We start from the raw sequence: 57,671 nt of genomic DNA on the forward strand, positions 1-57,671 counted from the left end.
GGGGCTTATCTCTTTTAAAATATTTTCAATCAAAGAATCCCCTTTAAACTGCGTAAGCTTTTTTTGATAAGCCTCCACATAGACTTTATGTGCTTCTATTCTGGTCATTGCAGAAAAATCCCTGTCCGTATCCCTGTACCTTAAGAACTTTTCAGCCTGATCGCCCTTTAACAAAACTTTTTTATCTTTCACAAATGCAGTATCCGCTTTTTCCATACCTTCGTATGGTATAATCACCTCCACTCCGCCTATTGCATCATTTATACTTTTTACGGCGGATGTATTTATTGCTATATATTTATCTATAAATAAGCCTTCAAAAAGTTCACTTACAGACTCCTTCATAAAATCTGCACTGATCTCATTGCCGTCACCGAAAGCGTATGCCATTGTTATATGCTGCAGTGTTTTTCCCATAATATTTCCACTGACATCTGTTACCGGTATTTGAGCCATTGTATCTCTTGGTATAATTATCATATCAAGTCTGTTATTTACAGTATCCCAGGCAATAAGCCCTATACTGTCAGCCTGTCCTCCGGAACCTGCATCCTGTATATAATGCATATCAACATTTGAATCTATTCCCAGTGCCAGTATTGCCTTTACATAGCTCTTTCTTTTATATTTTTTCCCATTCAGATCCGTATAACTTTTATCGGGCTTTGTCTGTGCTTTTTCATTTATTGTTGTTGCTATTATTCCCGCATTGTTTCTCTTTATACTTACAGCGATAACTATCACTGCAGATAATATAATCAGGCAAATAATAAGCACCTTTTTTATTGATGTTTTCATTTTTTATAACTGTAGTAGTCCCCGTAATATTTATAATGATAGCTGTTCTTTTTCATCTCAACTCCGTTTAAAACCGCTCCTATAATTTTACAATTCACTTTCTCAAGCTGGTCTTTAACTCTTTTTACCATCCTTTGACTGACTGTTGAACTCCTCACCACTATTACTGCTCCGTCAACACATCTTCCTATAATCGCCGCATCTACAATATTGCTGATTGGAGGAGCATCGATAATGATATAATCATAAATCTTTCTTTGCTCCTTTATAAACTCATCCAGTTTCAGTTCATATAAAAGCTCTGCGGGATTAGGTGCATACGGTCCTGAAAATACCACATCCATATTTTTTATATTTGTTTTATATATGATATTATCAGTATTCATACCGCTTAAAAACTGACTGAGTCCCTCTACTTCTTCCTTTATATGATACCTTGTTGTAAGCATTGACTTTCTCATATCGGCATCAATATAAAGTATTCTTTTATCTATTTGAGCCAGACTTCTTGCCAATTGCAAGCTTGTTTCAGACTTCCCCTCTCCATGTATTGAGCTTGTAAAAAGTATTACCTTTAAATTTGCACCTGAGAACTGAAGATTTGTTCTAAGTATTCTTACAGACTCTTCATACAAAAAGCCCTTGTCCATTACGTCTAAATTGAATAATATTTCCAATGTTTATCTTCTCCTCTCAAGTTACTTACTTTTTTTATACTCAGGTAAGCTGGCAAGAATTATAAGTCCAAGATTCTTTTCCAGATCATCCTCGCTCTTTATGCTGTCATCCAGTAATTCTATAGTTATAATAATGGCTGAGATCAGGCAAACACCTAAAATCCCTCCAAGTACCGCATTTTTCTTTATATCGGGACCTGATTTTTCATATGAAGCTATTCCAAACTCAATAATCTTTGGCGGAACCACCTCCATCAAATCACCTATATACTGTGATGATGACATTGATATCTGATTTACAATCTCTTTTGCATTCTCAGGATCAGGATCCGTAACAGTAAGCGAAAGTATTCTTGTGTCCGATGGATTGTCAATCTTAAGCTTACTTCTCAGCTGTTTATAATTTATATTAAGTCCCAGCTTTTCAATAACTTCCTCCAACACCGGTCTGCTCTGTATTATAATCTTATAGTCCTTAGTCAGTTGGCTGCCTATTTGCAGGTCTGCCAATGAATTAAGTGTGGTTTCCTTTGATAAAACATACATCTGTGAGGTGGATTGGTATTGCGGTGTGATTAAAAACATACTGATTCCTATAGCTGATGCACAGCCAAGTATTCCAAACAATATAATCATCCACCATTTCCTTTTTAAAACAAAAAACAATTCAAGTAAGTCTATCTCTGTGTCTTCATTTATCACTCTGTCACCCATCTGCCTGCTCCATTCTATTTGTTTAAAATAATATTATTTGCATTATCATAGGTTATTTCCCTAAAATGCTTTTCTACTCCTTTTGAAAGCCATCGTAATGCATTTGCTATATCCGGTTCCCTGCCGCCAATTCTATGCATATCCGTTGCCATAAAGGAAATGTATCCGTTTTTTATCTGCCTTTTACACCAATAAGCATCTATATCAAAAATCCCTCCTTTTATGCTGCTGTAATTCATTTGAAATAATGCTCCCATAGCCATTATTTCTGTAAATCGGTCCGGCTTTCTTAAGCAGATATATCGCTCCACATGTGCCAATATCGGAATATATCCTGCAAATATAATATCTCTTGTTGCCCTCTTTAAATAACTAAAGCTGGCAGCCGGTTCAAATTCAACGAGTATATACTTACTGTTTGCCAAGGTAAGATACTCACCTTTTTTAATTTTTTCTATAGCAAAACCGGAATAAAATATTTCCTGACCGGTATAGATTTCACAGTCCATATCCCTCTCATGAATTTTTGACCTTATTATATTTATTTTTTCTATAATCTCCTCCGGCTTTAGATTCGGCATTGTATGGGGTGTTGCTATTATTTTTTTAATACCCTGTCCCATTGCCATATCTATAAGCTTAAGAGATTCTTCCAAATTCCTTGCTCCATCATCCACATCAAAAACTATATGTGAATGGATGTCTATTAAATACTCATTATCTTTCATATTCCTTTATTTTTATTTTCTTTTTTATTAACACCTGTTTTGACTTCTCTATTATACTGCTAGATATAATTTATTCAATGAGAACTTTATCTTTACTTAACTATATATTAATATTTTTGTTAACTGTGCTTAAATATTGCTTTGTTCTTTCAGTTTAGGGGTTGTTCTTCGGGGTTTTATATAATTAAGAGTATTTTTTTAGTATTTCAGCCAACATCATCATTTTTTTCATTCAGAAATTTTGGTTGTATATGTATTTTAACTGTTGATATTCATTGAAATTCATTGTATCTTTATATTATTAAAAATTTTGGGAGGAATTGATGAGACTTTTAATATGCGAAGATGAAGAAGATATTTTGAACGGACTTGCAAAGGGACTTCGCAAACTGAACTATTATGTTGATACTGCTATGGACGGTGAAGAAGCTCTTTCTCTTTATTTTGAGTCTGAATATGATCTTATAATACTTGATCTTAATATGCCCAAGCTCGACGGGCTGGAGGTTTTAAAGACTATCAGAGAGGACAATGCGGAAAGTAAGGTTATTATTTTATCTGCCAGAGATACACTGAATGATAAGGTGCTTGGACTTGATTTGGGTGCAAATGATTATCTGGTAAAACCTTTTCATTTTAGAGAATTGGAAGCAAGGATAAGAGTGCTTTTGCGCAATAATTACAGTACAAATGATGATACTATAAGAATTGAATCTCAGGATATCACTCTCTATCTCAGTAAAAAACAGGTGCAAAAAGGCGGTGAGATAATATCTCTTACACCTAAGGAATATTCTATATTTGAATATCTTTGTATAAACAAGGGGAATCTTATTTCCACAGGAGAACTCCTTGAGCATAATATTGATATGAATGCTAATGATGCTTCAACCGTAATAAAAGTACATATAGCCGCTATCAGAAAAAAACTCGGAAGTGATGTAATAAAAACAAACAGAGGTATGGGATATATTATAAATGACTAGTGTATCCCATACCTCTTTAATATTTTATTTTATCATATCATCCCTGTTTAGCCAGTATTTCATCAACTATCTTTGTGAAACCTTCCAAATCTCTTGCACCCTGTATTCCACCGATTATATTCCCGTTTGAATCTATAAATACAGTGGTAGGGAATGCCTGCAGACTCATTACAAAACTTTCCACATCTCCCTCAGGGATTATATTATGATAAGTAACATTGTTCTTATCAAGTACTTCCTTCACAGCATCAAAATCGCTTCCTGAATCCTGTGCTATTCCGACTACATTTACATTTTTTTCCTTCATATTTTCATAAAGTTTTTGTAATTCCGGAATCTCATGAACACATGGACCGCACCAGCTTCCCCATATATTCACAACAGTAAGCTTACTGTCTTTGAATATATCACTGCTTATTTCTTCACCTGCTACGGTTTTTGCATTAAACTCAGGGAACTTTATATCTTCCTGCTCTGAGCTTGCCTGCTTGGAATCGGCTTCCTTAGATTCAGCCTGCTTTGTATCATCCTGCTTAGACTCAGCCTGCTGTGACTGTGTACTTGCAGCATCATTTGAAGCTGTACCCTTTGCATTACAAGCACTTATAGAAGCTGTCATCATCAGTGCAAAACCCAAAACTAATATTTTCTTTTTCATATTAACTCCTTATATAGTTTGTTTCCGTATTATATCATATCCTTATTAAAGCTGACATTAAAAATATTTTAATTATATTAAGAATCTATACTAATTTTATATAGTATTTATAAATATCGCTTAATCCACTCCGGTTAATCAAAGATTTTATTACATTCAAATAGGACCGCTTTTGCGATCCTATCGATATCATGCTATATAGTTTATATTATTTTATCCATGCTCCGTCAAATCCAATTTTATATTCACCTACTTTTGTACTATATGCCATACTACCTTTTATATGACCTTTTTCAGTATTTTCATACATATAATACCATTTATCATTTATAAGTTTCCAGCCGGTTGCCATATATCCCTGTTCATCAAAATAGTACCAGTTTTTTATACCGTTATAATCTATCTGCTTCCATGTTGATTTAGGATATGCTCCGTTTGGTTCCTTATACCACCATCCATTTGCATCATTTATCCATGTGCCTGCAAGCGGTTTGTTATTATTTTTTGCACTTTTATCCTTTTTTGAATCTCTACTTGATCCTCTTCCTGAGCCTCCGCCTGAATTTCTTCCTTTTCTTCTTCCGCCTCCACTATTATCAGGCTTTTTAGGTACAGAAGGTGTAGCTTTGCCATGCGCTTTATTATCTTCTGAACCTGATTTGCCAGGTGTTACTATATCTGAAGGATTTTTCTTTTCAGGCTGCTGTGGTATCTGAGGTTGTTTTTCAGGTGTCTGTGGTTTATTAGGCTTTTTTTCCGGAGTTTGATTTTGCTGAGATTTATTTGGCTGAGTGTCAGGTGTTTGTGGTTGCTGCTGTGGTGTTCCCTGTTGCTGTGGCTGTTGCGAATTTGATTGTGCCGCTTTGACCTTTAGTACACCTCTTAATGCTGTACTTGCAGGCATATAATTATTTGTATAATTTATAGCTGTAGAAGTTGATATATTAAACTCTCCAACGGATGTTCCATCCGTCCCCCAGGTAAATGAAGGCATCTGCATAATCGCATCTTCTCTGTTATCCTCATTTGCAAGATTACTTACACTATAGTCTGAAAAATCATTTGGCAATGCTTCATTTACATTTATTTCCTTATCTGCCACTTCGACAGTTACAGGTCTTTTATTTATAGTGAATTTACCAAGATTCACTTCAAGCTCACCATAAGTAGGCGACAGCTTTGTTGTAACTTCATACTCTCCTGCATTTACAGGTTTATCACTGCTTATATTACCCTGCGCATCCTTATATTTAAATCCTATATTGCTATGATCCGGTGCTTCAAAATTATCTGCTCCATGTCCGCTCTTATCATAAACAGCATCGGAAACATTTGGAAAATCTATATTCTCAACTGCTGCTTCATCAAGTACAATGCTTCCGCTTTCTCCATTACTGTTGGTATATTTTATTGCGGCATTACCGTTCTCCTTTGTCCACATAAACTTTGTTTGAGAACCCGGATAAGCCAATATATCCCTGCTGTCATGTTCTGCAACATATCTTATCACCGGAGTACGATTATTATAAACTGTCTTATTCCAGCATATTATATTTGTTCTTTGTGCATCTATATCTACACTACTGTTTATTGAAGGTGGTGCCGCAAGCCCTATCACATCATTATTAGCCTTTATATCGGCAGCATTTTTTTCACCGCAGGCTAACAAAGTTCCACCTGTTATACTATGGTTTGTATCAGCTTTAGGCTGTAGAGTCAGAGCATAATCTGCCGCATAGTTTATTATTGTTCCGGCGGTCATATTAAACCGGCCTTTTCCGTTAAAGTTCACTGTAGGAGCACTTGCATGCTTTCCGCTTATAATTTCTCCACCCTTTATAGTGAAATTTGTATAGCCGTTTCTGTCTGTAGATGCAAGCGCTGAATGTGCTTCAGACCTCAATGTTCCTGAAACCATTTCAAATTCACCACCCGTTCCTGTTGACTTTATCTTTAGCAATACATTTGCGGCTGATCCTGTAATACTCGCTTCCCATATAATCTTTTTTCCCTGTGGTATAGTAATTTCTATACTGTTTGCGGTCGGTTCCATTTGCGCATTACCGCTGACTCTTATAATATCATGAGCCGCCAATGCATTTTCTATTGCTGTCTTTATATAAGAAGCCTTATCTGCTGTTCCTGCCGGAGGCGTTATGTCCACATTATGTGCAACAACATCTGCCATAGCACTTATTTCAAACGGTGTTGTTATACCAAGCGGCATAGACGCCGCCAAACAACATGCCAAAACTACACCCTTAAACTTAAATTGTTTCTTTTTCATTGTCATTTCCCTTATATAGTCCTTATTTTGTTACAGATAAGCCTTTATTTCCAAGGCTTATCTGTATATTCACTTGCAATTCTCAGATATCTTTTACTTTAAAATAACCACTCTGTTTGTCTTTATCTTAGGCATTTCTGTACTTGTAGTTGTAATCATAAAGTTCTCTGACCATAAAAGACATCTGTCTCCCTTTTTAATCTCGGAAAAATCCACTTCCTTTCCTGTTGATGCAAGCACAGGTTTTACAGATTTATCTACAGTCCATTTAGCATTATTTAAAGTATCCAAAAGTTCAATACCGCCGTCTACTTCCTCAGCCTTTTCAATACTGTCTGTGTACATAGGCATATGGAATCCCTCTTTTGCATTGGTAAGTACCACATATGAGTTTACCTGTGGAGGCATACTCGCCATATATTCAGGTGCTACCCATGCATAGATCTCATCGCCCTCCTTAGGTGCATCACTTACAAGACCTGTAGCCATATCTACAAAATTCAAACCTGCAGGATCAAGTACCAGGTCAACTTCTTCAGGAACCTCATTTTCTTCCTTTGTATCTGTACTTTCACTGCTTTCCACCTCATTACTCACATATGATATTCTCTCTATGCGGATAACCTTGTCTGTAACCGACTTTACCTTTCCGTTTTCAGCACCCGGTAGGCTTGGCATATCATCAGGCATCTGTGCATCTGTTTCAATGGTCATTCCTGCCTTGCCTGCCTCTACACTCTCCGGCATAACACTCTGCATCTCTGCTGTTTTTGTTTCAGCCGGTTTTGCATTACTTGTACATGCCATCAATAATGATGCGGCTGCCGCTGCCATAATAAGCTTTTTCAAATTCTTTTTCATATTTATCTCCTTTAAATTAATATTTTTATTATTTGAATATTACCATTTATACTCATAAATATCGCTACAACAAGCATTTCCCCATTACATCTTGTTTAAAGCATCCTCAACTGCCTTTGTAAATGACTCAAGGTCTCTTCCGCCCTGTATTTTATCAACTATATTTCCTTCAGAGTCTACCAAAAAGGTACTTGGGAATGCTTGAATACTCATTACAAAATCAGTAACAGCCCCCTCAGGTACTACATTCTGATAAGTAACCTTGTTCTTCTCCAAAATATCCTTTACCGCGTCCATATCTGTTCCTGCATCCTGTGCAAGTCCTATGACATTTACACCTTTATCCTTCATATTCTCATAAAGCTTTTGTAATTCAGGTATTTCAGCTACACATGGACCGCACCAGCTTCCCCATACATTTACCACTGTCAACTTGTTGTCTTTAAACACATCGCTACTTATATCCTCACCTGTTACTGTTTTTGCCTTAAACTCCGGGAACTTTTGAGACTTCTTATCTGTACTTGCCGCCGTACTTTCGGTCTTAGCATTTCCTCCGTCTTTGTCTGTACTGCTTTGACTTCCACAAGCTGTAGCACTTGCCATCATCATCAAAGCAAAACCTAAAATCAATAATCTTTTTTTCATATCTATTCTCCTTATGAATTTCTTTATCTTATGTCTATATACTAACATGGCTTTGGTTAAGCCTAAGTTAAGATTGATAAAACTATATCTTTTTAATATGCATAATTTGTTTTTGTTTTTAAAAGCTTATAAAGCATGGCTCCAAGCGGTAGAAACAGGATTATTGTAAAAGCCACCCAGATCAAATTTGAGGTAAGCTCATATGTTGCCAAAGTGTTTATAGTTATATGTATTAAAATGGACCACCTGAGTTTTCTTGTCTTCATATATACAATACCTGATATCAGTCCCATAATAGTTGCATATACGGACTGTACAAATGATAAATGTATAATTCCGAACATCAGTGATGAAACTATAAGTGCATATTTCGTATTCACTCTTTTTTCAAGGAAATTAAAAGTTACTCCTCTATATATAATCTCCTCATTGATAGGTGCAAGAATTCCTGCAACCACCAGACTTATAATAAATGATACAGTTGATTTATTTGCTGATGATGCATTCAAATACTCCAGACTGCTCTTTATAAAACCTATATTTGACAGTGCCGTGTTTTTTAATAACATTACCCATAATGTAGATATACCTCCAAAGGCTATACCTGCCATTATGCTACACACCACTCCTGTCTTTATATCCCAATGTACTTGTGCTTCCTTCTTATCCCTATTTATCCATTTAAAGAATATAATTGAATATACAAGAATTGATAAAGGATAAATCACCAGATAAATCCTATCCATCTCCTGTGGCAGAGTCAGCCAGTCAAGTATGGCACTTCCGGTCTTATTATAGGCAAAACCTAAACTGATTATCACAAGATCCGTAATTACAAAAAATATAAATCCCAGTAAAACAGCTATAAATGTAGCCCATGCAATCTTTAGTATTTTCATTTCTTCCCCCTATCCTATGCCTATACACTCAAGGCATATATTAACAGCTTTTTTTAATACCACCAGATGTTCATCTCTCATTACACCTGCAATAATCATTACCACACCTACTCCCAGCATAATATAAGGAAGTGCTTTATTCTTTTCCAACTTTTTTAAAATCTTTTTCATATTTTCATCCTTTAAAATCTATTATAAACTCTACAAAATCACCATCTACGCTGTTTGCGCTTATTCTGAATTTATGTCTGTCCAATATTTCCTTTACTATGGCAAGACCAAGACCGCTTCCACCGAATTTTTTAGCTCTGGACTTATCCACGCAGTAAAAAGCTTCAAATATCTTTTCAAGACTCTCTTTAGGAATACTTTCTCCATGATTTTTTATACTTAATGAATTGTCTCCAAGCTTTATTTCTATAAATGCATTTTCCCATGAATACCTTATAGCATTATGCACTATATTAAAGATAGCCTGTTTTATCAAAACTCTATCAGCATCTATAGTCATATTTTTATTATCACAAGTAAACTCTATATTCTGATTTTTTTCTTTGATTTTATAATCTAAATCCTCGATTATCTCATTTATAATTTTATACAAATAAACCTTTTCAATATTTAAGCTCTCTTCATTACTTAAAAGCCTAAGTCCCACTACTATCGAGTTCATCATCTCGATCTGTCTGCCCACAACTTCTACAAAGTCTTTATAATCCTCTATCTCCGGCTCTTCATCCAGATTTAATACCTCCAGGTTTGCCCTTATGGCTGCTACGGGAGTCTTTAATTCATGGGCAGCATTTTGCGAAAACCTTTTTTGCCTTTCATAGGATTCCCTTATATTCCCAAGCATATGGTTGAAGGCATTTTGCAGATCACCCAATTCATCAGTGCTTTTTACTATATGTATATCATCATTTATTTTAGTGATATCAAGCTTTTTTATTTCTCTGCTGAATTTATTGAGCGGCATCAAAACCTTACCTACCACCCACCACATCAAAGCGGTTCCCGCAACGGAAAATATTATCAATGTATAAAGACTGTTGATTCTAAATACACGCTGTGCAATATCAAAATCAAAAGTAAAGCTCGCATCACTGTTAAACGGTATATCCACATTATCGGGTATTATAAAAATATTGGATGCACTTTCTATATTAAACAAGAATAACAACACCGAGATTACACAGAGCACTGCAGCTGTAAGTAATGTTACCTTTATTCTTATAGACAGTTTATTCCACATTTGCACATCCTCTGCAACCACTCTTACAAGCTTTGACATTAACAGGCTTTTCTTCTTTTTTCTTTCCAAGACCTGCATATGTCATAACCAAGGCATCATGTCTGCAGGCTGCAGTACATGCACCGCATCTGATACATTCCAAAGAGTTAGGATTGGCTCTTACATTTATATCCATCTTACATGATCTTTCACATAAGCCGCAGTTTACACATTTATCGGATACAAATTCCATCTTGTAAAATCCTATTTTATTAAAGAAGGAATAAAAAGCTCCAAGCGGACATATATATTTACAAAATGGTCTGTACGTAAATATTGATAAAGCTATTATTACTATTAAAATACTTAGTTTCCAAAAGAATAAAAATCCTATTGTATTTCTAAGTCCTTCATTTTTAGCAAGTAAAGGTAATGCTCCTCCAAGTGTTCCGGCAGGACATATCAGTTTACAAAAATACGGTGCTCCAAGCCCGAACTGATTTGTTAAAAACATAGGCAGCAATATTACAAATACTAAAAGTATAAAGAACTTTAGATATCTGAGCGGTCTGTCAACCTTTTCCGGTATTTTAAACTTCGGGGTAGGTATCTTATATAAAAGATCCTGTACAAAGCCGAAAGGACATAAAAGTCCGCATACCAGTCTGCCAAATAATGCTCCTATAAGTATCATTATTCCAAGTACATAATAGGATATGCTGAATTTTTTACTTCCTATTACCGCCTGTAATGAGCCAATCGGACAGGAACCTACCGCTCCCGGACATGAATAGCAGTTCAGTCCCGGAACACATGCCACTTTTGTATTTCCTGTATATATCCTTCCCTCAAAAAAGCCCTTTAAATTCGCATTGGTAGCAAGGCTCGCCAATGCCTGTATAATATTTTTCTTCCTCTCTTGAAGCTTTGTATATTTATTCTCGAAGTATTTCATTTTTTGTCTCCTACAAATTTTCTTTTGTATATATTATCATGTTTTCGGTTAAGATAAAGTAAATTTTTTTCAATAAAAATAACTCTATCGAAATTAGCTTCATCCGATAGAGCTATTTGAGTTTGTTTTATGATTTCTTATTCTTCGTCTGTTTTTTTATTATATGATTTACCGTCATATGCAACTTTGCCTAGACTGACCATAAATTTGCCAGGGTTTATTTTTGCTTTTTTATTTTGAACCTTTTTAGAGTCACCATCTTACCAATTACATAATTTATATCGCTCTTTAATGTACTACCTTTTTGAATGTTGCTTAAACCATCTCCCCTAAGTATCATATTTGTAGCAGTTAAAGTGTACATTTGTTCATTTAGTTCAACTACTAAAAGTCTTTTTTTCTCCATTTTTTTTGTTTTGCCCTTGTTTTATCTTTCCCATACTTATTTTCATCACTTGCTATCATAAGTTCCATGCCGCTAATAATAAAACCTACACTGTCTGTAGTGAAATAATTTAGGAATATCAATGGTCGTAGATATAATTTTTTTTTATCACTTAAATGCATCTATTCTATAATATAATTTAATACTCTATTTTTTTTACAATCCCAGTATCCTTAAACAATTCGTAAAACTCATTAATGCAATCATGCTTCTGTATACTTGAAAATTGTGTTGGTCTATTTGAGCTAAATGTAAAATCAATTCTTCTTTTTGCTCTTGATAATGCAACAAAAAATGTACATCTATCCTCATCAGGTTGATTTTTAAAATTCCAAAATGCCGAATCCTCTAATCCAACAAAAAATATAGTATCGTATTCAAGTCCCTTACTTTTATGAATTGTCATTATTGGGATTGAATTTTTTCCTTCAAAGTTATCAATAGCTTTAATCCAATCTTTAGTCTCATCATATTCAATCCATACTAACCTTTTAAACTGTTCTACCAAATTATCAAAATAGTCTCTAGATTTGTATTGTTGAAACTTTGATGCAAATTTTTCATATGAAATATATTTAATTGTATAATCAACTAAATCCGAGAATTGTTCTTCATAAGTAATATTTAATTTTTTCTTAGTATCATTAATCATTAATTCAACTTTTCTAATAAAATCTTTTATTATTTGAGGGTTACAACTTTCATCTATTCCGTCTAATTCGCATAGTATATCGTAAATATAATCCCAGTCATCTGGCATACCATCCTTTGATGCCAACCTAAAGAGTGAAACCAATATCTTTATTACGTCTTCTTTCAATAAATCCTGATATACTGCTTCATTGCGTGCCTTAATATTATGTTGGGCAAGTTTATCAATAATCTCTTGTGAATAAACATCGACCATCTGCTTTACTATTATACAAATTTCATTAATTTTTATACCAGTTGATATTAAACTATCAATTTCCTCACTTAGTACATCAGCTTCTTTTATATAATCTTCAAAAAGTCTTAAATAAGCTTCTCCATCTTCTTGATTCCATTTTTCATTAGTTTTTAAGTCAATTATGTCTTCATTCAAGCTGTTATACATAGCTTTTTGTATCTCTACGAGTCTTGGTGCTGAGCGATGATTCATCATTAATGTTCTTTTTTGACTTAAAAAATCATTTTGAAAATCTGAAAATATTGACTTTCTAGCGCCAGCCCATAACATTATTCGTTGTTTGCTATCCCCTACAGCAGTAATTATTGTCCCTGTTTGAAAAAAACAAGTTTTAACAAGATCATATTGAATTGATGTAGTATCTTGAAACTCATCTAAAAACACATGACTATAAGTCATTTCAATCGCTTTCTTAATATACCTATTCGTTCTAATCAAATACTCTGCTAAACGTGATATCATCTCAAAAGTAAGTGAACTTTCAAAATTATCATTTCTACTGCCTTTAAGTAATATATTCCAAGTACAAATGAAAATTTCAGCTATACAATCTGTAGATAAAGGCAATATATTTGCTGAAAGTATATTACCCACTCTATTAAATTCAGTTTGATTTTCTCCGAAGTTCAATCCAGCTATCTCAAATGCTCTCTTAATATCTTTAGTTTCAGCTATTTTGTAGTTATTTAATGGTCTATATGATTCATCTAAACTATTTTTAAATCTATCTACAATTTCTTTGGCAAATGCATCATAGGTCTTTGATTCAAACCTTAAAGATAATTCTTTCCCACATCTCAATTCAACACGTTCTCTTAAATTGTCAGCTGCGTCCTTTTTAAAACTAATAGCAAGAATTTTTTTAGGATATCTACATGTATTAGTCTCTAGTAAAAAGCATGCTCTCTGAGCTAATAATTCTGTTTTTCCAGCTCCAGGACCAGCTACAACAAGTGTATTTTTATCATTAACAACCGTATCCATAGCCTCAGCTTCTAATCTAAATCCATCAGCTGGACACCATTCTTCCTTGTCGACCCAATTTCTATTCATAATCTTAGTCTCCTAAATTATCTTTAATCTTTTCAATAACACGACTTACAAAATCTTTTAGACAGTCTGGAAAACTTTCAAAATCTATGTTAGTACTATTAGAAAATAAAGATAAATGAGTGGTTGGTTTACCTCTTCCTAAAAAGAAATATGAATACCATATCATAAGTTCTTTCTCTTTCTCAGTATAAGTAGATCCATCTCCACCTTCTTGTTTTAACGTCAATTTAATATCACTATCTATTCTAGCTTTATAAGCTGTTTTTAGTTCATCTTCAGTAGCTTCGTTAATAACAATATCTTGTATTCTTCCATGACCTTTTATCCTAGGACCCTCACTACTGGTTAATACTGAAATATATTCATCTTTAAAACTTTGTAACATTGTAAAATCTATATCTAACGGAGTTGAAAAATAAACATCATAACTTTTTAGACGTTCAATCCATCCCAACATAATGTTAGTTTCAGCTACATCCCAAGTATGCATATTTTCTAATTTTTCATCTGATAGAGTTCCTTCACTTGTGCTAAGCAATGAATTTTTGTCATAACCAATCTTGATTAATTGTTGTATTGCATACTTTATGCGTCCCCAACCACCTCCGTCTCGTTCTCTATCTAAATCAAGCAAAGTAATAAATGGAATTTCTAAATCATTTAATAAACGCCAAAAATGATTAACATGTCTACCACCTAATGGGACTATTGAAATTTCTGATGAGTCTACAGATTCCTTTTTTAATTCAATCATTTTCTTAATAATAATCTCTTCACTGTCACCTTCGCCCAATACAACAAGTTTCGCAAAATAAAGTTCTGGATATGCTAATACTGCTTCTTTTACAAATTTAAATTGATCCGCTTCATTTTCTTCGTCTGGTAATATAATTGAATTCACCTTTGTACATTCATGTTCCTTACAAATTCTAAAATATCTTATATTTGTTGGTTCAACTCTCTTTACTATCGCTGGTGAATGTGATGTCAATATTGTCTGCGAATTTTCTTTTGTAGAAATAAGTTTTAACTTTTCAACTACTCTTCCTAAAAGTTGAGGTGAAATATGATTTTCTGGTTCTTCAACTGCAACAATTGTTAATACAGGTGGTACTAATGTAAATATATCTTCTTCTTTACCTTCATTAATAGATTCTAGAATTTCTTCTTCAATTTCTAAAAATGTATTTACAAGTGATAGATAAAATAAAGAACGTAAACCATCCCCAAGTTCTTCCACACGATAATCTCGATGTGTCCCTGTAGGTGAAAATGTAACTTCAACTTTATTTAAAATTGTCTCTAAATTAGTACTATTGAAATTAATTTTGGGACTAGAATATCTAATATCCCTATGATAACTATTCCATTGATTTTCTAGCGATTTCTTTAATAATTCAACCCCTTTTTCTTCAAAGAAAATTTTCTCCGTTTCACTTACTTTCATTTTGATTTTTTCCTTTGTTTGTTCTGACCAACTTATACCATTTAATAATCTTGAAATTATTGTTCCTGAAACATTTTTTAATTGTTCATCCGGCTTCCTAATAGCAGGTACATAAATCATCTTTATTTGATCAAGATCATGTCTTCTGACATTACGCTTATCTTCAATACTTATTTCTTTTGTTGATGATGTTATATAATATATGTTTGTATCAATACTTCCTTCAGGATTTGAGCTTTTTTCCCAATTTGCTTCAAGTCTAATCCTTAAATAAGGCTTTCCGCTTGGGTCACTAACCAACATATTTTTGAAAAATATTGGTACAGATGCATTGTCTTTTCCTCTATCCAATTCGGGAAACATAAATTGTGCTTCAATATATAATTCACTATTATTAACACTATCGGGGTCAATACTTTCAGGTATATGAAAATCTGATCTTTCAATAATTCTATCACTGGATTTTTCTCCAAATAGTTTCATAAGTGCACTTAATAAAGCAGTTTTACCACTGCTATTACGACCTATAAATCCTGTTAAATTATTAATTTCAATATTTGTAGGTTCTTTTCCGAAGCATCTATAGTTACTAAGAATTATTTTTGTCAGTTGCATAATATTTTTCCTCCACAATCTCAATGATTCCTTTTAATACTATATTTTTCCTTTATGTGGATATACTGTTTACAACATTTATTTGCGTAATGACTACTATAAACGGCACACCAACTCTTCATTTTTCTGGTTTTAAACTTTGGCTAATCTCTAAAAACTCTGTGTTTACTCGACTATTTGCCTATGTCATTATTATGTCACTAGACCACAGGCATGATCATATACCTTGTTAATTTCAGTCTTTCCAACTGTGCCAAGCCTTGTACGTAGCTCTGAGACATCCGCAGGTGTAAAGAATTCTCCACCGGACTTACCTGCATTTGATGCATATATTGTCATAATGTATTCATAGGTATCTCCAAAGGCATCAATATAATGTTTTTTTACATATCCAAGATTCATACCGGCAAAACCATCAAGAAGCTTGCAAAGTTTTTCATTCCTCTTTGCTACTGTTGAACCAAGCTTATTAATGTTTACATCAAAGTCATTGAACAAAAATGCAAAGTCAGATTCCGATTCACTTCCCTTTGCTGATTCTTCAATATGACGAAATACATTCTCAAGAGTTTCATTAAGATTTTCATCATCTTTGGCTTTTGCTCTGACATTACAAAACAGCTCTGACGGCAAAATAAAGAATCTTTTTTCTTCAACAAGCTTCTGTCTGGCTTCTTCTGCTTCAGTGTCATCCATCTTTGCATAATCAAAGTATGTGTTCCCTGCTTCAATTTCTCCTACATTAATACAATCCGTTATATTTTCAGAAATATATCTATAAAACATAGTGCCAAGTACATAATTCATAAAATTCCAACCATCTACTGCACCTCTAAGTTCATCCGCAATTACCCATATTGCACGATGAAGTTCATCACGTTCCTGCTCTTTCTTATTATCTATAGCCATCGCTATTTATCCTCTCCTGCATTAACCTAGCTACATATAAATAAGATAAACGGTGAAAACAACTCATATTATTTTAATTATTTATAAAACACTGCATTATTATACCATATATACTTTATAACTCCTATGTATACAACCAACATAATCTTTAACATCCACTAAAAAGCGGGTTGAAGATCAACCCACCACACATTTCACAAATAAACTATTTTATAGAGCATCTAAAGTCATCTGCTTTTGAAACTCCTCGACCTTGTCTGCTTTTAAAGCTATGCTTACGAGTGACTCTATCATCATAAGGAACAATAGATTTATAAACTTTTCCTATCTTTCAACATCCTCATAATCTTCAAATTCATCCAGATACATATCCCATATATGGTCATAAGGCCTAACCTTTTTGGCATCATTTTCGATATCCTCCAAAGATAGTTTGTTGTATCCGTTTTCAGATGTACTCAAACCTTTGCGTGCATTTTTCCATGAAGTCTCATCATGTGAAAGTTTGCTAAGTTTCCATGATGCCAGCTCTCCATACTGTGCTATCACATTAGAAACAATGTATATATCTTTATCCGATATATTTTCCGTTTCTTTGGAAATAATTTCTCCATCAAAAAAACTCTTTCGAACTGCAACACAGACCGGACCGTAACGCCATCCTTCAAATTCATCAATGAAAAGTGGCTCCCCTGTAATTGCAAAACTTTCTCGCTGTGAAAAATAAAGCAGCTTGTGCAATTTCATTTCGTCAATTGCTTCACCTGACATTTTGCGATATTCGTCGCAAATATATCGTGCAACATTAATCGCTCTTTCCATAGTTTTTCCTCCATTCTTTTCTTGTGAAATCTGCCATATAAAATGGCACCAATAAAAATAGCAAGAAAAGACTTATCTATGAACATATGATATCACAATTGTAGCCTTTTATATGTTAAATTTCAATGAATTTTAATATGTGGAATTATCATCCCCTTATTCGATTAACTCCGGCTGACCTTTTTTTATTTTAAATTTCTGCTCCTCTATATTCACATTGTTTTTTTTATCAATACTGATTCTTAGCATAAGCCCCTCATCAGTGCCCTTTGGTATCTGCTTATCAAATATGCAATTACCCAGACTGTAATAAATATATTTGTTTTTATAAACCTCGCTCTCCTGTATTACATGAGGATGGGCTCCCACCACAAAGTCGGCACCATTATTTATGGCATATCTTGCAAGATCTTTTTGCATCTTGCTTGCAAATCGTTCATATTCAATTCCCCAGTGAAAATATACAATTTTAAAATCAGCTTTCATATTTTCAAGTTCAGCTTTTATTTTTTCGGATTTATTTCCGTCATAATCTAAAAGATAATTTATATTGGCTTTGTCCGCATTATATACAAAGCCCTCCGGCGGAAATATGCTGTATGCCAAAACCCCCAGCCGAAAGCCGTTCTTTTCAAAAATATAGCTCATATCCTCTCCGACTCTTTCACCGGCTCCCACATATGAGATGCCGGCTCTTGCCAGTCCATCCATGGTATCTTTTAAACCCTCGGATCTATAGTCCATTGTATGATTATTTGCCAGGTCACAGAGGTCTATACCCGCTTTTTTCATGGCTTTTGCATTGTCGGCTGAGGCTTTAAACACAAAGCGACTCGCCTTATTGGCTCCACGGCTGTATTCGGTAATAGGACATTCAAGGTTAACTATCGTAAGATCATCCTCTAAGAAAATATCTTTCATATTCTCATAGAGATAATCATACCCACTCTTTTTTATATAGCTGTCCACCCCTCTTGAAAGCATAATATCACCGACAATTGTAAGTTCTATACTTTCATTTTTTTTGCTTCGAAAACAGCAGACAGCTATACCTGATACGGACATTATAATTAAAATCAATATAAAAATATTTTTTTTATTTTTTAACATCCTGAACTGTAAGGAACTTCAGGAGTTATTATCTCCTCTCCCTCCTCCTCTTGCATATAATCTTCTACAAACAGAGGTCTCTTGGGCGGTCTTTTAACCATATTCTGCCATGCCTCATCCGTCAGTCTTTCATTACCTATAAATTCAAAATAATCAAACACTGCACCTCTTGTCAAATACAGCTTGCCCTCTATAGGTACAGCAACATATATTTCAGCGGCATTTCCTACACCTACTTCAAGATATCCCATACCGCCGCTTGTATTTGCAGAATGAATATCCGCTATCTGTGCCATATTCTTATCTGTATCGGACTCTATCTGATACCAGTCTTGAGCCTCTGCAATACTGCTGCTTAAATACTCAAGTGTTCCTCCATATGTCATTAAGGTATCATTCTCTTCATATGTAAGACTTTCTCCCTTAAGTTCCTTTATAGAGCATTTCTTTAAAAATTCCAGCAATTCAATTATATTTTCACATTTTTCTTTCATACTGTCACTTATTCCGTTTCTTTGTGACAGTCCTTCCATAGTTTGCTTTGTAAGCCATATAAGTCTGTTATAAAATTCAGGGTTAGGCTCCACATATCCTGTAACTTTTGGCGGCTCCTCTTCCTCTCCTCCACATTCCACACTGCTTTGGGCACCGTATAATATGGTATCATGTCTAAGTTCCGCCCAGCTTCCCAGTGCTGTGGCAAGTGATTTGCTCTCCCATGCCTTATTCCTCATAAAGTTCGGATAACCCTCAGGGAATCTCTGATTTAAACTCTCAAGACTGTAAAGCCATGTGGTATATATATTACCCGTCTTATCCTTAATGCTTCTTTCATCAAATTCGGATTTTACCTCATTGTATTCTTTTTTATAACCATCCCATTCCTTTGAAGGATTATAAAGTGAATCCAATAACTCCTCCGCTCTTTGAGAGCCGAATACAGCCATAACATCAAGTCCGCTCGGGAAAGGTCTTTTTTCATTTGATAGTCTGCTTAAAATTTCCGAATCCGGTATATATCTTTGTCCCATAAATCTAAAGCATAAGCCTATAGAACTGTTCTTTATCTTTGCCTGACCTACTTTATCAAGCTCGGCATAAAGCTTATCCATACCTCCCGCTATATCTTTAGTCTCAGGCATTTCTCCATAAGCAGCCTTTACTATAGCTCCAAACTCCATCGGATTTATATCATTGGTACTTCCTACAAAGAACTCTGTGATTGTATATATATCTTCCCACAGATCCATTCCTTTTTCCTTTGGCAACTCCTCCAGCGCCTCGGTGGCAATGATTGACATATAGGCTCCGTCTTCATTTCTTTTGCCTACTGAATCGGATAAAATAAAGGGTACAACGCCATACATACTCATAGCACCGAAATACGCCTTTAATTCATCACTTCTTGTATAATGTCCCCTAACTTTAAACAAACTGTAGTCAACATCCGTACCGGTGATTGAAGACAAAGTTTTGCTCTCCGCCTTTACATTTGCATAATCCTCTTCTACAAGTGTTTTTATTTCATCCGGCAAACTGCTGTCTTCGCCCAAAAGCTTTTCACATAGGGCAAAATATGCCAAGGTCTTTCCTACAAGTTCTTTATCCTTCTGATTTTTGGTATCCTGATATTTTTGATTTAAAATATTCACCATATTTTTATTCAGCTCTTTAAGTTCTATATAAAGCTTTTCAACCTCCGTCTGCCTGAGAGTATAATCATAAAAAATATGATAGAGCTGTAAAACGGAATCTGTGGTTATAAAACTCGGTATTCTATTATATGTATTTGCCTCATATATATAAAACAACTGTTGGCTGTCCGTAGGATTTACAACAAAACCGTTTTTTTCAATCATTTCCTTTTGCACATCATTAAGATTCCCGAATTGATTCAGATTTTCAATATTTGAAAGAGAGCTCTGTATCTTAATATCAGGAACATTCGCCTCTATTTCAAGTGGAGTGTACTCTCCGTTTGCGGAATAAAACTCCTTTGGCTTTGGCAATTCATAGCCAAGATTTTTTGCTGTAATCGTATTATTTTTCTTATCACTATCAACGCTCTGAGTTTTTTCATCCTTATCATTATTATGTACCTTTATATCGATACTGTATCTGCAGGAAGTTAAAATCAATATAAAAATTATCATTATTGACAAAAATCGTTTTTTCATAAATTTATCCCCTTTTTTATATTTTTTGCCTCTTTATTCCAACAATATACTTTTGTTTACTATTTTCACCTCTCTTTCCTTTCCGTCCGCTATAATCTTTATTCCATACTTATTATTATCAAAATTTATTTTTTTAAATTCTTCACTGCCCTGAATAAACAGGTTAAATCCGAAACCTTCCCATTTATATACCGACAAAATTCTGTTTTTATTTTCAAGTTCTTCTATCGCTATAAGCTCCGCTATACCGTCTTTATCGATATCATCAAGAATAATATCATCAAATGGTCTTGACAGTCTTGAACCAAGCCAAAGCGGTATCAGTTTTTGTGAATCAAAATTATAGAAAAAAGGTCTTTTAGCCAATGCATTGTGAAACTTTACCTTTTTATACATTATAATATTTATATCAGCTCTTTTATCGCCGTCCACATCACCAAGCTGCACCTTTGAAGGCTTCATATTTGTAAAATCAAAGCTGTAATCCGGCTTTTCCCCCAATACTACCTTGCCGTCCAATAATTTAAAATCTCTGTATATTTCTATAAATTTGCCATACGGCTCTCCGCTTGGCAACCTCTTTCTTTCTCCACCGTCATTTATTGCTATAAGTTCATCAGCACCGTCAAGGTCTATATCTCCGATGCTGTATGAAATAATATCTTTATTTGATATATTTGATGATTCCGTTTTCTTACAGGATGAAAGCATAAAAAGCATCAAAATAAATACAACTGTTTTTATTATACAATCTCCCATATATTCCCCTTACGAACTCTTAATATACCATTATTATAATTGCTGTAATGATTTTTTACAACAAAAACAGGCTCCCAATGGGAGCCTGAGCAAAACATAAGCCGGGTTATGTATTAAACGGTCATCTATCTGGTCCTTATGTTACCACAAGGCTCTAGCAACCTACCTGAATTTCGGACGGGCCGCCCTATTCGCTTCGGTCTTGCTTTGGATGGGGTTTACACTGTCCCCATATGTTACCATATGAGCGGTAGTCTCTTACACCACCTTTTCACCCTTACCTTTCGGCGGTTATTTTCTGTTGCACTTTCCTTGGAGTCACCTCCACCGGATGTTATCCGGCATCCTGCCCTATAAAGCCCGGACTTTCCTCACATTTGTGCGACCGTCTGTTTTACTAAAAGATACTTTAACATCCAAAAAAAGATTTGGCAAGGTAAAAATTATACCATAACCACATTCCTTCTGTACGGATTACAAAGCTTTTCACCATATTTTTCAAAGTAAATCGAATTATATAAAAAATCGGCATAAATATTGTTTTCAAATATTTTAAGACTTACAGGACTTAATATATACTTGGCATTACTTATCTTACTGATTATTGGAAGCTCACTTCTCTTTTTCAGCTCTGATAAAAGCTCGCTTGCCTCTTTTTTGAAACCTAAAAGAAGAGGATAGGCGGCCATATTTTTCTCCGACTTTATATCTTCCAACATATTTTTTTTATGATTTAAAAGCAAATGAAATATAGCTCTGCTTATTCTTGTATAAGTAAAATTCTTACTCTTCAGTTTTAATATAAAATCGCTGTAGCTCTTATTTTCAAGTTCAAATATATTTTTTTCTACAGTATTGGCAAGTTCTTTTGAAACATCACAATATGCTGAGAGATCTTCACCCTTACCTAGCTTTTCCAGTATACTTCTTTGAACAGTAAATAAAAAATCATCATCAAATATCGACTTGCTGTTTTTAAACAGATTAATATTTTTATCCGGTATGGCTGATTTAATGCTGTCGTTAAATATATCAAAGTTTGATTCGCTTACAAGTCTCCTTATAGCTGTAGCAGATGAAAACTTGTTTTCTTCTATCTCCTTTTCATGATAACCGCTGCCGCTTCTGCTGATTATAACAGGCTTTATAGCTACATTATTAATTCTTATACTTTTTAAATACTCTATTGCAAGTATATTGTTCGGAGAAGCCAGTAATTTTTTTATTTCATTTATATCTTCTTTACTTTCTTTAAGTTCCTCAAGTATTGCATTATGCCTTGCTTTGGCATAGTTAAGACCGGCTTCCATATGTTTTTTTACTGCAAGCTCCTGCTCTTTATCTGTCAAAACTTTGGCAACAGTATCCAGAAGTTTATAATTATCATTTTCCGCACCGAATGATATAAAGTCTGCTCCGAGTATTTTTAAAAGGCTTATTCCATATCCTGCAAAATCATTTGCACTTGCTGTGCTAAATAGAGCCGGAATTTCAAAAACCGCATCAATTCCGGCATTTAACGCCATCTTTGTTCTTATGCTTTTATCAAATATAGCCGGTGCTCCTCTTTGTACATAATTTCCGCTCATAATTGCGATTATGTAATCGGCGCCTGAAATTTCTTTAGCTTTTTTTATTTGATACTCATGTCCTTTGTGGAAAGGATTATATTCCGCAATAATCCCCAATATCTTCATATTTAAATCACATCGCTCATATCATATAGTCCTGTAGTCTTTCCCTGTAAGAATTTTGCTGCGGATATTGCACCGTTTGCAAATATCTTTCTGGAATATGCCCTGTGACTAAATGTGATGACCTCATCTTCACCTGCAAAGATCACATCATGATCTCCGACTATTGTACCGCCTCTTACAGCAGAAAGACCTATCTCATCAGCTCTTCTAGGCTCATGTCTAGTGCTTCTGTCATATGTATAAGAAAGTTTTTCATCCATATTTTCATTTACCGCATCTGCAAGTAAAATAGCCGTACCGCTCGGTGCATCCAGTTTTCTTCTGTGATGTGCTTCCACTATCTCTATATCAAAGCCGGCAGCTCTAAGTGTAGGAGCTATCTGTGCCAAAACTTTTGATAAAGTGTTTATACCCAAAGACATATTTGCGGAGCGAAGTATTGCTGTAGCTTTTGAAAGTTCGTTGATTCTTTCAATCTGTTTTTCACTGAGTCCTGTAGTACAGATGACGGCCGGTATTTTTTTCTCTTCAATAAAATCCAGAAGATTATCCACAGCCTTCACTGAAGCAAAGTCAATTACAGCATCCACCTCTATATCTATTTTTCTTATATCATCAAATACCGGGAAGTCCCGATTCACATCAGTATTTAAATCAACTCCCGCCACTATTTCAACAGTAGAATCCAAAGCTATAAGCTCGCTAACCACCTTACCCATAGCTCCGTTTGCACCGTTTAATATTATTTTAGTCATTATAATATACCATACTCCTTCATAGCCTTAGCTAAAGCATCCTCGTGTGCCTTTTCCATCTGTGTAAGCGGAAGTCTAAGCGGTCCCACATTCTTTCCCTGTAAGTTCATTGCAGCCTTTACAGGTATAGGATTTACCTCTGTAAACAAATTCTCTACAACGTCAAGAGCCTCTATCTGCATCTTTCTTGCCTTTACAAAATCACCGTCAAGTGCGGCCTGACACATATCATGTGTCTGTCTTGGAGCTACATTTGACAATACTGAAATAACTCCTTTTGCTCCGATACTCATAAGCGGAACCACCTGGTCGTCATTTCCTGAATACATATCTATCTCAGGACATAATCTCAAGGTCTTTACAGCATTTGAGAAGTTTCCGCTTGCCTCTTTTACACCTACTATATTAGGTACATTATTTACCAAGTATGCAATAGTCTCAGGCTCTATATTTACTCCTGTTCTTCCCGGAATATTGTAGAGTACTACAGGAATATCTATTGCATTTGCTATTGCGCTGAAATGCTGTATAAGTCCCTTTTGTGTAGCTTTATTGTAATAAGGTGAAACCACAAGTACACCGTCCGCACCGTATTCCTGTGCCTCTTTTGAAAACTCTACAGCAGTTTCTGTAGAATTTGAACCTGTACCTGCAATTACCGGAATTCTTTTATTTACTATCTCAATTGTTCTCTTTATAACGTCTAAATGTTCTTCTACCGTAAGAGTTGACGCTTCGCCTGTTGTACCGCATGCAATAATACAGTCCGTACCGCCTGCTATCTGCTCCTCAAGTATTTCCTCCAATTTATTGTAATTTACACTACCGTCTTCATTCATAGGTGTAATAAGCGCAACACCTGCTCCTTCAAATATAGCCATAAATGACCTCCTAACTGTTTTGTCTTTTCTTTCTGATACTTATTGCATCTGAACCTACATATCTCGCTTCTGTCTTTGAGTATGCAAACTTTTGCGAACTGTATAATCCGTAATAGCCTGATAAAACGAAACTGACTCCCACTACTATAGCATAATAATTAAGTCCGAGGCTACCGCAAAACTCTATTCCCATAAAAATGGAAGCTATCGGACAGTTGGTTACTCCCACAAAGCATGCAATCATTCCACATGCGGTACATAGCTCATACGGAAGTCCGAACACCTTTGCAAAAGCACCTCCGAAGGTTGCTCCTATAACAAATGTCGGAACTATCTCTCCACCTTTAAAGCCTCCTCCAAGGGCTACTGCAGTAAAAAGTATTTTCATAAGAAATGCTTCGTATCTCACATCTCCTTCCATACTTCTTTCTATCAGCCAAAATCCGCCTCCGTTATAATCTCTGCTTCCCGAGATTATAGTTAATATTATAAATAAAATTGATGCAACTACAATCCTAATATAATGATTTTTAAAATATTTTTTATAAAGATCCGCACTTTCATGCATCACTACAGAAAACAATATAGCCACCGTTGCGCTTAAAGCCGCAAGTAATATCATAAATAATACCATCCTAAGGCTCCACTCCGGCGCATTTTGTAATATAAATTTCTCTTCAGGTGTATGTAAAAGTCCTGCAATATATACCGCAACATATGATGAAAGTATACATGGAATAAGTGCCGCATGATACATTACACCTACGCTGAATATTTCCATACTGAATATTGATGCTGTAATCGGTGTTCCGAAAAGTGCCGAAAAGCATGCCGCCATTCCACACATTATTGCAATATTTATATCGGCCTTATCTGAAAATTTGCTCTGTCCAAGCTTTAGTCTTCTTCCTATAAAACTTCCGATACTTCCGCCTATCTGCAATGCCGCACCTTCTCTTCCCGCACTTCCTGAAGTCAAATGTGTAAGAAATGATGATATATAAATAGCCGGTGCCATCTTTAAAGGCAGTCTTTCTCCTGATGAGATTGAATCAATTACATAGTTGGTTCCCCTTGGATTGTCGGCATGTATAAAATGATAAAGCAACGCAATCAAAAGTCCCGCTATAGGCATAAGGTAAAGTGTATAGCTGTGACTTCTCCAGATTCTTGTCGCAAAATCTATGGCATGTCCGAAGCTTGAGCCCGCAACACCTACAACTACTCCTATTATAACTGAAACTATCCCCCATTTTATGCAATAAATTATATTGGTTTTAAAATGAAATTTATTTAAAAATCCTCTGAAATCTACATTTACTTTTTCATCAAGCATTATAAGTTCCCTTACTCCTTACAAGTTTTGGTCTATATCCCTCTTTATTCAATCTTTCAACTATCTGTTTCTTATGCTCCGTTCCGTAGGCTTCAATAGTGATTCTAAGCTCTACTGCAGCATTTCTGTTGATACTTATAAACTGATTATGCTCAAGCTTTACAACATTTCCTCTCTCACTTGCCAAAAGGTCCGCCACCTTTGCAAGCTCACCCGGCTTATCCGGCAAAAGCACCGAAACGGTGAATATTCTGCCCCTCTCAATAAGACCATGCTGTATAAGTGATGCCATTGTTATAACATCCATATTCCCGCCGCTTAGAATTGACACTATCTTTTTTCCCTTTACATTCAGATGTTTCAGTGCGGCAACGGTAAGTAAACCTGAATTTTCAACTATCATCTTGTGGTTTTCCACCATATCAAGAAATGAAACTATAAGCTCATTGTCATTGATAGTTATAATATCATCCACATTTTCTTTGACATAATTAAACAGCTTATCCCCCGGTGTCTTTACCGCGGTTCCGTCTGCAATTGTATTTGCGGAATCCAAAGTTATTATATGTCCTTCTTTTATAGATGCCTTCATACATGCCGCATTTTCAGGCTCGACACCTATAACATGTATATTCGGATTCAACATCTTTGCAAGTGTTGCCACTCCTGCACATAGGCCACCGCCACCTATCGGTACCAGTATATAGTCTACAGTAGGAAGCTCTTTTATTATTTCCATGGCAATGCTTCCCTGTCCTGTAGCCACTGTCAAGTCATTGAAAGGATGCACAAAGGTTGCCCCACTCTCTTTGGCATACTCCATAGCCTTTGTGGCCGCCTCATCAAATACATCTCCGTAAAGTTCTACATTTGCACCGTAGTTTTTTGTTCTGTTTATCTTTATAAGAGGTGTTGTGGTAGGCATAAATACTGTAGCCTTTATCCCTGCAAGTTTTGCGGCATATGCCACTCCCTGTGCATGGTTACCTGCCGATGCCGTTACAATTCCTTTTTTCTTTTCTTCTTCAGATAAAGTCGATATCTTATAGTATGCTCCTCTTACCTTGTATGCTCCTGTATACTGCATATTTTCAGGCTTGAAAAATACTTTATTTCCTGATTGCTCTGAAAAAAACTCACTGAAAACCAGCTTGGTCTCCGATGTAACTTTTTGCACCAGCTCGCTGGCTTCTTCAAATTTTTCTAATGTAAATTCCTTCATGATTGCCTCGATTCTATTTTTAATAATTTGTAACAGCTTTTTTATTACTCATTACTAAACAGTGCATCTACAAATTCCTGTGAATCGAACTTGTGTAAATCGTCTATTTTCTCCCCCACACCGATATACTTTACCGGAATTGAAAGCTCAGCCTGTATTGCTACGGCAATACCTCCCTTTGCACTTCCGTCAAGTTTTGTCAGTATTATTCCTGTTATATTTGCGGCTTCATTAAATACCCTTGCCTGCTCAAGTGCATTTTGTCCTGTAGTACCGTCAAGCACTACCAATGTCTCTCTGTAGGCATCCGGATATTCTCTTTCAATTATTTTATTTATCTTTTTCAGCTCTTCCATAAGATTTTTCTTATTGTGAAGTCTTCCTGCCGTATCGACTATCATTACATCGGTATTTCTTGCTATTGCGGCTTTGCAGGCGTCAAATACCACTGCTCCCGGGTCCGAACCCTCGTTTTGAGCGATTATATCCACACCGGCTCTCTTTGTCCACTCTTCAAGCTGCTCTATTGCCGCGGCTCTGAAAGTATCCGCGGCTACCACAAGTACTTTCTTTCCGTCTTTTTTAAGCTGACTTGCAAGCTTTCCTACAGATGTGGTCTTTCCTACACCGTTTACACCTATAACAAATACTACGGATTTTCTGTTTTCAAATTCATAAGCATTCTCACCCAGATCCATTCTTTGCTTTATAGTTTCAATAAGCACATCTTTACACTGTGAAGGTGAAGTCAGATGTTCTTCCTTTACTCTTTTTCTGAGCTCTTCTATGATATCTGTGGAAGCTCTGATACCGATATCACCCATAATAAGTGTCTCTTCAAGCTCCTCATAAAAATCCTCATCTATTACATCATATCCAAGAAAGACATTTTCTATTCCGCTTACAACGGCATTTCTTGTCTTTGTAAGGCCTTCTACCAGCCTCGAAAAAAATCCTCTTTTCTTTTCTTCCATGTCAAACTCCTAATTATCCAATTCATTCTCTATAAGATTTACTGAAACAAGTGTTGAAACTCCTTTTTCCTGCATAGTAATTCCATAAAGTCTGTCCGAAGATACCATAGTACCACGTCTATGTGTAATTACTATGAATTGTGTATGATCTGTCAACTTATGCAAATACTTTGCAAATCTGTCTACATTTGAATCATCCAAAGCCGCCTCTATTTCGTCAAGAAGCGCAAAAGGTGAAGGTTTCAGATTTTGTATTGCAAAAAGAAGTGCAATAGCTGTGAGCGCCTTCTCGCCTCCTGAAAGCTGCATCATATTTTGAAGTTTCTTTCCCGGCGGCTGTGAAATAATTGCAATACCAGCTTCAAGCATATCATCCTGCTCTTCAAGTACCAACTTACCGCTACCACCGCCAAAGAGCTCCTTAAATACTTCATCAAATTCTTTGGCTATTTCTTCAAACTTTTCAGCGAACTGCTTTTTCATAGCAATATCAAGTTCTTCAATAATCTTTATCAAAGTCTCTTCAGCTTCTAAGATATCCGAATGTTGCTTTTTCATAAGCTCATATCTTCCCGAAACTTCATTGTAATCTGAAATGGCATTTACATTTACATTTCCAAGAGCTTTGATTTTTGATCTGAGTTCCTGTATCTTTGCTCTGATATCATTTAAACTCATACCTGTATCAGTCTTTAGCTCCAAAGAAGAATTATATGTGAGTTCATATTCATTCCACATATAGTTTGTTCTCTCTGAAATTCTTTCTTCAGATTTTTCTATCTGACCTCTTAGCCTATAGATATCTCTGTCAAGAAGTGAAACCCTGTCACTGTAAACATCTCTGTTTTCAAATATCTTATTCTGTGACTTACTCTTTGTTTCCTTGATTTCACTCAGCTCTTCTTCTTTTTTCTTAAGCTCCTCTATTTTTTGAGCAAGTTCCTCTCTTGCCGTTTGCTCTTCTTCAATTCTTTGATTTTTCTCCGTTATGTTTCTTATGATATCTTCGGCCTTACCCTTTAGCCCTGATTTTTCGGCTATAAGAGCATCCATATCCGCTTTTGTTCTGTTTACATTCTCATCGCTGAATTCAAGTCGCTGCGATATATTTGCATATTCAAGCTTTGAAGAATTAAGTCTTTCAACCACAGTTTCTCTTTTGCTTCTATGGCTTTGGATTTCTTTTTCAATACTTTCAATATCTTTTCCGACTTTTCCAAAGTCCTCGCCTACATTAAGAAGTGTATTATCAAGTCTCTTGGTCTCATTTTCTATTTCTGTAAGTTCATTGTCGATATTTTCAAAATCTGTCTGAACGGAAACAGATGAAGTCTTTAATTCATCAAGCTTCTCTATAAGACTGTTTTTTCTATGCTCTATATTATTTTTTTCAATAATAAGTTCCTGGCTCTGTACTCTGTTTTCTTCAAGTTTTGCAGTTATAGAATTTCTCTCAGCCTTGAAGCCTTCCACCTTATCATTTGTCTCTGTATAATTTTTTAAAAGTTCTGTTATTTCAGCTTCAAGTTCGTCTATTTCACGCTTTCTACCAAGCAGATTTCCTGCCCCTTTAAAAGCACCACCGCTTATAGAACCTCCGGGACTTAAAGACTCACCGTCAAGTGTAACAACTCTGTACTCATATCTGAACTTCTTTTCAAATGCGATTGCATTATCAATATTGTCGATAACAACAATCTTACCTAGTAGGCTTCCTACCAAATTTACATAATCACTGTCAAACTCTACAAGCTCCGATGCTATTCCTATAACACCTTTTTCTTTTAGAAATTCTTTATTTGAAAATGTTGAATTTCTTACTGAAGACAGCGGCAGGAATGTGGCTCTTCCGTATTTATTTTTCTTAATATAGTCAATAAGAATCTTTGCTGTGTTCTCGGAATCTGTAACTATATTCTGAATTCTTCCTCCGAGAGCCGTTTCTATGGCAATCTCATACTTTTGTGATGCCTTGATAATATCTGCAACAACTCCGTGAATACCGCCGATTCTGTCTCTGGTCTCCATAATTTTTTTTATGGAATTGCCATATCCCTCATATCTTTCGGCAATATTTTTCATCGAAGTGAGTCTTGCGGATTCTCTTTGGTATTTTATCTGCAAGTCCGATGCCACCTTTGCAAATCTTGTTATCTCCGTATGAATTGCTTCATTTTTATTTTCAAGCTCTTTCTTTACCTCATTGACGGCATCTATCGAAGCGTTTATCTTTGAAAGATTTTTATCCTCTTCTTCAACCTTTATCTCTAAAGTATTTTGTCCTGTTTTACTCTCCAAAAGTCTCTGTGTCATTTGAGATTTTCTGAGTCGTACCTGCTCAAGGATACCTTTATATCTTTCCTTCTTTGCTCTAAGATCGGCATTCTTTGAGTTAAACTCTTCTGAAGCATTTTTTAAATCTTCAAGTCTTTTTGTGAGTTCATTGATATTCTTATCAATATTTTCAAGTTCCTTAAAAACACTGTTTTCTTTTTCTCGTGCTTCATTTAAAAGCCTTTGTAAAGAATTCTTTTCCTCTTCAAGTTTATCAAGCTCTTTTTGCTTTTTTTCTATATCACTGTCTATATTCTCGCCTCTGGATGCAAGATTTTCATTATTCTTGTTTTCGGAATTTATCTGCTCCTTTAAGATTTCAATATGAGAAGTGATTTCCTGCAATGTAATACTTGTAGTACTTCTTGTATTTCTTAATTCATCCAGCTCTTCATCTATCTTTTTTAAATCTGCAGTGATATTTTCATAGTCCAGTTTCGATTTTTCAAGTGAAGCTTTTGCATCGTTTAAGTCATCTGAAAGAAGTTTTTCTCTCTTTTTATATTCATTCAGGTTTTGTGTTATGCTGTCATACTCCATTATATAGCTGTTCACATCAAAGGTTTTCAGTTCTTCACGCAATGCTAAAAACTCTTTGGCAACCTTTGCCTGTCTTTCAAGAGGACCAACCTGTTTTTCAAGCTCTGTAAGAATATCGTTTACTCTCACGAGGCTTTCTCTCTCAGACTCCAGTTTTTTTAGAGCCAGACCTTTTCTTCTTTTAAACTTTGTGATGCCTGCAGCCTCGTCAAAAAGTTCTCTTCTTTCTTCAGGTTTTCCGTTGAGTATCTTATCTACCTGTCCCTGTCCTATAATGGAATATCCATCCTTACCTATACCTGTATCAAAGAAAAGCTCACTGATATCCTTTAACCTGCAGGCGGAACCGTTTATCATATACTCACTTTCTCCGGATCTGAAAAGCCTTCTTGAAACCGTAACTTCTTCAAAGTCGATATCAAGCTTATGATCGGAGTTATCCAAAGTAATCGCAACATATGCAAATCCCAGCGGTTTTCTAAGCTCGGTCCCTGCAAATATGACATCCTGCATATTTCCGCCTCTGAGCTGCTTTGCACTCTGTTCACCAAGTACCCATCTTACCGCATCCGAAACATTACTTTTTCCTGAGCCGTTCGGTCCTACAATACCGGTTATTCCATTGTGGAAATCAAATACAATTTTATTTGCAAAGGATTTAAATCCTTGAATTTCAATACGTTTTAAATACATTCTTCAATTTTCCCCAATTTTTTTAGTGCTTCATAGGCTGCCGCCTGTTCCGCCGACTTTTTACTTACACCTTCTCCCATTCCTATTGTTTTACCGTCAATTTTTACCGCAACTACGAATTTTTTTAAATGATCGGGCCCCTCTTCAGATAATAGGGCGTATTCCACAGTTTTAGAATCCTGTGATTGAATCACTTCCTGTAATATAGTCTTGCTATCATAAAAGAAGACTTTATTTTCGTATTCATTCAGAATGAATTTTAAAATCACCTCTTTTGCATTAGCAAAACCACCATCTAAATAGATGCTGCCGATGAGTGCCTCAAATGCATCACTTATAATGCTGGGTCTCATCCTTCCGCCTGTATGTTCCTCGCCTTTTCCAAGTTTTAAAAACTTACTTAGTTTTATATTTTTGGCACAATCCGCCAAAGCCGGTTCACAAACAAAACTCGCTCTTATTTTTGTAAGCTCACCCTCCGGCTTATCCGGGTAGACTCCATAGAAAAATTCACTGCTTACAAGTTCCAAAACGGCATCCCCCAAAAACTCAAGTCTTTCATTTGACCCGTTTTTACCGAGCTGATGCTCATTTGCATATGAACTGTGAGTAAGTGCCTGACTCAAAAGCTCTTTATTCTTATACTCATATCCTAATAATTCCTGTAATTCATTTAAATTATTATTCATACAAACCCTCTACTATTTCTAATTTTATAAAAGAGGCTATTATCATTAGATTAAATATTATGCTTCTTATTTTACAATCCTTGTAGCGTTTAACACTTTCGTAAAGCGAGACAGGATTCAGCAGTCGAGGACCTGTTTGAGTGCAGTTCGCTGCTCTTCAAGCGAACAAACGAGTTCCGCAGACTGCGTAAAATCCTGCGAAGCTTTAAGAAAGTGTTGCGATTAGGATTGTAAAATATAAGCGATAATAACTCATAATGGTTAATAGCCTCATTATCTTTCATCCAGGAGTCAATTACCGGTTGCCTTCTTTATTTCTTCTACCGCATCATTTACAGTATGAATATTCTCTGCAACTTCCTGAGGTATCTCAAGCTCAAATTCTTCTTCAATTCCTGTGATAATCTCAAACAGGTCAAGTGAATCGGCTCCCAAATCGTCTACAAAAGCTGAATTAAGTTCAATTGTACTCTCATCAATATTTAAAACCTCAGCGATAATTTTCTTTAATTTCTCAAACTCCATTTTTTTCTCCATTCTAATTCTTTGTCATTTTTTCTCTTATAATATCACTCAAAGCTTCTTCTTTAAAGCTCTTGCATTGCAAAATTGAATTACAAATTTCATTTGCCTTTGAATTACCATGTGCTTTTACCACAAGGCCATTCAAACCAAGCAAAGGCGCTCCGCCGTATTCACTCGCATCAAAGGACTTCAATGTCTCTTTTAATGATGATTTTATCATCATTGCACCTATCTTTGTAAAGACATTTTTCATCAAAGCATCTTTTATCTTACCGAGCAGTGTAGAACCCAAGCCTTCATAAAGCTTTAGTATAACATTACCCACAAATGCTTCACAAACTATAATATCGGCACCGCCCTTAGGTATCTCTCTTGACTCTACGCTGCCGATGAAGTTGATATCATCACACTCTTTCAAAAGCGGCATGGTCTCTTTTACAAGAGCATTTCCTTTTTCTTCCTCGGCACCTATATTTACAATGCCGACTCTCGGATTTTTTATACCTATTACTTTTTCCATATACAATGAACCTATTCTGGCAAACTGAACCAGATGTTCAGCCCTTGCATCCACATTTGCACCACAGTCTATAAGCAAAGACACACCTTTTTCTGTAGGAATAAGCGGCGCCAGTGCAGGTCTAAGTATTCCCTTAATCCGGCCTACTATAAGCTGTCCGCCTACAAGAACGGCTCCTGTGCTTCCGGCACTTACAAATCCGTCCGCCTTACCTTCCTTTACAAGGTTCATTCCCACTACTATCGATGAATCTTTCTTTGCTCTGATAGCCGCTACAGGTGCTTCCTCATTTGTTATTACCTCTGTTGCGTAAACCGCACTGCATCTGTCCTTATACTCTTCAGTTATCTTCCCCTCTAAAACCTCCTTCTTACCGACTAAAATAACATTAATGTCTTTATCTTTCTTTAAGGCATCAAACGCCCCTTTTATTATTTCTTCGGGTGAATAATCTCCACCCATTGCATCTAATGCAACTGTAACCATAACACACCTCGAAAGTAAGTTTTACTTTGATACCATTGTATCATATATGAATAGAAAAATATTCGCAATATGAAATTGTTAATATCAAAAATATTTTTGTTATATTTGGTATAACCTGTATTTATAGTCTAATAATTTGTCCGTCAAATCCTTAACACCGTAAGCTCCTTGTCACGCAAAAGATATACCGCCTTTGCACCGGACAGTTTCTTTCTTACGATTCTTCCCTTTTCTTCCAAAGCTTCCCCCTCTTTGCCTAGAGGTGTAATTACCCTGTTGTCTTCTATGATACATTCTACATCATCATGATAGATATTCTGCAAATAAATTTTATAATAATTTATTTTTTCAAAATCATTTTCATTTTTTTTATCAACTATCAGATATACCATATAACCCCCGTCCTATCGCAAGAGTCATTCCGTCTTTTGCCGTCTTTTTAAGTATAAGATTATTGCACTGTATAAGAACCGATCTTTCACATACATTTCCTACACCTACAGTCTGTTTTACAAAATCAGATTCGTTAAACTCTCCTTCGACCTCATTTAATTCATCCTTTGAAAAAGTATTAAATGGAACTAAGAGTTTGTCGGCAAGTTCTTTGATTGCATTTTCATCTTTCTTTATATCAATGCTTCCTACAGCTTTTACGGCTCTTATATCAATGCCCTCTTCTTTTAGTACTTCATTTACAAAATCCCACATTTTTTGTGAATTAGTATTTTTTTTACATCCCACGCCAAGATATATATCCTTGGGTATAAGAGTCAGTACATCGTCATCATAAACTCTGTCGGTAATCCTTACTCTAAGTTCACAGTCCTCATTTAAAGGATTCAATTTCTTTTGGATATCTTCCACATTTATACCGTCAATATCACTGTCAATATCCACAGCTTTTTTATCAAGCAATGCGGCACTCACATCTTTTGCAAGTTTTCTTGATGAGATTATTAGACTATGCTTTTTAGCAAATACATCCACCGCAAATTCTCCGTTTATATCAGTGGCTGTAGTAATAATAGGAGTGGCACCAAGTGCCCCTCCTATATATTCCGCCAATTCATTTGCACCGCCCACATGTCCTGAGAGCAAAGATATCACATATCTGCCAAGCTCATCTATAACAAGTACCGCGGGATCACTAAATTTATCTTTTACATATGGTGCAATGCTTCTTATCGCAATTCCTGTAGCTCCGACAAAAATAATTGCATCATCACTAAAATGCTCTTTTACTGTTTCTTTCAAATCCGTAAAGGCTTTCATTCTACTGTCTGAAATATACTTTGGCATTGTATATGATGATATATTGTTATTCTTTAATATATCCATCAATCTGATATTTATATCTTCACCATTTTTTGTAAATGAAAAAACAGTTATATTCATATCTTTTATAATCCGTATGTATATGTTTCGGTTTCACTTGTTTCAGGTTTCTTTAAGCAGAAAATAACAAGCAAAATAATAGCCGGAATAACCATAGCATATGATATATGGTTTATAGCCGTATTTACCAAATCGGTATCAAGAGCGTGAGGCAGATTTCCTATTGTATTGTTTACCATATGTATAAAAATTGTGTAAAAAATATTTCTTGTTTTGTAGTAAATAAGTCCCATAATGCAGCCCATTATCGCCGTATATACGCTCTGAACAAAGATCATATGCCAGATACCGAATAATACTCCCGATACAATTATTGCAAACCACGGACTCTTTGTTATTCTCTCAAGAGAATTGAAGATAAGAAGTCTGAAAAGTATCTCCTCAACTATAGGTCCTATAATTGATATTGAAAGTAATGACCAGATATATGCTCCTGACTCAAGATCGTCATATACTCCTGAAAAATATTCTGCATTTTTAGCTATAAAAGGTATTGCTACCAAAAATCTGTCAACTATTTCAAACCAAAGACCTGCTATACCATAGAATGCAAATCCCATTACAATACAGAAAATAAATCCTTTTACAAATCCGAGTTTAATTCCTTTTTCATGCTTTTTCACTATAAAAACAGCCAATATCAGGTAGATAACAATAAGCACCACAGATATCAATGTATCCACAAAAGCATTTATACTCGGCAAAAGTACATCAGGTACTATCATGTATTTTACATCCAGATAATTAAATCCTCTGAATATAATATCACTGAGCCACTCGTAACTAAGGTATAAAAGTGCAACTACAATACACCAAAACACTATATTTCTATAATTTCTCTTCATATATCTCCTTATTTTTCCCTTTAAAAAGGTCGCAGATGAAAACACCTACGACCTTGGATTAACTAAAGTATTTCTTATTCTTCGCTAGACTCTGAATTTCTTGCGTTCTCTTTCTCAAGCTCTTCATTTGCCTGTGTTAAAGCCTTGATACTTAATGAAATTTTCTTATCAGCCTCGTTGAACTCAACGATAACTGCCTCAACCTCATCTCCTACCTTAAGTACATCTGAAGGTTTTTCAACATGGTCGTGTGAAATCTGAGATACATGCAACAATGCATCGACACCGTTTGAAATCTCAACGAATGCTCCGAAGTCTGTCATTCTTGCAACTTTTCCCTTAACAACATTTCCACGTGCGAACTTCTCTTCAGCGTCAAGCCATGGATTCTGATCAGGGAACTTCATTGAAAGTGCAATCTTCTCTCCTGAGATATCCTTAATGAAGGCTGTAACGGTATCACCCGACTTAAATACCTTCTTTGGATTCTCTACTCTACCCCAGCTCATCTCTGAGATATGTAAAAGACCGTCTGCACCGCCAAGGTCAACAAATGCTCCGAAATCTGTAACATTCTTTACTGTACCTTCAATTACATCACCCGGTGTTATCTTCTCAAATAAAGCCTTCTTCTGCTCTTCCTTCTTAGCTACAAGAAGCTGCTTTCTGTCACCGATGATTCTTCTTCTCTTAGGATTGAACTCTGTGATAACGAACTCAATCTCTGTATCCTTATATTTAGATAAATCTCTTTCAAATGTATCTGATACAAGTGATGCAGGTATAAATACTCTTGCATCCTCTACCACTACACTGAGACCACCCTCAACTACCTGTATAACTTTTCCTGTAAGAACCTCATGGTTGTTGAAAGCATCCTCAAGCTTCTTATTACCTCTATCTTGAGCCAATCTCTTGTATGAGAGGAGAACCTGACCTTCTCCGTCGTTTATCTTTAAGACTTTTGCTTCCATGTCATCACCGACATTTACAACTGTTCTTAAATCTAAACTGTTGTCATTACTATATTCACTTCTTGTGATGATACCATCTGACTTAAATCCGACATTAAGAATGATCTGATCTTCCTTAACATCAATTACCTTACCGTTGACAACTTCTCCCGTGTGTAGAGTCTTGAATGACTCATCTAACATTTGTTCAAAACTTAGATCTGACAATATTTTGAACCTCCTCAATGATATGTTTTGGGGTTGACGCCCCTGCCGTAATACCTACACTATCCACAGAAAGTAAAGCATCATAATCTAGGTCTTCAAGAGTTTGAATAAAAACTGTATTCTTACATTCTTCCTGACATATTTCCACAAGCTTGCCTGTATTGGAGCTTTTTTTGTCTCCGATAACTATCATGGCATCCACATTTGATGCTATATTTTTTGCCTCAGCTTGTCTTTCCTGTGTTGCATTGCAAATCGTATTAAAACATCTTACATCATAACCCAAAAGCGATATTTTATCAATGATTTCTTGAAATTTTTTATGATTAAATGTCGTTTGAGCTACAATTATTATTTCTTTATCTTTTTTTAATTCTAAATTTATAAATTGTTCGATGTTTTCAACCGCATAGGTATTTTCATCTCCCCAGCCTCTTATTCCCATTACTTCAGGATGCTCGGGATTTCCTATTATTACCACAGTTTTTCCTTTGCCGCTTTGTACGGAAACTATGGCATGAATTTTTTTTACAAACGGACAGGTGGCATCTACCACTCTATGTCCGCTTCTTTTTACAAAATTAAATATCTCTCTGCTTACCCCATGTGAACGTATGATTACAGTTCCCTTCGGCAGTGAAGCCAAATCTTCTATTCTAACGGCTTCCACACCTCTTTTTTTCATATCCTTCACAACTTCCTCATTGTGAATTATGGGTCCCAGAGTATAGACTATATCATTGCCTTTTTTGGCTTCTTCATATACGGTATTTACCGCTTTCTCAACTCCAAAGCAAAAACCGGCACTTTTTGCTAATTCGACTTTCATCTTTCCTCTTTTACCATTGACAGTATCTTTGATACCACCTCTTCAAGTGTCATATCGGATGAATCCAGATAATAAGCATCATCAGCCTGCTTTAGAGGTGATATTTCTCTGTTCATATCGGCTTCATCCCTTTTTATTATCTCATCCTCTATCTCATTTATGTCCAAATCCGTATGTCCTTTTTCTAAAAGTTCCAGATATCTTCTTTTAGCTCTGACTTTTGAACTTGCACTTAAATAAATCTTTAAACCGGCATTTGGAAGTACTACGGTACCTATATCTCTGCCGTCCATCACTACATTTTCTTTTTGTGCCAGTTTTCTTTGAAGTGCCACCAGCTTTTCTCTTACGCTGCCTATGGCACTGAATTTACTTGCCAGCTTTCCTATCTCTTCAAGTCTTAACTTACCTGTGACATCTTCTCCGTTTAGGATAACTTTCTGTGTACCGTCTTCGTACTTTATACTTATTTCAAGCTTTTCCAAAAGACTCTCTATTCTGCTGTCCGTACCGTCCTTTACATCATTCTCCAAAAAGAAAAACGCTACAGCTCTGTACATTGCACCTGTGTCTATATAAATATAACCAAGTCTTTTACTTAAAGCCTTTGCTATACTCGACTTACCCGCTCCCGCAGGTCCGTCAATCGCTATACTGTTCATTTCCTGCTCCTTCTCCTGCCGCATATCCTGTTGACCATGCTATCTGAAGATTATAACCGCCTGTGAATGCATCCAAGTCAAGCACCTCACCTGCAAAGAACAACCCCTTTATTTTCTTTGATTCCATAGTCTTAGGATTTATTTGTGAAACTTCAACTCCACCCTTTGTTATTATAGCCTCATTAAAGCCTCTTGTAGAGCTTATCACATATTCAAGATTTTTTGTAGCATGAACAAGACTATGTCTTTCCTCTTTTGTAAGTAAGTTCACCTTTTTATCGGGATTGAGTTTACTTTGAAATATGACCTCATCTATCAGCTTTGCAGGAAAGAGCTTATTTAGAGAGTTTTTCAAACTTTTATTTTTTTGCTCCGTAAAATCTCTAAGAATTCTTTCATCAAGCTTTTCCTCATCCAGAGCCGGCTTTAGATCGATACTCAATCTGTAACCTTTTATATTCTTGTTTCCGATAACTGCAGATGCGGATATTATTACAGGTCCACTCACTCCGAAATGTGTGAAAAGCATTTCACCGAATTCGTCATATACAAGTTTTTTGTCATTGTAGATATAAGCATGAATATTCTTTAAAGAAAGTCCCTGCAATGCTTTTATTCTCTCACCCTCTATATTAAAAGGTACTAAAGAAGGATAGAGTTTACTTACACTTAAGCCTGCCTCTTTTGCAAATCTGTATCCGTCACCGTCGGAGCCTGTAGCCTGATAGGACATTCCTCCTGTAGCCACTATTACGGCATCAGCCATAATTTTATTTTTTCCGATTGCCACACCGATGCATCTGTCATTTTCTATTATAAGCTCATCCACCTTTGTATTAAGCCTTATATCCACATGCAAATCTCGTATGGCATTTTCAAGCGACTTTATTATATCCGAGGAATGGTCGCTGACAGGGAATACTCTGTTTCCTCTTTCAATCTTAAGCTTCGTTCCGTTGTTCTCCACAAGATTCATAATATCTTCATTTGTGAAGTTTTTAAATGCACTGAATAAAAATCTTTTATTACTTACAACATTTTCCATCACTATATTCATGTCTGAAGCATTTGTAAGATTACATCTGCCCTTGCCTGTAATAAATATCTTTTTACCGAGTTTTTCGTTTTTCTCCAGCAGTATTACCTGCTTTGATGTTAAAGCAGCGGAGTATGCTGCTATCATTCCTGCCGCACCTCCGCCTATTATTATTACTTTTGCCATTTTAAGATACCGATTTCACAAACATATCATATATAGCCTTTATAGTTGTTTCAAAGTCGTTTTCCTTAACACCTACAATGATATTAAGCTCTGATGAACCCTGATCTATCATCTTTACATTGACTCTGGCATGCGCAAGTGCCGCAAATATTCTTCCTGCAGTACCTCTGTTTGCCTTCATACCTCTTCCGACTACAGCTATAAGTGCAAGTCCTGATTCCATTTCTACAGTATCAGGGCCTACAGCTCTATGTATACCTGAAACTATCTGCTGCTCATGCTCTTCAAACTCAGACTGATGTACAAGTACGGTCATAGTGTCAATACCTGAAGGCATATGTTCTATAGATATATTGTTCTGTGCAAAAACATCCAATACTCTTGCGCAGAATCCTACTTCCGAGTTCATCATTGCCTTATCGACATTTATGGCGCAAAATCCCTTCTTACCTGCAATACCTGTGATAGTAAACTTTGAGCTCTTGCAAGTACTCTCTACTATCATTGTACCCTTATCTTCAGGCTTGTTGGTATTTCTTATATTAATAGGAATACCCTCTTTTCTTACAGGGAAGATTGCATCCTCATGAAGTACTGAAGCACCCATATATGCAAGCTCTCTAAGCTCCTTATATGTTATTGATTCAATGGTCTCAGGGTTTGGGATTACTCTCGGATCAGCCACCAAAAATCCCGATACATCAGTCCAGTTCTCATACATATCAGCCTTTATACCTCTGGCAACTATGGAACCTGTGATATCTGAACCTCCTCTTGAGAATGTTCTGATTTTTCCGCTATGGTCACTGCCGTAAAATCCCGGTATTACCGCTCTTTGAACTTTTTCAAGTCTTTCCGCAACTTCCTTATTTGTAGCCTCCGAGTCAAATGTACCGTCCTCAAAGAAAAATATCATTTCAGCAGGATCTACAAACTCCACACCCAGATATTTTGCCATTATAAGGCCGTTTAAATACTCTCCTCTTGATGCCGCATATTCTCTGCCTGCTTTATTTAAAAAGTTTTCCTCTATCTTTGCAAACTCATGATCAAGATTTAAATCAAGTGAAAGTCCGTCTATAATCTCTTCATATCTTGCTTTGATCTTTTCAAATTTTTTCTTATATGAACCGCCTTCTACAGCCGCATCATATGTCTCATATAAAAGGTCTGTTACCTTCTCATCCTTGGAATTTCTTTTTCCGGGTGCGGACGGAACAACAAATCTTCTTGATTTATCAGCCTTTATGATATCTCCCACTTTTTTAAATTGATGTGCACTGGCCAGTGAGCTGCCTCCAAATTTTACTACTTTTATCATTATCTTCTCCAAACCTTTTTATCTGATTTATCTGAAATATTTTACACCAGATTCAAAGATTTGCAAGTCCTGTTTTTCAAAAACATTTATGGCAACGCCGTTTTCTCTTCTTTCGGAGTGTGCCATCTTACCGAAAATCCTTCCGTCCGAGCTTGTAATTCCTTCTATAGCTGCGTAAGAACCGTTCGGATTGTACTCACCGCACATTGTAGGATTTCCGTTTAAATCCACATATCTTGTAGCTACCTGTCCGTTTTTAAACAACTCATCTATTTTTTCTTTCGGAGCTACAAATCTTCCCTCTCCATGTGAAACCGGATTTGCATACACATCTCCAAGATTTGCATTTATAAGCCATGGTGATTTATTACTTACAACTTTAATATATGCCATTTTTGAAATATGTCTGCCGATAGTATTTGTAGCCAAAGTTGCTGAAAACTCTTCCTGTGCTTTTATCTTTCCGTCAGGCAAAAGTCCAAGCTTTATAAGCGTCTGGAAACCGTTGCAAATTCCAAGTATCAGACCGTCTCTCAAAAGCAAATCTTCAACTTCTTTTTTCAAAACTTCATTTCTGAAAACTGTAGCAAAAAACTTTGCGGAACCGTCAGGCTCATCACCTGCAGAAAATCCTCCCGGGAACATTATTATCTGTGAATTTCTTATTTCATTTTTATAATGCTCAACAGATTCCTTTATAGCTGAAGGTGAACTGTTTCTAAATACAAATGCCTCAGCACTTGCACCGGCTCTTCTAAACGCTCTTATAGAATCATACTCGCAGTTGGTTCCCGGCATAACGGGAATGAATACTCTTGGTAGAGCATTTTTTTCTTTTGCAATATAAATGCTCCCCGCTTGGTATAATTTATCTTCAAGCTCCTCTTTATTCTCAGGCTCTTCTACTGAAGGGAATACACTCTCAAGCGGTTTTTTCCAGTTTTCCAATATCTTATCAAGTGAAATTTCTTCTGAATTTACTATAATCTTCGGCTCTTTAATTACCTCTCCGATACAGCTTGCTCCTTCAAAATCAAGTTCCGACTCGGATTCCAGCAAAAAGCCTCCAAACTCCGGACTGAATAAAGTCTCTTCATCCGCTTTAAGGCTTACGCCCAACATATTTCCAAAGCACATCTTTGAAACGGCCTCCGCTATTCCGTTTCTCTCCAAAACAAATGCACTTACTATTTTTTTATTTTCTATCTCTGTTTGAATATCACTGTATATTCTCTTTAAATATTCAAAATCAGGAAGATCGTATTTATCTCTCTTTAATTTTACGAAGTAGAGCTTATTCCCGGAATTTTTAAACTCTGTAGATATAATATTTTTATTATCACCTACCGCCACCGCAAAAGAAACCAAAGTAGGAGGTACATTTATATCATTAAATGAACCTGACATTGAGTCTTTACCGCCTATGGACGCAAGTCCAAGCTTCATCTGTGCTTCATACGCTCCAAGAAGTGCCGATAGCGGCTCTCCCCAAGTAGAACTCTCAGTCATTCTTCTAAAGTATTCCTGGAAAGTAAAATGTACTTTTTTATAATCTCCACCTGCTGCTACAATTTTACTTAAAGAGCTGACTATAGCATACATTGCACCATGATATGGGCTCCAGCTTGACAGATACGGATCAAATCCATAGCTCATAATGGTAACCGCATCACTTTTTTCATCCAAAAGCGGCAACTTGGCTACCATACTCTGAGTCTCTGAAAGCTGATATTTTCCACCGTATGGCATGAGTACACTCTTTGCGCCTATACTTGAGTCAAACATCTCTACAAGTCCCTTTTGTGAAGCCACATTCAGATCCGAAACTGTTTCAATCCATCTTTTTTCTATATTTTTTTCTGTTTTTTTGTATTTAAAAGGATTTTTTTCTTCATTTGGAGCTTTTACACAAACATCTGTTGTAGAGGTAGCACCGTTTGTATCAAGAAATGCCCTTGATAAATCAACTATAGTTTTGCCTCTCCATGTCATTTTCAGCCTTTTTTCTTCCAAAACCTTTGCTACAATACCGGTTTCAAGATTTTCTTCCTCTGCATATTTGCAAAATTCTTCTACCGATTCAGGTGAGAGTACCACAGCCATTCTCTCCTGTGATTCGGATATTGCAAGCTCTGTACCGTCAAGTCCTTCATATTTTTTAGACACTTTATCAAGATCGATAATAAGTCCGTCTGCAAGTTCTCCTATTGCCACAGATACTCCACCGGCACCGAAGTCGTTACATTTCTTTATAAGTATTGTTACCTCAGGTCTTTTAAAAAGCCTTTGTATCTTTCTCTCGGTAGGTGCATTTCCCTTTTGCACCTCTGCACCTGCAGTCATTATGGAATCAGTCTTGTGAACTTTGCTTGAACCTGTAGCACCTCCTATGCCGTCTCTTCCCGTTCTACCTCCAAGAAGTACTATGATATCACCCGGATCCGATGTTTTTCTGATAACATTTGCTCTCTTTGCGGCTCCCATTACCGCTCCGATCTCCATTCTCTTTGCAACATAGTTTGGATGGTATATCTCTTTTACATATCCTGTGGCCAGACCTATCTGATTGCCATATGATGAATATCCGTGTGCTGCTCCTGTTACTATCTTTCTTTGCGGAAGTTTACCCTGCATTGTCTTTTCAATAGGCAATGTAGGATCTGCGGCACCTGTAATTCTCATAGCCTGATAAACATAAGTTCTTCCTGAAAGCGGATCTCTTATAGCACCTCCAAGACAGGTTGCCGCCCCACCGAACGGCTCTATCTCAGTAGGGTGGTTATGAGTTTCATTCTTAAAATTGATAAGCCACTCCTCCGTTTTACCGTCAACAACTATCGGCACTACAATTGAGCAGGCGTTTATCTCATCACTTTCCTCCACATCAGTAAGAATCTTATCGGCCTTAAGCTTCTTCATAGCCAAAAGTGCAATATCCATCAGGCAGATTTTCTTGTCTTTTTTGTCCTTATAAAGAACCTTTCTGTCATCTAAATATCTTTCATATGATTCTTTTATAGGAACGCCAAAAAATCCCTCCTCAAAGCTTACGTCTTTTAGCTGAGTTGAAAAAGTGGTATGTCTACAGTGGTCGGACCAATATGTATCCAGTACTCTTATCTCAGTGACAGAGGGATTTCTGTTTTCATCATTTTTTAAATAATCTTGTATAAATTTAAAGTCATCAAATGTCATAGCCAAGGAAAGACTCTCATAACAATCTTTCAAGTCCTTTTCATCCATAGTTATAAAGCATTCTATAGACTCCACATCCTTAGGCATTTCAAAGTCTGTTTTTAAAGTTTCGGGTATAAACTCATCGGCAATCCTTGAGTCTACAGGATTTATACAGTAATTTCTTATACTCTCCTTGTCGGTTTCACTAAACTGCCCCGAGAAAATATAAGTTGTTGCCGAACAGATATTTATATCATCTTCACTTCCAAGCAACTTCACACATTGTATTGCGGAATCAGCCCTTTGATCAAACTGTCCCGGCAAATACTCTACAGTGAAGTAAAAGTCACTTTCAAGATGTGAAAACCTATTTTCGTAACAGATATCAAGCGGCGGTTCACAAAATATAGTATCCAGGCTTTTTTTATAGTCTTCATCCGATATGTTTTCAATATCGTACCTGACCAAAACCCTGACATCATCAAGGTTTTTCAAGCCCAAATAGCTCCTAAGCTCACTCAAAAGTTCCTTTGCTCTTATAGCAAAATCCGGCTTCTTTTCTACATAAATCCTTCTAACGCCCATCTTCTTTCCTCCTCGGAAACCACTACTTAAGACTAACTATATGACTTTGTATTCCTTCACAAACAATATTTGAAAGTTCACCCGCAATAAGCGGTTTCGCATACTCAATGAATTTTTCATTTACTCCAAATCCATCCTCGCTTATCCAACCTCTCGGGATTTCTTTTTCTATGTTTGCAACTAAATTTATATCACATTTTCTTACAATAGACAAATATGGGGCGTCATTTACCCTGTCAAAATACATCATAACTCCGGTTTCACCCTCAATTCCGGCCTTTACCCCTAAAAATCCGATATTGAAAGCCTCATCTATATCGGTTTTACTTTGAAGGTGAGCCGCCGCTCTTTGCAATGTATTTATTTCCACGGCTCTTGTTTTTACGCCAAGTTCACTTTTTATTTTTTTAGCAAGGTAAGCTGCAGTTCCTGAAAGCATCTTATGTCCGAATGCATCCACATTTCCCTCATCCTCGCTTATATAATTTCCGTTTTGATCTTTTATACCCTCAGATACCGCCACAACAATATTATTCTTTTCATTTAGTCTGTTTCCAAGTATATTTATAAATTCTTTCAGATTTAAACCTATTTCAGGTAAGAGAATAAAATCCGCTCCGTCATTGAAACTGTTCTTAGCCAAAGCTGCAGCTGCTGTAAGCCAGCCTGCATTTCTTCCCATTATCTCAACAAATGTCACACTCTTTAAATCATATACATTTGAGTCTCTTACAACCTCAGAAATACATGTAGCTATGTATTTTGCCGCACTTCCGTATCCCGGTGTATGATCTGTAACAGGTAAATCATTATCAATAGTCTTAGGAATTCCGATAAACTTTATCTGGCTTCCTATAATTTTTGCATACTCCGACATCTTAAGTATTGTATCCATAGAATCGTTTCCGCCTATATAGACAAAGACATCTATACTGTGCTTTTCAAGAAGCTCAAATGCCTTTTGATAAACTTCATTACCTGCTTCAGGCTTTGGCAGCTTGTATCTGCAAGAGCCCAGATATGAACTCGGCGTTCTTTTTAAAAGTTCAATATTAAGTTCTGAATTAAGTGTTTCATCAAGGTCTACTATTTTTTCATTTAAGAATCCCTCGATTCCGAATCTCATTCCATACACCTTTTCAAATCCGAAATGCTTTGCTCCGCAACACACTCCCGCCAAAGATGCATTTATAGCCGCTGTAGGTCCTCCCGACTGACCTACAATCAAATTTTTTCTCTCTTCCATAAGCTCCTCCATATTCTAAATATTTTTTTCCGGATCCATTGCATTCAAACTGATTTTTAGAAGTTCTTCCACTTCATCTTTTGGAACCATGAGTCTGTCCGAGAGTTCTTCCACACTTGCTTCTCTGCCGTACTCCTGTGCCAAAATCCTTGATGCTTCCATTAAATCGTTCAGTCTGTCCGCCAGCATATTTGAAGCATTCTTTACCTTTGTTTCCTCATCAATTATCTCATTGAGTCTTTTTTCCACAGCTGTTCTTATCTGCTCTTTTAAATCTCCGGATTTATACTCAGCCACAGCCATTGTAAGCGCCAGATGACTCTCACTTATCAAATCAGTTATTTCCTGACCGCAACCTACAAATGGCTGTATAAGCTCTGTAGCATACATCATATGACCTTCGATAATCCTGTTTTTTGCACTGTTATCTCCATTGGAGAGTGCTTTTTTTAATGTATCAAGTTCTGATTCTTCAAGAGGTTTTATCTCCTTCATATCCTCCAGATACATCTCAAGAATGCTCTTATCCTTCACTTTATTCTCCCGTTTCTTCCACTGTAATATTTATTCTTCTAAACATATTTTTTACATACATATCAAAGTCATTTATAATTTCTCTGTCAAGTAAAAAAGTTTTCGGTGAAAACGAAGATATTAAATTCATCTTTTTATCCGAATATCTTATATTCAAATACAAATCCCCATCTATATCTTTTGTTGTATTTTTCTTGATCCAATCTCTTGTAAATTCTTCTGAAAACTTAAAAATCAGCTTAAAAAAAGTAGGTCTTCTCTTCCCCTTTATTATTTGAAAGCAAATAGGCCTTATTTCACCCCAGGTACAAAAATCTCTGTTTTCCTCTTCGTCGAAATAAGACTTATTAAGCTTACCGTTAATATCAAATTTTACAAATGTATGAAACTCCGCTTCCACAACAGTAAATTTATCGAATATATCTGTCATAAAGAGCAATTTTGTAAATTCCTTAACTTCTAAAATCTCAAAGACCAGCATTTGCTTCCTCCGACCAAAGCGTAAAGAAATCTCTTCCCGAAAGATGAGAGCCTGAATTTTTGCAAACCTTATTAAACTCATTTTCGTTTATATCAATAGGATTTTCTTTTACAAACTCATTATATAAATTCAACAGATATGCCGATTCTCTTTCCTCTTTTATTCTTTGCTTATTCTTTTTTGTAGCTTCCGCATTATAGCTCTTTACGCATTTATAAAGCACATATTTACCCTTGTTTGTAACTATAGGACTTACACTTCCGTCTTCCATTACTTCCAAAGTGTTCTTTACATCATCAGTTTCGTCATTTATCGCTATGCTTCTTGAAATACTGTCGCTTTCCGAAAATTGAGTTGCCAGTTTCACACAATTCTCGCCATTTTTTAATCTGTCTAAAAGAGTATTTGCCAGTTCAAAATCTGAAACCTCAATCACATGAAAATCCATTATTCTGGCTTCACTTTCGCTGACTTCTTTTACATTCTTTTCAATCAATTCTTTTTTTGTTTTATCCACCAAAACATAATCCATGAAAACCGTATCACAGTCTTCTTTTGTAAGTCCCGGGAAATTTTCACTGTTTGCTACATTTTCATCGTAAAATATCTTTGAAAGTTTTAATGCCTTTGTTTTATCCTGCTCAGATAATGTAATATTTTCGTTTCCCGCTATTTTTTTAAGTACAACAAGTTCTTTATAATAATTTTTTAAGTCATTATAAAAATTATCTCTAAATGTAATATTTCTTTCCTTGTCAACATAGCTGTCCCATATTGCATCGGTATATGTATCGGTCATAATTTGACTCTCCGACAGTGCGGGAATAAGCATCTGACTGTAATTATATCCAAGTTTGTTTTCTGATAAATTTATCTTTATATTTTCACTTATGCCGGAAGTTTTTATTCCACAACCTGAAATAAAAAGAGCCGTTATTAATCCGACTAAAAATTTTCTCTTCAATTTTGTCTCCTAAAGCAGATAGTTTAATATCTTCAAAACTCCAAGGTTTTCATTGCTGTCTGCCATAAATCTTGCCGCTTTTTTTGCTACCGGAGCCGCATTTTCTACTGCGAATGAATAGTAAGCGGCTTTAAACATTTCAACATCATTGGCCTGATCACCGAAAACCATTGTCTCGTTTTCCTTTATATCAAAAGCTTCCTGAAGCTTCTTTAGAGCATTTCCTTTGCTTACTCCCTTTGCGGTACAGTCAAGCCACATCTCACCTGCATAATTTACCAAAAGTTTATCCGAATATTTTTCTATAATATCATCGGCCTTACCGTATACATTCTCCGAATATGCGGAAATTTTTATTATATCTTCCACCTTGGTAAGGTCGTCTACAAGTTCTATTCTGCCCCTGTATCCTCCTCTTATCCAGTCTATAAGGAATTCATTGTTTTCCTCAATATAGTATGATGATTCATCTGCAACTATTGCAATCAAATCCTTGTTTTTTCTTATATCAAGGATCAATTTCTTTGAAATCTCATCATCCATTTTATTTATAAACAGACTTCTGCCGTTTACTCCGATATAAGCTCCGTTATCGGATATATAAAATATCTTGTCCTTTACTTCTTCAAAGACATTTTCTATACTCACCCACTGCCTTCCGGAGGCAACGACAAAATGAATTCCTTTGTCATGAACAGCCTTTATCATATCAACTATTCTTTTATCAAGCTTGCCACCGCCGTCACTTACTAAAGTCCCGTCCACATCCGAGGCAATAAGTTTTATCATTAATATATTCCTCCAATTACAAATGCTATAACAATACCTAAAATCGCACCCATAAATACCTGTAGCGGAGTATGTCCTACGAATTCTTTCAATCTTTCTTCAAAATGTTCAAAATTATCTTCAAAAATATTATTTTCCAGAATCATATTAAGAAGTTTTGCCTGCTTTCCCGTCTCTCTTCTTACTCCCATTGCATCATACATAACAACCAAAGCAAAAATAAATGTAACGGCAAACTCAAAACCTGCAAACCCGTGTTTTAATGCACTTGAGGTTGCCAGAGCACATACCGTAGCCGAATGTGAACTCGGCATTCCGCCACTTCCCCAGAGTCTGTCGGGTGAAAATGATTTATTATACCATATATCAATCATTGTTTTTAAAAACTGAGCAACCAGCCATCCGAGAGCCGCACTGATGAGCACCTGATTTGAAACAATCTCATCTAAAACACTCATACTGTCCCCTCCCCCGCTCTGTGAACATTTTTCATATTTGCAATTATTTCATTTATAGAAGTTGACTTGTCAGCCATTGTAAGCACCCATCCCTCCCTTGAAAGAGGAGGAATCGGTGTTAAAGGAAACATATGAGTTTTAATCATACTTGCTTCTTTATTTGTTATATTAAAATACTCTTTTGCATTTTTTGCCGCCCTGTAAGGATGTGTGAAGCCATGTAAAAATGCTCCCGTTTCCTTTGTCGGTCTATGCCAGTCATATAGGTAAAAATCATGTAAAAGTGCCGCTCTTGCAGCAGATTTATAATTTAAACCAAGTTTTTTGCACACTAAATATGTTGTATATGAAACGTCTATACTGTGCTCCATTGTAGATGTGCATCCATGTTGAACGAAGCCGTCCAGTTTTTGAAAAATTTCACTGTTAAGTATATCTTTCACACATTCCATATACTCTATATTATTTAAATATTCTTTCATCCTATTAACCAATCATACAGAGCCTGATACTCAAGTGCAGACTGCTTCCATGAGAAGTCCACAGCCATCGCTCTGTCAATCATCTTATTCCATTCTCTTTTTTTATCATAATAAATATGCTTAGCAAAATTTATTCTGTCAAGCATCTCATGTGCATTATAATTTGCAAATGAGAAACCTGTACCCTTTGACTCGAATTCATTGTAGCTTTCTACGGTATCACAAAGTCCACCTGTCTCACGAACTATCGGAAGAGTTCCGTATCTTAAAGACATCAGCTGGCTGAGACCGCAAGGTTCAAACAGCGAAGGCATAAGGAAGGCATCCGCAGCTGCATATATCTTATGTGACATCTCCTCGGAGTAATAGATATTTGCAGATACTCTGTCAGGGTATTTCCATGCATAATGTCTGAACATGTTTTCATATCTGTCATCTCCGGTTCCCAGTACCACAAGCTGTACATTCTCCTCACAGATTTGATCCATCATATATTCTACCAAATCAAATCCCTTTTGATCCGTAAGTCTTGAAATGACCGCAAGCATAAACTTATTATCGTCTACAGGCAGTCCGAGCTCTTTTTGTAAAGCTCTCTTATTTTTAATTTTTTCTTTTCTGAAGTTCTTACTGTTATAATTTTTATAAATAAGCTTGTCTGTTTCAGGATCAAACTCATTATAATCAATACCGTTTACAATTCCTCTAAGATCATTTTGTCTGGCTCTTAAAAGTCCGTCCAATCCTTCACCATAGAAAGGATTTTGTATTTCATTTGCATATGTCTTTGATACTGTTGTTATAGCGTCAGCATATACAAGTCCGCCCTTTAAGAGGTTCGCATCCTTAAATGCCTCAAGCTTATCAGGTGTGAAATAATAATCACTTAAGCCTGAAAAATACTGTATTGTCTTAACATCCCAAGTACCTTGGAATTTAAGATTATGTATTGTAAATACAGACTTTATCCCTCTAAAGAAATCTCCGCCTGCAAATCTGTCCTTCAAATATACAGGTACCAAACCGGTTTGCCAGTCATGACAGTGAATAAGGTCGGGTCTGAAGTCTACAAAAGGCAGCGCACAAAGAGCGGCCTGTGAGAAGAAAATAAACTTTTCAATATCGTAAAGCCAGTCTCCATACGGCTTTGGGCCTCCGAAGTACTCTTCATTATCTATAAAATAAAATGTTACTCCTTCAACTTCCTTCTTTAATACTCCTACATACTTACTTGAGCCGGCATAATCAATATAGAAATCACCTATATATTCCAGAGAATTTCTTATTTCTTCCTTCATACACATATACTTCGGCAAAATAACTCTGGCATCAAAATATCTCTTATCCAAATACTTCGGTAAAGAGCCGACCACATCCGCCAAACCGCCTGTTTTAATAAACGGTACCGCTTCCGATGCAACAAATAATATCTTCTTCATAAGTGTTCCCTCCTTATTTTCTTGAGTCTGCTTCCTGTACCATTTCCCTTGCGGTTTTAAGTACAACTTCAGTCAAATTATTTCCGCCTATCAATCTGGCTATCTCTTTTATTTTACCATCCTTATCCAGTAAATCAATATTCGTTTGTGTAGACTTTCCGTCTGTAGACTTTGATATAAATAAATTTTGATCCGCCATTACAGCTATCTGCGGCAAATGTGAAATACACAGTACCTGATGACTTCTTGATATATGACTGAGTTTTTCTCCTACTTTTACCGCAGTCTTTCCGCTTATACCCGTATCTATCTCATCAAATATTAAAGTCTGTATCTCATCATTGTTTGCAAAAACAGTCTTTAATGCCAGCATTATTCTGGACAGCTCACCGCCGCTTGCAACCGTTTGTAAAGGTTTTAGAGGTTGTCCCGGATTTGTACTTATCAAAAATTCAACTACGTCAAATCCGTCTCTTGAAATCTTCTCTCTTTTTGTGAATTTGATTTCAAATTCCACTCCGAGGAAGTTTAAATCTTCAAGTTCTTCTTTTATTCTTTTGGCCAATGTAATTGCAACATCTTTTCTTATTTCGCTGATTTTTGTACAGTCTTTTATTATACTGTCTTCAAGTTTTATTGCATTTTCCTTCAGTACAAGTACTTTATCCTCAAAATCTTTTAAAAATTCAAGTCTCTTTTCTTTTTCTTTTAAGAGCTCTTTGATTTTATTATAATCACTTGAATATTTTGTTTTTATATGTCTTATTGTATCCAGTCTCTCTATAACCCTGTCATATTCCTCTTCATTGTATTCAAGATTATCAAGGTATCTGCTTGTATAATGCATTGTTTCAGCTATAAAATCTTCAATGGTATTTAAATTTGACAATACAATATCCAAGCTGTCGTCCAATGCCGCAATTTCTGAAACCGACTTAATATTGCTTCCTATATCTTCATTTTCAAGCTCTTCAAGCAAATCTGAAAGCACATCATTTATCTTTGAGATACTCTTTCCCTTTTTAAATACCTGCTCAAGTTCTTCTTCTTCATTAGGCTTTATATCGGCTTTTTTTATCTCGGATATTTCAAAATCCAGAATATCGATTTCTCTTTTCCTGAGTCTTTCATTTATTCCTTCCTGAATTCTTTGATTTATCTTTTTTAACTCACTGTAATTTTTTGATAAATTCTTCTTTATCTCCATAAGCTTTTCAGGACAAAAAGAATCTAAAAGTATCAGATTATTACCTGCACTTAGAAGTGACTGATGTTCATGCTGTCCATGAATGTCTATCAAAGTGTCTGTAATCTCCCGCAGCTTTGCAAGAGTTACGGTTTCATCATTGATTCTGCACACACTTCTTGTAGAGCTTATTTTTCTGGTTATTATGAGCAAGTCGTCTTCAAAAGAAATATCCAGTGTTTTCAGTTTTTCTTTTCGCTTCTCATCCAATGTGAAAATAAGTTCTACAATTCCCTCATTTTCACCTGTTCTTATAATATCTTTACTCGTCTTTGCACCCAAGGCAAGATTTATTGAATCTATCAAAATAGATTTTCCCGCACCTGTCTCACCGCTAAGTACACTAAGTCCCTCTTTAAAGTAAATATCCGCTTTTTTTATTAATGCAAGATTTTTTATATGTAATTCTATCAGCATAATTCTCCTTTTTAGATACTACCCTGATACATCGTTATACTTATTCATTCTTATAAACAAGTTTTCTTATTCTTTCCATGACAACCACTGTATCATCTACACTTCTTATGGCCGCCATAATTGTATCATCACCTGCAATACAACCTACTATCTCACTCATCTGCATGGAATCAAGAGCTGCCGCAGCCGCCATAGCCATACCCGACACAGTCTTTACAACAAGAATATTTTGTGCCATATCCATTGATACAAAGGCTTCTCTAAGTATCCTTACATATTTTTCAGAAATCCCGTCCTGCTTAGGCATCAGAGAATACTTTTGCTTTCCGTTAGCCATTACCACCTTTGAAAGCTTTAAATCTCTGATATCTCTTGAAACTGTAGCCTGAGTTACTGCAAAACCGCCCTCTTCCAGCCTTTGAGCAAGTTCCTCCTGTGTCTCGATATCATACGAGTTAATGAGTTCCACAATCTTTGAATGTCTTTTTGTTTTCATATCAAATCCTATTCATCTTATTTCTGATGTTGTCCAGAAAACTCCCCTTCTTTAATTTTATAAGTCCGGCATATATTTCCGACTCTCTTAATTCAATCACGTCCTTATTTTCCAGGATCACACTCTCATCGCCGTCCACTACAAGTTCTCTGTTGGACTTTAAATTGTCATTAAATGAAACACGTATTACTTTTGAGGATGAAAGTACTATGCTTCTTTGACTTAGGGCATGAGGACAAATTGCCGTTATCAGCATCATCTTGGAGCTTGGCTCTATGATAGGTCCTCCCGCACTCAAATTGTATGCGGTTGAGCCTGTAGGCGTTGCTACAATTATACCATCAGATGAATATTCATTCAAGAAATCCCCATCAATATAAACATTGCATCTTATAGTTTTTAATCTTTCAAGCCTCGTGATAACAGCTTCATTTAATGCATTCAAAGTACGTATTTCTTTCCCGTCTCTCATGACGGTGGCGGATATCATCATTCTTTTCTCTATAAAATATTCGTCATTGATAAGTATATCCACCATATTCTTTATATCACCTGCTTTATTGATACTTGTAAGATAACCCATATGCCCCATATTGATGCCTATGATCGGTATTCCTAAATGTGATATATCCCTTGCAGCTCTTATAAGAGTTCCGTCACCACCAAGTGTAATAACACAATCTACAGCCGGGAAGTCATTTGTATCAATATAGCCATAGGATTTATAACATACTCCACCCTTTGACTTTATCTTATTTTCCAAATTGAAAAGTGCTTTTTTGATTCCGTCCTTCTCACTGTTTCCAACAAGAAAAAAACTTTTCATTCTTCCTCCGCTTTCTCTTATAAACTCTCATGAGCTTTATTTACCACTGCCTCTATGTCTATATTGCTTTCTTCTTTTTTGTTTTTTACCAGATGATATAAGTACTCTATATTTCCCTCAGGGCCCTTTACAGGTGAAAATTCAAGTTCTTCTACGGAGAAATTATTTTCTCTTGCATATTCAAAGCAATTTTCTATAACTTCTATATGTGTGGATTTTTCTCTGACAACACCTTTTTTACCTACCTTTTCTCTTCCGGCCTCAAACTGCGGTTTTATAAGTGCAACTATCTCGCCGTTTTCCTTTAAAAGGTTGAAAGCTGCCGGTAAAACTTTTGACAATGATATAAAAGATACATCTATACTTGCAAAATCTATTTCCTCACCTATATCCTCAGGTTTTACATATCTTATATTCGTCTTTTCCATGACTACTACTCTTTCGTCATTTCTAAGTTTCCAGGCAAGCTGTCCATGTCCTACATCCACTGCGTACACTTTTATTGCACCGTTTTGAAGCATGCAGTCGGTAAAGCCTCCGCTTGATGCTCCTATATCCATACAGACTTTATTTTCCACACTTACATCAAAGCACTCCATAGCCTTTTCAAGTTTCAGTCCGCCGCGGCTCACATATTTTAATGTATTGCCGCGAACTTCAATATCTACCTCCTCGGCAAATGTCTGTCCGGCTTTGTCCTCCTTTTGTCCGTCAACATATACAATGCCCGACATTATTATGGCCTTTGCTTTTTCTCTGCTTTCGGCAAGTCCGCGCTTTACCAAAAGTATATCCAATCTATCTTTCATTTTTCATCATCTCATATTTGTCTAAAACTTTTTTCAGTATGGAATTTGAATCTATCTCAAGTTTCTCTCTTAGAAGACTCACATCTCCATGCTCCACATATCCGTCAGGCAGTGCAATATTTAAAACTTCCACATCACTATGATTCTCATGAATATATGCTTTCACTTTTTCACCTATGGACCCGTTTATCACATTTTCTTCCATGGTCACAATCAGCTTATGTTTTTCACATAATCTATCCACCAAATCAAAATCTATGGGCTTAAAGAATCTGGCATTGGCAACGGATACATTCAAATCTTTTGCCTTCAGCTTTTCCCTGAGGTTTTTAGCTGTACTTACCATACTTCCTATTGCAAGCAAGGCTATATCGCTTTCCTCAAAAAGTATCTCACCTTTTCCGAACTCTATAGGTGTTTCAAACTCATTTAAACTGTCATAAGCGATACCTCTCGGATACCTTATAGCAACAGGACCTGTATAATTTATCGCAAACTCAAGACATGATTCCAGCTCTTTTGCATTCTTCGGTGCAAGCAAAGTCATATTCGGAATGCAGCTAAGGAATGACACATCAAATATTCCCTGATGTGTTTCACCGTCAGCGCCTACAAGTCCGGCTCTGTCGATTGCAAATACCACATGAAGATTTTGCAAGCATACATCATGCACTATCTGATCAAATCCTCTTTGTAAAAATGAGGAATATACACAAACAACGGGTGTAAGCCCTGACGCCGCAAGTCCTGCCGCTGATGTTATGGCATGCTGCTCCGCAATACCCACATCAAAGAATCTTTTCGGGAACTTGTTTTTAAAATCCAAAAGTCCGCACCCTTCCGGCATTGCCGCCGTTATTGCAACTATATCTTTATTCTCACTTGCAAGCTCCACTATTTTTTTTGAAAAAACATCCGTATATGTAGGCTTTTTACTTCCCGACTTTGCATTACCGCTTGCAATATCAAATGCTCCTATTCCGTGGAAATTTTCAGGGTGATTTTCCGCCGGTGAATATCCCTTTCCTTTTTTGGTAAGTACATGTACAAGTACAGGTCCTTCCACCTTTTTTGCCTCTTCAAACACTTTTAAAAGTGCGGTAATATTATGTCCGTCTACAGGTCCCAGATAGGTAACACCCATATTTTCAAACAACATTCCCGGTATCAATATCTGCTTTATACCGTTTTTTGTTTGTCTAAGGCTGTTTATTACAGGTTTTCCTATATAAGGCAAACGTTCCAATGAATTTACAACACTCTTTTTTAGATTATTGTATCCGTCACCGGTTCTGATATTGTTCAGATAATCATTCATACCGCCGACATTTTTTGAAATGGACATTTCATTGTCGTTTAGGACCATAATAAAGTTTTTCTTTATCTGAGCCGCATTATTTAATGCTTCATAAGCCATACCTCCTGTAAGAGCACCGTCTCCTATTACTGAAATGACTCTGTAGTTTTCACCCTTTATATCTCTTCCGAATGCCATTCCCAGTCCTGCAGACAGACTTGTTGAAGAATGTCCGGTATTAAAGACATCAAATTTTGACTCACTGGTTTTTGGAAATCCTGCCATTCCGCCGAATTTTCTAAGATTATCAAAGGCATTCTTTCTTCCGCTGAGTATTTTATGAGTATAAGACTGATGTCCTACATCCCATATTATCTTGTCTTTAGGCAAATCAAATGCAATATGCATAGCCATGGTGAGCTCCACAACTCCAAGATTGCTTGCCAAATGTCCGCCTGTTATACTTATTTTCTCAATAAGAAAATCTCTTATTTCTCTGGCTAATATATCCAATTCTTTTTTCTTTAACTTTTTTATATCACTTGGCTTTTCAATATTTTCAAGTATCATATTTCTTCTTATGAAGTTCT

The 57,671-nt window shown here is 36.0% G+C and carries 53 protein-coding genes, 1 other RNA gene and 1 pseudogene (2 of these 55 running past the window's edge); 1 reads left to right on the forward strand and 54 read right to left on the reverse strand.

What is annotated here, in order from left to right:
* The 4 genes in view from EHV10_RS00525 to EHV10_RS00540 are tightly spaced (at most 21 nt apart) and all read right to left on the reverse strand, a layout consistent with a single transcriptional unit that may run on beyond the window.
* Positions 1-798: the 5' portion of an LCP family protein gene (locus tag EHV10_RS00525; RefSeq protein ID WP_128672932.1), read on the reverse strand. Its footprint begins 195 nt before the window's first position; only the first 798 of its 993 coding nucleotides appear in the window; the start codon lies at positions 796-798; the stop codon falls past the left edge of the window.
* Positions 795-1,475 (reverse strand): CpsD/CapB family tyrosine-protein kinase, encoded by a 681-nt coding sequence (locus EHV10_RS00530; protein WP_128672933.1) that lies wholly within the window; start codon positions 1,473-1,475, stop codon positions 795-797. The genes EHV10_RS00525 and EHV10_RS00530 overlap by 4 nt, the downstream gene beginning before the upstream one ends.
* Before the next feature lie 21 nt (positions 1,476-1,496).
* Entirely contained in the window at positions 1,497-2,189 is a 693-nt protein-coding gene (locus EHV10_RS00535; RefSeq protein WP_128672934.1) for a YveK family protein, read from the reverse strand.
* A gap of 14 nt (positions 2,190-2,203) precedes the next feature.
* Complete coding sequence (locus tag EHV10_RS00540; RefSeq protein ID WP_128672935.1) at positions 2,204-2,917, reverse strand: CpsB/CapC family capsule biosynthesis tyrosine phosphatase; 714 nt, start codon at positions 2,915-2,917, stop codon at positions 2,204-2,206.
* A gap of 323 nt (positions 2,918-3,240) precedes the next feature.
* On the opposite strand from EHV10_RS00540, the gene EHV10_RS00545 reads away from it, so the two are divergent.
* Positions 3,241-3,903, forward strand: coding sequence for a response regulator transcription factor (locus tag EHV10_RS00545; RefSeq protein ID WP_128672936.1), 663 nt, complete (start codon positions 3,241-3,243; stop codon positions 3,901-3,903).
* A gap of 37 nt (positions 3,904-3,940) precedes the next feature.
* Here EHV10_RS00545 and EHV10_RS00550 read toward each other — a convergent pair whose 3' ends face one another.
* The 50 genes and pseudogenes from EHV10_RS00550 to EHV10_RS00790 form a co-directional block, all read right to left on the reverse strand.
* Positions 3,941-4,561, reverse strand: a complete 621-nt coding sequence (locus EHV10_RS00550) for a TlpA family protein disulfide reductase (protein ID WP_128672937.1) — start codon at positions 4,559-4,561, stop codon at positions 3,941-3,943.
* A gap of 208 nt (positions 4,562-4,769) precedes the next feature.
* Entirely contained in the window at positions 4,770-6,848 is a 2,079-nt protein-coding gene (locus EHV10_RS00555) for a hypothetical protein (RefSeq protein WP_128672938.1), read from the reverse strand.
* Positions 6,849-6,941: 93 nt separating this feature from the next.
* On the reverse strand, positions 6,942-7,709 hold the full coding sequence (locus EHV10_RS00560) for a hypothetical protein (protein ID WP_128672939.1): 768 nt from the start codon (positions 7,707-7,709) through the stop codon (positions 6,942-6,944).
* An 84-nt stretch (positions 7,710-7,793) separates the two neighbouring features.
* A complete protein-coding gene (locus tag EHV10_RS00565) occupies positions 7,794-8,357 on the reverse strand; it encodes a TlpA family protein disulfide reductase (RefSeq protein WP_128672940.1) in 564 nt (187 codons plus the stop codon).
* 92 nt (positions 8,358-8,449) lie between these two features.
* On the reverse strand, positions 8,450-9,256 hold the full coding sequence (locus EHV10_RS00570) for a CPBP family intramembrane glutamic endopeptidase (protein WP_128672941.1): 807 nt from the start codon (positions 9,254-9,256) through the stop codon (positions 8,450-8,452).
* Positions 9,257-9,265: 9 nt separating this feature from the next.
* Positions 9,266-9,427: a CD1871A family CXXC motif-containing protein gene (locus EHV10_RS14595; RefSeq protein WP_167456714.1), complete on the reverse strand. Its 162-nt coding sequence runs from the start codon at positions 9,425-9,427 to the stop codon at positions 9,266-9,268.
* A gap of 4 nt (positions 9,428-9,431) precedes the next feature.
* Positions 9,432-10,547 (reverse strand): sensor histidine kinase, encoded by a 1,116-nt coding sequence (locus EHV10_RS00575; RefSeq protein WP_243116028.1) that lies wholly within the window; start codon positions 10,545-10,547, stop codon positions 9,432-9,434.
* A complete protein-coding gene (locus EHV10_RS00580; protein WP_128672942.1) occupies positions 10,498-11,442 on the reverse strand; it encodes a 4Fe-4S binding protein in 945 nt (314 codons plus the stop codon). Before EHV10_RS00580 ends, EHV10_RS00575 begins: the two co-directional genes overlap by 50 nt.
* Before the next feature lie 384 nt (positions 11,443-11,826).
* The gene (locus EHV10_RS14475; RefSeq protein ID WP_128672943.1) at positions 11,827-12,009 is read right to left on the reverse strand and encodes a hypothetical protein; all 183 of its coding nucleotides are present in this window, start codon (positions 12,007-12,009) and stop codon (positions 11,827-11,829) included.
* 17 nt (positions 12,010-12,026) lie between these two features.
* Positions 12,027-13,889 (reverse strand): UvrD-helicase domain-containing protein, encoded by a 1,863-nt coding sequence (locus EHV10_RS00590; RefSeq protein WP_128672944.1) that lies wholly within the window; start codon positions 13,887-13,889, stop codon positions 12,027-12,029.
* Positions 13,890-13,893: 4 nt separating this feature from the next.
* Complete coding sequence (locus EHV10_RS00595; RefSeq protein ID WP_128672945.1) at positions 13,894-15,951, reverse strand: AAA family ATPase; 2,058 nt, start codon at positions 15,949-15,951, stop codon at positions 13,894-13,896.
* Positions 15,952-16,155: 204 nt separating this feature from the next.
* Positions 16,156-16,860 (reverse strand): annotated as a pseudogene (locus EHV10_RS00600) (type I restriction-modification system subunit M); the annotation flags it as partial.
* Between the two features lie 324 nt (positions 16,861-17,184).
* Positions 17,185-17,682 (reverse strand): Panacea domain-containing protein, encoded by a 498-nt coding sequence (locus EHV10_RS00605; RefSeq protein WP_128672946.1) that lies wholly within the window; start codon positions 17,680-17,682, stop codon positions 17,185-17,187.
* A gap of 156 nt (positions 17,683-17,838) precedes the next feature.
* A complete protein-coding gene (locus EHV10_RS00610) occupies positions 17,839-18,792 on the reverse strand; it encodes a CapA family protein (RefSeq protein ID WP_128672947.1) in 954 nt (317 codons plus the stop codon).
* Complete coding sequence (locus tag EHV10_RS00615) at positions 18,786-20,969, reverse strand: DUF3160 domain-containing protein (protein ID WP_128672948.1); 2,184 nt, start codon at positions 20,967-20,969, stop codon at positions 18,786-18,788. The genes EHV10_RS00610 and EHV10_RS00615 overlap by 7 nt, the downstream gene beginning before the upstream one ends.
* Before the next feature lie 33 nt (positions 20,970-21,002).
* Positions 21,003-21,728, reverse strand: coding sequence for a hypothetical protein (locus EHV10_RS00620; RefSeq protein ID WP_128672949.1), 726 nt, complete (start codon positions 21,726-21,728; stop codon positions 21,003-21,005).
* Between the two features lie 82 nt (positions 21,729-21,810).
* Positions 21,811-22,129, reverse strand: an RNA gene (gene rnpB / locus EHV10_RS00625) — RNase P RNA component class A.
* Positions 22,130-22,171: 42 nt separating this feature from the next.
* A complete protein-coding gene (locus EHV10_RS00630; protein ID WP_128672950.1) occupies positions 22,172-23,425 on the reverse strand; it encodes a tRNA(Met) cytidine acetate ligase in 1,254 nt (417 codons plus the stop codon).
* 2 nt (positions 23,426-23,427) lie between these two features.
* On the reverse strand, positions 23,428-24,180 hold the full coding sequence (dapB, locus tag EHV10_RS00635; RefSeq protein ID WP_128672951.1) for a 4-hydroxy-tetrahydrodipicolinate reductase: 753 nt from the start codon (positions 24,178-24,180) through the stop codon (positions 23,428-23,430).
* A complete protein-coding gene (dapA, locus tag EHV10_RS00640) occupies positions 24,180-25,061 on the reverse strand; it encodes a 4-hydroxy-tetrahydrodipicolinate synthase (RefSeq protein WP_128672952.1) in 882 nt (293 codons plus the stop codon). The genes dapB and dapA overlap by 1 nt, the downstream gene beginning before the upstream one ends.
* Before the next feature lie 10 nt (positions 25,062-25,071).
* Positions 25,072-26,397 carry a chloride channel protein gene (locus EHV10_RS00645; RefSeq protein WP_128672953.1) on the reverse strand — a complete coding sequence of 442 codons (1,326 nt, stop codon included), beginning with the start codon at positions 26,395-26,397 and terminating at the stop codon, positions 25,072-25,074.
* Positions 26,390-27,619 carry a threonine ammonia-lyase gene (gene ilvA, locus EHV10_RS00650; RefSeq protein WP_128672954.1) on the reverse strand — a complete coding sequence of 410 codons (1,230 nt, stop codon included), beginning with the start codon at positions 27,617-27,619 and terminating at the stop codon, positions 26,390-26,392. The genes EHV10_RS00645 and ilvA overlap by 8 nt, the downstream gene beginning before the upstream one ends.
* 44 nt (positions 27,620-27,663) lie before the next feature.
* Positions 27,664-28,593 (reverse strand): signal recognition particle-docking protein FtsY, encoded by a 930-nt coding sequence (ftsY, locus tag EHV10_RS00655; RefSeq protein WP_128672955.1) that lies wholly within the window; start codon positions 28,591-28,593, stop codon positions 27,664-27,666.
* 9 nt (positions 28,594-28,602) lie between these two features.
* Positions 28,603-32,160 carry a chromosome segregation protein SMC gene (gene smc / locus EHV10_RS00660; RefSeq protein ID WP_128672956.1) on the reverse strand — a complete coding sequence of 1,186 codons (3,558 nt, stop codon included), beginning with the start codon at positions 32,158-32,160 and terminating at the stop codon, positions 28,603-28,605.
* Positions 32,151-32,849, reverse strand: a complete 699-nt coding sequence (gene rnc / locus EHV10_RS00665) for a ribonuclease III (protein ID WP_128672957.1) — start codon at positions 32,847-32,849, stop codon at positions 32,151-32,153. The genes smc and rnc overlap by 10 nt, the downstream gene beginning before the upstream one ends.
* A 291-nt stretch (positions 32,850-33,140) precedes the next feature.
* Positions 33,141-33,374, reverse strand: a complete 234-nt coding sequence (gene acpP / locus EHV10_RS00670) for an acyl carrier protein (protein ID WP_007592858.1) — start codon at positions 33,372-33,374, stop codon at positions 33,141-33,143.
* A gap of 13 nt (positions 33,375-33,387) precedes the next feature.
* Positions 33,388-34,380, reverse strand: a complete 993-nt coding sequence (gene plsX / locus EHV10_RS00675; protein ID WP_128672958.1) for a phosphate acyltransferase PlsX — start codon at positions 34,378-34,380, stop codon at positions 33,388-33,390.
* A 143-nt stretch (positions 34,381-34,523) separates the two neighbouring features.
* The gene (locus EHV10_RS00680) at positions 34,524-34,772 is read right to left on the reverse strand and encodes a hypothetical protein (protein WP_128672959.1); all 249 of its coding nucleotides are present in this window, start codon (positions 34,770-34,772) and stop codon (positions 34,524-34,526) included.
* Positions 34,753-35,775, reverse strand: coding sequence for a cobalt-precorrin 5A hydrolase (gene cbiG, locus EHV10_RS00685; protein WP_128672960.1), 1,023 nt, complete (start codon positions 35,773-35,775; stop codon positions 34,753-34,755). The genes EHV10_RS00680 and cbiG overlap by 20 nt, the downstream gene beginning before the upstream one ends.
* Before the next feature lie 5 nt (positions 35,776-35,780).
* Entirely contained in the window at positions 35,781-36,620 is an 840-nt protein-coding gene (locus tag EHV10_RS00690) for a CPBP family intramembrane glutamic endopeptidase (protein WP_128672961.1), read from the reverse strand.
* Positions 36,621-36,694: 74 nt separating this feature from the next.
* Positions 36,695-37,801: a 30S ribosomal protein S1 gene (gene rpsA, locus EHV10_RS00695; protein ID WP_128672962.1), complete on the reverse strand. Its 1,107-nt coding sequence runs from the start codon at positions 37,799-37,801 to the stop codon at positions 36,695-36,697.
* Positions 37,782-38,630 carry a 4-hydroxy-3-methylbut-2-enyl diphosphate reductase gene (ispH, locus tag EHV10_RS00700; protein WP_128672963.1) on the reverse strand — a complete coding sequence of 283 codons (849 nt, stop codon included), beginning with the start codon at positions 38,628-38,630 and terminating at the stop codon, positions 37,782-37,784. The genes rpsA and ispH overlap by 20 nt, the downstream gene beginning before the upstream one ends.
* Complete coding sequence (gene cmk, locus EHV10_RS00705) at positions 38,627-39,292, reverse strand: (d)CMP kinase (protein WP_128672964.1); 666 nt, start codon at positions 39,290-39,292, stop codon at positions 38,627-38,629. Before cmk ends, ispH begins: the two co-directional genes overlap by 4 nt.
* On the reverse strand, positions 39,273-40,514 hold the full coding sequence (locus tag EHV10_RS00710; RefSeq protein ID WP_128672965.1) for a BaiN/RdsA family NAD(P)/FAD-dependent oxidoreductase: 1,242 nt from the start codon (positions 40,512-40,514) through the stop codon (positions 39,273-39,275). The genes cmk and EHV10_RS00710 overlap by 20 nt, the downstream gene beginning before the upstream one ends.
* Position 40,515: 1 nt before the next feature.
* Positions 40,516-41,835, reverse strand: a complete 1,320-nt coding sequence (locus EHV10_RS00715) for an aspartate kinase (RefSeq protein WP_128672966.1) — start codon at positions 41,833-41,835, stop codon at positions 40,516-40,518.
* 27 nt (positions 41,836-41,862) lie between these two features.
* The gene (locus EHV10_RS00720; protein ID WP_128672967.1) at positions 41,863-45,597 is read right to left on the reverse strand and encodes a phosphoribosylformylglycinamidine synthase; all 3,735 of its coding nucleotides are present in this window, start codon (positions 45,595-45,597) and stop codon (positions 41,863-41,865) included.
* Between the two features lie 22 nt (positions 45,598-45,619).
* Positions 45,620-46,843, reverse strand: a complete 1,224-nt coding sequence (locus EHV10_RS00725) for a 6-phosphofructokinase (RefSeq protein WP_128672968.1) — start codon at positions 46,841-46,843, stop codon at positions 45,620-45,622.
* 15 nt (positions 46,844-46,858) lie between these two features.
* Positions 46,859-47,377 carry a sigma-70 domain-containing protein gene (locus tag EHV10_RS00730; protein WP_128672969.1) on the reverse strand — a complete coding sequence of 173 codons (519 nt, stop codon included), beginning with the start codon at positions 47,375-47,377 and terminating at the stop codon, positions 46,859-46,861.
* A gap of 1 nt (position 47,378) precedes the next feature.
* Entirely contained in the window at positions 47,379-47,858 is a 480-nt protein-coding gene (locus tag EHV10_RS00735; RefSeq protein WP_128672970.1) for a DUF5721 family protein, read from the reverse strand.
* A complete protein-coding gene (locus tag EHV10_RS00740; protein WP_128672971.1) occupies positions 47,845-48,822 on the reverse strand; it encodes a hypothetical protein in 978 nt (325 codons plus the stop codon). Before EHV10_RS00740 ends, EHV10_RS00735 begins: the two co-directional genes overlap by 14 nt.
* A 9-nt stretch (positions 48,823-48,831) precedes the next feature.
* Positions 48,832-49,611, reverse strand: coding sequence for an HAD family hydrolase (locus EHV10_RS00745; RefSeq protein ID WP_128672972.1), 780 nt, complete (start codon positions 49,609-49,611; stop codon positions 48,832-48,834).
* Entirely contained in the window at positions 49,611-50,069 is a 459-nt protein-coding gene (locus EHV10_RS00750; protein ID WP_128672973.1) for a divergent PAP2 family protein, read from the reverse strand. Before EHV10_RS00750 ends, EHV10_RS00745 begins: the two co-directional genes overlap by 1 nt.
* Positions 50,066-50,551, reverse strand: coding sequence for an HD domain-containing protein (locus EHV10_RS00755; protein ID WP_128672974.1), 486 nt, complete (start codon positions 50,549-50,551; stop codon positions 50,066-50,068). Before EHV10_RS00755 ends, EHV10_RS00750 begins: the two co-directional genes overlap by 4 nt.
* Positions 50,548-51,990: a glycogen synthase GlgA gene (glgA, locus tag EHV10_RS00760; RefSeq protein WP_007592898.1), complete on the reverse strand. Its 1,443-nt coding sequence runs from the start codon at positions 51,988-51,990 to the stop codon at positions 50,548-50,550. The genes EHV10_RS00755 and glgA overlap by 4 nt, the downstream gene beginning before the upstream one ends.
* A gap of 13 nt (positions 51,991-52,003) precedes the next feature.
* The gene (recN, locus tag EHV10_RS00765; RefSeq protein ID WP_128672975.1) at positions 52,004-53,653 is read right to left on the reverse strand and encodes a DNA repair protein RecN; all 1,650 of its coding nucleotides are present in this window, start codon (positions 53,651-53,653) and stop codon (positions 52,004-52,006) included.
* A gap of 40 nt (positions 53,654-53,693) precedes the next feature.
* On the reverse strand, positions 53,694-54,149 hold the full coding sequence (argR, locus tag EHV10_RS00770; protein ID WP_128672976.1) for an arginine repressor: 456 nt from the start codon (positions 54,147-54,149) through the stop codon (positions 53,694-53,696).
* Between the two features lies 1 nt (position 54,150).
* Positions 54,151-54,975, reverse strand: a complete 825-nt coding sequence (locus EHV10_RS00775; protein WP_128672977.1) for an NAD(+)/NADH kinase — start codon at positions 54,973-54,975, stop codon at positions 54,151-54,153.
* Positions 54,976-54,992: 17 nt separating this feature from the next.
* Positions 54,993-55,784, reverse strand: a complete 792-nt coding sequence (locus tag EHV10_RS00780) for a TlyA family RNA methyltransferase (protein WP_128672978.1) — start codon at positions 55,782-55,784, stop codon at positions 54,993-54,995.
* Positions 55,774-57,651: a 1-deoxy-D-xylulose-5-phosphate synthase gene (dxs, locus tag EHV10_RS00785; protein ID WP_128672979.1), complete on the reverse strand. Its 1,878-nt coding sequence runs from the start codon at positions 57,649-57,651 to the stop codon at positions 55,774-55,776. Before dxs ends, EHV10_RS00780 begins: the two co-directional genes overlap by 11 nt.
* 8 nt (positions 57,652-57,659) lie before the next feature.
* Positions 57,660-57,671 carry the 3' end of a polyprenyl synthetase family protein gene (locus EHV10_RS00790; RefSeq protein WP_128672980.1) on the reverse strand. Its footprint extends 879 nt past the window's final position, so 12 of the gene's 891 nt are visible here — the last part of the coding sequence; its start codon lies beyond the right edge, outside the window — the gene reads right to left on this strand; it ends in the stop codon at positions 57,660-57,662.

The organism is Lachnoanaerobaculum gingivalis, from assembly GCF_003862475.1.
Lineage (GTDB): Bacteria > Bacillota > Clostridia > Lachnospirales > Lachnospiraceae > Lachnoanaerobaculum > Lachnoanaerobaculum gingivalis.

Excerpts from the sequence above, each read along its gene's own strand:
- EHV10_RS00595 (WP_128672945.1), bottom strand. The coding sequence starts at position 15,951 with ATGCAACTGACAAAAATAATTCTTAGTAACTATAGATGCTTCGGAAAA.
- EHV10_RS00560 (WP_128672939.1), bottom strand. The coding sequence starts at position 7,709 with ATGAAAAAGAATTTGAAAAAGCTTATTATGGCAGCGGCAGCCGCATCA.
- ftsY (WP_128672955.1), bottom strand. The coding sequence starts at position 28,593 with ATGGAAGAAAAGAAAAGAGGATTTTTTTCGAGGCTGGTAGAAGGCCTT.
- EHV10_RS00605 (WP_128672946.1), bottom strand. The coding sequence starts at position 17,682 with ATGGAAAGAGCGATTAATGTTGCACGATATATTTGCGACGAATATCGC.
- EHV10_RS00610 (WP_128672947.1), bottom strand. The coding sequence starts at position 18,792 with ATGTTAAAAAATAAAAAAAATATTTTTATATTGATTTTAATTATAATG.
- EHV10_RS00750 (WP_128672973.1), bottom strand. The coding sequence starts at position 50,069 with ATGAGTGTTTTAGATGAGATTGTTTCAAATCAGGTGCTCATCAGTGCG.
- ispH (WP_128672963.1), bottom strand. The coding sequence starts at position 38,630 with ATGAAAGTCGAATTAGCAAAAAGTGCCGGTTTTTGCTTTGGAGTTGAG.
- EHV10_RS00745 (WP_128672972.1), bottom strand. The coding sequence starts at position 49,611 with ATGATAAAACTTATTGCCTCGGATGTGGACGGGACTTTAGTAAGTGAC.
- EHV10_RS00775 (WP_128672977.1), bottom strand. The coding sequence starts at position 54,975 with ATGAAAAGTTTTTTTCTTGTTGGAAACAGTGAGAAGGACGGAATCAAA.
- EHV10_RS00550 (WP_128672937.1), bottom strand. The coding sequence starts at position 4,561 with ATGAAAAAGAAAATATTAGTTTTGGGTTTTGCACTGATGATGACAGCT.
- dxs (WP_128672979.1), bottom strand. The coding sequence starts at position 57,651 with ATGATACTTGAAAATATTGAAAAGCCAAGTGATATAAAAAAGTTAAAG.
- EHV10_RS00735 (WP_128672970.1), bottom strand. The coding sequence starts at position 47,858 with ATGCTGGTCTTTGAGATTTTAGAAGTTAAGGAATTTACAAAATTGCTC.
- EHV10_RS00540 (WP_128672935.1), bottom strand. The coding sequence starts at position 2,917 with ATGAAAGATAATGAGTATTTAATAGACATCCATTCACATATAGTTTTT.
- EHV10_RS00535 (WP_128672934.1), bottom strand. The coding sequence starts at position 2,189 with ATGGGTGACAGAGTGATAAATGAAGACACAGAGATAGACTTACTTGAA.
- cbiG (WP_128672960.1), bottom strand. The coding sequence starts at position 35,775 with ATGAATATAACTGTTTTTTCATTTACAAAAAATGGTGAAGATATAAAT.
- dapB (WP_128672951.1), bottom strand. The coding sequence starts at position 24,180 with ATGACTAAAATAATATTAAACGGTGCAAACGGAGCTATGGGTAAGGTG.
- EHV10_RS00555 (WP_128672938.1), bottom strand. The coding sequence starts at position 6,848 with ATGAAAAAGAAACAATTTAAGTTTAAGGGTGTAGTTTTGGCATGTTGT.
- acpP (WP_007592858.1), bottom strand. The coding sequence starts at position 33,374 with ATGGAGTTTGAGAAATTAAAGAAAATTATCGCTGAGGTTTTAAATATT.
- cmk (WP_128672964.1), bottom strand. The coding sequence starts at position 39,292 with ATGAACAGTATAGCGATTGACGGACCTGCGGGAGCGGGTAAGTCGAGT.
- EHV10_RS00645 (WP_128672953.1), bottom strand. The coding sequence starts at position 26,397 with ATGCTTGATGAAAAAGTAAATGTAGATTTCAGAGGATTTTTAAATAAA.
- EHV10_RS00720 (WP_128672967.1), bottom strand. The coding sequence starts at position 45,597 with ATGGGCGTTAGAAGGATTTATGTAGAAAAGAAGCCGGATTTTGCTATA.
- EHV10_RS00570 (WP_128672941.1), bottom strand. The coding sequence starts at position 9,256 with ATGAAAATACTAAAGATTGCATGGGCTACATTTATAGCTGTTTTACTG.
- EHV10_RS14595 (WP_167456714.1), bottom strand. The coding sequence starts at position 9,427 with ATGAAAAAGATTTTAAAAAAGTTGGAAAAGAATAAAGCACTTCCTTAT.
- EHV10_RS00620 (WP_128672949.1), bottom strand. The coding sequence starts at position 21,728 with ATGGGAGATTGTATAATAAAAACAGTTGTATTTATTTTGATGCTTTTT.
- rnc (WP_128672957.1), bottom strand. The coding sequence starts at position 32,849 with ATGAATAATAATTTAAATGAATTACAGGAATTATTAGGATATGAGTAT.
- EHV10_RS00565 (WP_128672940.1), bottom strand. The coding sequence starts at position 8,357 with ATGAAAAAAAGATTATTGATTTTAGGTTTTGCTTTGATGATGATGGCA.
- glgA (WP_007592898.1), bottom strand. The coding sequence starts at position 51,990 with ATGAAGAAGATATTATTTGTTGCATCGGAAGCGGTACCGTTTATTAAA.
- argR (WP_128672976.1), bottom strand. The coding sequence starts at position 54,149 with ATGAAAACAAAAAGACATTCAAAGATTGTGGAACTCATTAACTCGTAT.
- EHV10_RS00580 (WP_128672942.1), bottom strand. The coding sequence starts at position 11,442 with ATGAAATACTTCGAGAATAAATATACAAAGCTTCAAGAGAGGAAGAAA.
- EHV10_RS00545 (WP_128672936.1), top strand. The coding sequence starts at position 3,241 with ATGAGACTTTTAATATGCGAAGATGAAGAAGATATTTTGAACGGACTT.
- EHV10_RS00725 (WP_128672968.1), bottom strand. The coding sequence starts at position 46,843 with ATGGAAGAGAGAAAAAATTTGATTGTAGGTCAGTCGGGAGGACCTACA.
- EHV10_RS00590 (WP_128672944.1), bottom strand. The coding sequence starts at position 13,889 with ATGAATAGAAATTGGGTCGACAAGGAAGAATGGTGTCCAGCTGATGGA.
- smc (WP_128672956.1), bottom strand. The coding sequence starts at position 32,160 with ATGTATTTAAAACGTATTGAAATTCAAGGATTTAAATCCTTTGCAAAT.
- dapA (WP_128672952.1), bottom strand. The coding sequence starts at position 25,061 with ATGGCTATATTTGAAGGAGCAGGTGTTGCGCTTATTACACCTATGAAT.
- EHV10_RS14475 (WP_128672943.1), bottom strand. The coding sequence starts at position 12,009 with ATGCATTTAAGTGATAAAAAAAAATTATATCTACGACCATTGATATTC.
- EHV10_RS00715 (WP_128672966.1), bottom strand. The coding sequence starts at position 41,835 with ATGATAAAAGTAGTAAAATTTGGAGGCAGCTCACTGGCCAGTGCACAT.
- EHV10_RS00575 (WP_243116028.1), bottom strand. The coding sequence starts at position 10,547 with ATGTCAAAGCTTGTAAGAGTGGTTGCAGAGGATGTGCAAATGTGGAAT.
- EHV10_RS00755 (WP_128672974.1), bottom strand. The coding sequence starts at position 50,551 with ATGAAAGAATATTTAAATAATATAGAGTATATGGAATGTGTGAAAGAT.
- EHV10_RS00690 (WP_128672961.1), bottom strand. The coding sequence starts at position 36,620 with ATGAAGAGAAATTATAGAAATATAGTGTTTTGGTGTATTGTAGTTGCA.
- EHV10_RS00630 (WP_128672950.1), bottom strand. The coding sequence starts at position 23,425 with ATGAAGATATTGGGGATTATTGCGGAATATAATCCTTTCCACAAAGGA.
- EHV10_RS00615 (WP_128672948.1), bottom strand. The coding sequence starts at position 20,969 with ATGAAAAAACGATTTTTGTCAATAATGATAATTTTTATATTGATTTTA.
- ilvA (WP_128672954.1), bottom strand. The coding sequence starts at position 27,619 with ATGAAGGAATTTACATTAGAAAAATTTGAAGAAGCCAGCGAGCTGGTG.
- EHV10_RS00680 (WP_128672959.1), bottom strand. The coding sequence starts at position 34,772 with ATGGTATATCTGATAGTTGATAAAAAAAATGAAAATGATTTTGAAAAA.
- EHV10_RS00710 (WP_128672965.1), bottom strand. The coding sequence starts at position 40,514 with ATGGCAAAAGTAATAATAATAGGCGGAGGTGCGGCAGGAATGATAGCA.
- EHV10_RS00780 (WP_128672978.1), bottom strand. The coding sequence starts at position 55,784 with ATGAAAGATAGATTGGATATACTTTTGGTAAAGCGCGGACTTGCCGAA.
- plsX (WP_128672958.1), bottom strand. The coding sequence starts at position 34,380 with ATGGTTACAGTTGCATTAGATGCAATGGGTGGAGATTATTCACCCGAA.
- recN (WP_128672975.1), bottom strand. The coding sequence starts at position 53,653 with ATGCTGATAGAATTACATATAAAAAATCTTGCATTAATAAAAAAAGCG.